Raw genomic sequence first — 55,470 nt, 5'->3', positions numbered from 1 at the left:
CATCGTGCTGGCGGGGCTCTCGGTGGTCCTGATCGGGGTCGGCGGCCGCCTGGCTGCCCGTGAGGTCGGTCCCGCCGCTGCCGAGCCCGAGGCACTGCCCTCCCGGGGACCCGGTCGCAAGGGCAAGCCGGCGCTGGCCGAGGATGACGACATGGCCGAGATCGAGGCGCTGCTGCGCAAGCGAGGGATCAGCTGATGCCACCGTCGGACGTGGAGCGCAACAGGCTGTGGTCGCGCCTGGGTGACGCGGTCGCCAAGCAGGGCGCTCCCCTGCCCACCCCGATCTTCGTCGTCGACCTCGACGCCTTCGACGCGAACGCCGACGACCTCGTGCGTCGCGCCGGCGGGCTGCCGGTCCGGGTGGCGTCCAAGTCGTTGCGGATCCCGGCCCTCATCCAGCGGGCGCTGGCCCACGACCGGTTCGAGGGCGTGCTCGCCTTCACGCTGCGCGAGGCCCTGTGGCTGCACGCGCAGGGCATCTGCGACGACATCGTCGTGGCCTACCCGACCGTCGACCGAGGGGCGTTGGCCGAGCTCGTCGCCTCGCCCAGTGCGGCGGCCGCCATCACGCTGATGGTGGACTGCACCGGTCACCTGGACGTGATCGACAGCGTCCGGGTCTCCCCCGCGGTGCCCGTCCGGATCTCGATCGACGTCGACGCCGGGCTCCAGCTCGCCGGCCAGCACGTCGGCCCCAAGCGGTCCCCGCTGCAGGACACGGCCGCCGTGGTGGCGCTGGCCCGTGAGATCGTCCGGCGCGACGGCTTCCGGCTCGTCGGCGCGATGACCTACGAGGGCCAGGTCGCCGGCCTGCAGGACGCCGTACCCACGGCGCGCGCGAGGTCGGTGATCGTGCGTCGGCTCAAGACGATGTCGATGTCGCAGCTCGCCGTACGGCGCCAGGAGATCGCGGACGCGCTGCGCGAGATCGCCGCGCTGGAGTTCTGGAACGCCGGCGGGTCGGGCTCGGTCGCCGAGACCGCCGCCGACCCGGTCGTCACCGAGATCGCCGCGGGATCCGGCCTGCTGGTGCCGACGCTCTTCGACCACTACCGCTCCTTCGAGCCGCGCCCGGCGTCGTACATCGGGCTTCCGGTCGTACGCCGCCCCGCTCCGGGCATCGTCACCGTGCACGGCGGCGGGATCGTCGCCTCCGGTCCGGCCGGTCCGGACCGGCTGCCGATCCCGTGGGCGCCCGCCGGCCTCGAGCTGATCGCGCTCGAGGGCGCCGGCGAGGTGCAGACGCCGATCACGGGTGCGCCGACCGAGCTGCTCGAGATCGGCGACCTGGTGTGGTTCCGACCCGCCAAGTCCGGTGAGCCCTTCGAGCACGCCCAGACGGTGCACCTGCTCGCGGGCAGCGAGCTGGTGGACTCGGTGCCGAGCTATCGCGGGTGTGGTCAAGCCTTCTGAGGCGTCGGCGCGGACGGTCCTCGACCTGACGCTGTCACGTCCGCCGACCCTCGGGAACGGACGGCTGATCTGCATCGACGGTCCGTCGGGCTCGGGCAAGACGACGCTCGCCGCGCAGGTCGTTCAGCTGGAGCCCGCCGCCCGCGTCGTGCACGTCGACGACCTCCTCGACGGGTGGGACGGGCTGCCCGGGCTGACCGACCAGCTGCGGACGCTGGTGATGACCCTCGCCGAGGGACGCCCAGCGGCCTACCGACGCTTCGACTGGATCGCGGACCGGTACGCCGAGACCGTGAGCGTCCCGCCCGGCCCGATGCTGGTGCTGGAGGGCGTCGGGTCGTGGGCGCCGTCGTACGCCGCGCTGGTCACGACGTCGGTCTGGCTGGAGGCGCCGGCCGAGGTGCGGCTCGCGCGGGTGCTCACCCGTGACGGTGCCGAGATCGAGCCGCAGATCCGGGCCTGGTCGGTGGCCGAGCAGGAGCACCTGGCCGGCACCGGCGCGCGGGGGCACGCCGACGTGCTGTTCGGGACCTAGGAGGCGCCCGTAGCCTGCTGCTCGGCGAGAGCCCGCAGCTCGCGCACGGCCCTCGTCGCGCGCGTGCCGTCGGAGCCCTGGATCCCCATCGCGGCGACCGTGGTGCCGTCGGTGAGGTCGAGGGTGACCCACGGTGCGCCCGGCGGCAGGTGCACCGCGACGAGCTGCGCCCACTCGTACTCGCGGCGCCGGTAGCCGTTGACGACCACGAGCCGTCCGGTCTCGGCGACCACGCGGGAGCGCACCAGGGCGAACCAGAGCGTGAAGGCGAGCAGCCCGACGGCGATCACCGTGGCTCGCTGGAAGCCCGTGAACCGGGCCTGGGTCTCCTCGTCGAAGCCGATCCAGGCCAGCGCGCAGACGACCAGCAGGCCGCCACCCACGACGGTCCCGGCCAGCCGGACCCCGAAGGGGCGCCAGGTGTGCGGGAGCGTCGGCAGGCCGGCTGCCGGCGGCCGGTCAGAGCCGGCAGGCATGGATGTCGGTGAGCAGGATGCCGCGGGCGCCGATGTCGTAGAGCTCGTCCATCAGCCGCTGGGAGCCGTCGCGCGGGACCATGGCGCGGACGGCGACCCAGCCCTCGCGATGGAGCGGCGCGATGGTGGGGCCCTCGATGCCGGGGGTCAGGGCGACGGCGGCGCTGACCCGGGGCTCCTCGATGTCGTAGTCCATCATCACGTAGCTGCGCGCCACCAGGACGCCCTCGATGCGGCGCTTGAAGATCTCGAAGTCGGAGGGCACCGAGCCGCCGCGCGTCACGAGGACCGCCTCGGACTCCAGGATCGTCTCGCCGAAGACCTCCAGACCGGCCTGCCGCAGGGTGCTGCCGGTCTCGACGACGTCGGCGACCACGTCGGCGACGCCGAGCTGGATGCTGGTCTCGACCGCCCCGTCGAGGCGCACCACGGTCGCGTCGATCCCGCGCTCCTCGAGGAACGACCGGACCACGCCGACGTAGGACGTCGCGATCCGGGTGCCCGCGAGCTGGCTCAGGTCGCTGAACGCGCCCTGCGGGCCAGCGAACCGGAACCGGCTGCGGCCGAAGCCGAGACCGGTGACCTCCTCGGCCTTGGCGCCGGAGTCCCGCAACAGGTCGCGACCGGTGATGCCGACGTCGAGGGTGCCCTCGCCGACGTACAACGCGATGTCACGCGGGCGCAGGTAGAAGAACTCGACGCCGTTGTCGGTGTCGATCAGGGTCAGCTGCTTGGAGTCCTCGCGCTGGCGGTAGCCGGCCTCGCGCAGGATCTCGGTGGCCGACTGGGACAGCGACCCCTTGTTGGGGACCGCGACTCTCAGGAGGGACATGGGGCTGCCTTCAGAGGTGGGCGTAGACGTCGTCGAGCTCGATGCCGGTCGCGAGCATGAGCACCTGGGCGTGGTAGAGCAGCTGGCTGATCTCCTCGGCCGCCCGCTCCTTGCCCTCGTGCTCGGCCGCCATCCACGACTCGGCGGCCTCCTCGACCAGCTTCTTGCCGATGAAATGGACCCCGGCATCGAGCTCGCGCACGGTGCCGGATCCCTCGGGGCGGGTCCGCGCCTTGTCCTGCAGCTCGGACCAGAGCTCGTCGAACGTCTTCACGGTCGACCAGCCTACGGCGTGGCTCCGGCGACCTGTGCCAGGGTCCGGGCGGTGAGCAGGGCAGCGGAGGTGGCCTCGTAGCCCTTGTCCTCGCGCGAGTGCGGCAGCCCGGCGCGCTCGAGCGCCTGCTGGTCGTTGTCGCACGTGAGCACGCCGAACCCGACCGCGACCGTGTGGTCGAGACCGACGCGCACCAGCCCGTCGGTGGCGGCGTTGCAGACGTAGTCGAAGTGCGGCGTGCCGCCGCGGACCACGACGCCGAGGGCGATGATCGCGTCGTACCCCTGACCCGCGAGGGCGCTGGCGACGACGGGCAGCTCGAAGGTGCCGGGCACGCGGACGACCCGGTGGTCGCCGACGCCGTACTCCGCCAGCGCGCGCTCGGCGCCGGCGAGCAGGCCGTCCATCACCTGGGTGTGCCAGCTGGCGGCGACGACCGCGACCTTCAGGCCGCTGGCGTCGAACACCTCCTGGTCGGGGGCTCCGTCTCCGGACATGGTCAGGCTCCGTTCTGGGCGAGGTCGGCCGCGTCGGCGGCCAGGTTGGGAAGGTCGTGACCCATGCGGTCGCGCTTGGTCAGCAGGTAGGCGATGTTGTGGTCGTTGGGGTGCGGGGTGAGGGCGACCCGCTCGGCGACGTGCACCCCGAAGTCCTCGAGGTTGTCGACCTTGTCGGGGTTGTTGGTCATCAGCCGGACGTTGGTGACGCCGAGGTCGCGCAGCACCTGGGTCGCCGTGCCGTAGTGCCGCGCGTCCGCGGGCAGGCCGAGGTCGAGGTTGGCGTCCACGGTGTCGCGGCCACCGTCCTGGAGCTGGTAGGCCTGCAGCTTGGCGACCAGACCGATCCCCCGGCCCTCGTGGCCGCGCAGGTAGACGACGACGCCGCGGCCCTCCTCGACGATCCGGTCGAGCGCCTCGTCGAGCTGCGGGCCGCAGTCGCAGCGGCTGCTGCCGAAGACGTCACCGGTGAGGCACTCGGAGTGCACCCGGGTCAGCACCGGCTCCTCGCCCGACACGTCGCCGTACACCAGCGCGATGTGCTCGGAGCCGTCGACGGTGATGCGGTAGCCGTACGCCGTGAAGTCGCCGTGGCGGGTCGGCAGCCGGGTCTCGGCCACGCGCTCGACCAGGTTCTCGTGGCGGCGGCGGTAGCGGACCAGGTCGTCGATGGAGATCATGGCGAGCCCGTGCTCGTCGGCGAACGCACGCAGCTCGGGAGCTCGCTTCATGGTGCCGTCGTCGTTGACGACCTCGACGAGGACCCCGGCCGGCGTGAGCCCGGCGAGCGTGGCCAGGTCGACGGCGGCCTCGGTGTGACCGCGGCGGACGAGCACCCCGCCCTCGCGGTAGCGCAGCGGGAAGACGTGCCCCGGACGGGTGATGTCCCAGGGCTCCGTCGCCGAGTCGGCGAGGACGCGGGCCGTGTGGGCGCGGTCCTTCGCCGAGATGCCGGTGCTGACGCCGTCGCGGGCGTCGACCGAGATCGTGTACGCCGTGCGCAGCCGGTCCTTGTTGTGCGGCGTCATCAGGGGGATCTCGAGCCGGTCGAGCATGGCGGCAGGCATCGGCACGCAGATCACCCCGCTGCTGTGCCGGATCGTGAACGCCATCAGCTCCGGGGTCGCCTTGCTGGCGGCGAAGATGATGTCGCCCTCGTTCTCCCGGGTCTCGTCGTCGACGACGATGACCGCCTTGCCGGCGGCGATGTCGGCGATCGCGCGCTCGACGCTGTCGAGGCGTACGCCGTCGTGCTGGGCGTCGTGCTGGGTCATGCGCTGACCTTCTCTCGGAGTTGCTGGCCGGGTGTGGCCGCGGTGGCGCGCCACCAGGTGATGAAGCCGGCGATGCACAGAGCGCCGTAGAAGACGTAGAGGATCGCGGAGGGGTAGTAGCCGGAGTGCCAGAGCAGCGGCACACCGACCAGGTCGACGGCGATCCAGGCGAGCCAGAAGTCGTTCCAGCCGCGGGCCATGGCGTACGTCGCCAGCATCGAGCCGACGAAGATCCAGGCGTCGCACCAGTAGTACCAGCGGGGGGCCGGCCACCCGGCGCCGACGACCGAGAAGACCCACTGGCAGACCAGCACGCCGGCAGCAGCAGCCAGCAGGTAGGCGACGCGCTCGCGTGCGGTCGCCCAGCGCGGGTCGATCGCGGGGACGTCACCGCCACCGTGCGCCTGCTTGGTCTGCTGCCAGCGGTGCCAGCCGTAGATGCTGGTGATGATGAAGAAGACCTGCCGCCCGGCCTGGCCGAAGAGCGGCTGCTGGGCCTGGGCGTCGAAGGTGGCGGCGATGAAGACCGTGAAGAGCAGGACGTTGCCGACGATCCCCACCGGCCACGCCCAGATGCGGCGACGCAGGCCGCCGACGGCCGAGGCGAAGCCGAACCCGTTGCCGACGATCTCCCGCCAGGTGATGGGGTGGCCGGAGATGGTCAGGTGCGCGTCGTACAGCGCGGAGAGCGTGCTCACTGCTGCCCCCCGGCGTGGGGCAGCAGGCGCTCGACGTACTTGGCGATGATGTCGACCTCCAGGTTGACCCGGTCGCCGGGCTGCCGGGCGCCGAGCGTGGTGCGCGCGAGCGTCTCGGGGATCAGGCTGACCGTGAACCGGTCGGTGCCGGCCTCGACGACGGTCAGGCTGACGCCGTCGACCGTGATCGAGCCCTTGTCGACGAGGTAGCGGCTCAGCTCGGTCGGCAGCGAGATCTCGACGACCTCCCAGTGCTCGCTCGGGGTGCGGCTCAGCACCGTGCCGACGCCGTCGACGTGGCCCTGCACGATGTGCCCGCCGAGGCGCTTGTCGGCGGTGACCGCGCGCTCGAGGTTGACCCGGTCGCCGGGGCGGACGCCGTACAGGCTGGTCTTGTCGAGGGTCTCCTGCATGACGTCGGCGGTCCACGTGTCCGCGTCGTACGTCGTGATCGTCAGGCAGCAGCCGTTGACCGAGATCGAGTCGCCCAGACCCGCGTCCTCGAGGACCGTGCTGGCGCGGATGCTGAGTCGGATCGCGTCGCCCTGGTCCTCGATGGCGGCGACGGTGCCGAGCTCTTCGACGATGCCGGTGAACATGTCAGTCCTCTCCAGGCGCCAGGGTCAGGCGCACGTTGGGCTCCTCGCCGTCGATCCCGGCGAGCACGGTGATGTCCGTGACCCGGGGGCGGAACGCCGCGGCGATGGTGGTGATTCCGAGGTCGGCGACGGCGGAGCGGCCGGCGCCGAGCAGCAAGGGTGCGACGTACACGACGATCTCGTCGACCAGGCCCGCCCGGAGGAAGGCCCCGGCCAAGGTCGGGCCGCCCTCGAGGAAGACGTGCTGGCGGTCGCGGGCGTAGAGCTCGACGAGGGCGGCGTGCGGGTCCCGCGTGCGCAGGTGGAGGCTCTCGGCGTCGCCGTTGAAGATCCGCCGGCCGGGGTCGAGGTCGCGCTCCCCCATCACGACGCGCAGCGGCTGGGTCGGGAGCGGCCGGTCCTGATCGTCGCGGACGGTCAGCAGCGGGTCGTCCACGGCGACGGTGCTGGCGCCGACCAGCATCACGTCGCAGAGCGCGCGCAACCGGTGGGTGTCGCGCCGGGCGGCGAGCGAGCTGACCCACCGGCTCGTCCCGTCGGCCGCGGCGCTGCGGCCGTCGAGGGTGGTCGCGAACTTCCAGGTGACGAAGGGGCGGCCGTGCTCGACGGCGAAGGTCCAGACCTCGTTGAGCTGGCGCGACTCGGCCCTCAGGAGCCCCGACTCGACCTCCAGGCCGGCCGCACGCAGCGTGTCAGCTCCCCCGGCCGCGTTTGGGTTGGGGTCGGACTGGGCGAAGACCACCCGTCGTACGCCGGCCTCGACCAGCGCCCGCGCGCAAGGGCCGGTGCGGCCGGTGTGGTTGCACGGCTCGAGCGTGACCACGGCGGTGGTGCCGCGCGCGCGGTCACCGGCGGCCGCGAGCGCGTCGGCCTCCGCGTGCGGGGTGCCGGCCCCTCGGTGGTGGCCCTCGGCGACGACCGCGCCGGCGTCGTCGAGCAGGACGCAGCCGACGCGGGGGTTGGGACCGAGCGGCACCCCGGGGGTGGCCGCCAGCGCGAGGGCGCGACGCATCGCCGCCTGCTCGGCTGCGGTGGTGCTCATGCTGGCCCCTCATGTCCGATCACGGACTCCGGGGCTGGACGGGGTCGCTCGCGTACGACGTACGTGAGGACACCTGCGTGCGCTTCCCATCCGGACTTTAACCGTCGGTCCAGGGTTCTCACCTGGTCAACCGGTCACTGGCGGTGACCGGGTCGCGGACTTCTGATCTCTCGATCAGTCACCGCCGGCTCGGAATTGCACCGACCCCAGAGCACGCGAGCTGAAAACTCGTCGGGACGAGTGTGCCACAACGGCGTCCGCGACCACTGCGTGTGGCGTGTCACATGGTGGATCCACCGGCTCTGGGGGCTGCGGTTTGGTCACCAACCGCAGATCTCGGGCGCAGATGTCTGCGGTTGGTGACCAAACGGCGTACGTCGCGGCAGGAGTGAGCCGCCGACTCGAGGATCAGGCCCGCGCGGACTCCGCCCGGGCCCGCAGCTCGCCGACCATCCGGTCGGGGTCGTCGGCGGAGTAGACGGCCGAGCCGGCGACGAAGACGTCGGCGCCGGCCTCGGCGCAGCGCTCGATGGTCTCCAGCGAGACTCCCCCGTCGACCTGCAGCCAGGTCTCGACGCCGTGCTTGTCCATGAGCGCACGCGTGCGCCGGATCTTGGGCAGGCACAGGTCGAGGAACCTCTGGCCGCCGAACCCCGGCTCCACGGTCATCAGCAGCACCATGTCGAGCTCGGCGAGCAGGTCCTCGTAGGGCTCGATCGGCGTCGCGGGTCTCAACGCCATGCTGGCGCGGGCACCGTGGGCGCGGATCTCGCGGGCCAGGCGGACGGGGGCCCGCGCCGCCTCGACGTGGAAGGTCACCGACCCGCAACCGGCCTCGACGTACGCCAGGGCCTCGCGGTCGGCGGCCTCGATCATCAGGTGCGCGTCCAGCGGCACGTCGCTCGAGCGGGCCAGCGCCTCGACCATGGTGGGACCGAAGGTGAGGTTGGGGACGAAGTGGTTGTCCATCACGTCCACGTGCACCCAGTCGGCGCTGCCGATCCGGGCCACCTCCTCGCCCAGCCGGGCGAAGTCGGCGTTGAGGATGCTCGGCGTGATCTGGATGTGGCCCACGGGCAGTCAGTCTAGGGGCTCCAGGAGCCCGGACTCGGCCAGGTGCAGGGCCAGCGTTCGGTACCCGACGTCGTCGAAGATCACGGTCAGCCGGTCGGACTCGACGTCGGTGACGACCCCGTCCCCGAACTCCGCGTGGTGGACCCGGCGCTGGACGGCGTACGGCGTCGCGGCGCGGTCGCCCGGGTCCGGTGCGATGTCGGCCCGGCAGTTGTCGCACCTGCCGCAGCGGTCGTCGCGCTGCTCCCCGAAGTAGCCGACGAGCAGCTCGGCGCGGCAGCGCCGGGTCTCGGCGTAGGTGCGCATCATCTCCACGCGCGACCTCTCCAGCCTGCGGTGCGACTCGGCGATCTCGATCGCGGCGTCCACCGCGGCGCCGCCCTCGACCGGGCCCTCCTGGGACTGGCGGGCCAGCTCCAGCAGGTTGACGATGCGGCCCGAGCGACGCGCGCTCAGGCCCGTGTGCGCGGCGACCGCGCGTGGGTCGGTCCCCAGCTCCGCGACGGCCGCGGCCACGCGCTCCACGTCGGGGCGCTTCGGGACCGCCGGGCTGAAGAAGCGCCCCAGCGAGAGGTCCTCGGGCCGGTAGGCCAGCGTCGCGGTCGCCGGCTCGCCGTCGCGCCCCGCCCGGCCGACCTCCTGGTAGTAGGTGTCGAGCGACTCGGGCACCTGGGCGTGCACGATCCAGCGCACGTCCGGCTTGTCGATGCCCATCCCGAACGCCGAGGTGGCGACCACGACCTCCGGGTCGCCCCGCATGAAGGCCTGCTGCGCCTCGTCGCGCCGGCGGCGGGCGAGACCGGCGTGGTAGACCACGGACTGGCGCCCGGCGGCGGCGATCGCGGCAGCGAGATCCTCGGCCGCCCGCCGCGTCCGGCAGTAGACGATCCCAGGCCCGTCCGCCGCCACGACGGTGTCGACCACGGCCCGGCGCTGCTCGGTCTCGGTCGCGTGCCGCACCACCTCGAGCGCGATGTTGTCGCGGGCGAAGCCGGTGACCACGGTCAGCGGGTCGCGCATCCGTAGCCGGGCCACGATGTCGTCGCGCACCGGCGGTGCTGCGGTGGCCGTCAGCGCGACGATCCGTGGCGCGCCGAGGTCCGCGACCAGCTCGCCCAGCCGGAAGTAGTCGGGGCGGAAGTCATGACCCCAGGTCGAGACGCAGTGTGCCTCGTCGACCGCCACCAGGCTCGGTCCGACGTCCGCCAGGCGCTCGCGGACATCGGGTCGGGACAGCTGCTCGGGCGCGAGGAACACGAACTCGAGGTCGCCGGCGGCTGCGGAGTCGAGCACGTCCTGCTGCGCGGACGCCGACTCGGCCGAGCTGATCCGGCCCGCACGCACCCCGGCGGTCGACTGCGCGACGTGGTCGAGCTGGTCCTGCTGAAGGGCCAGGAGCGGCGACACCACCAGGGTGGGACCGTCGATCAGCAGCCCGGCGAGCTGGTAGACCAACGACTTGCCGGCGCCCGTCGGGGCGACGAGCAGGACGTCTCGGTCCTCGAGCAGCGCGGCCGTGGCGTCGGCCTGGCCCGGCAGCAGCTCGTCGTGCCCGAAGGCCGACCTGGCGGCCCGTCGTACCTGGTGCAGGGTGTTGCCGTCACTGGACACGCGCGGAGGTGCCCACGAGCGACAGGCGCCATGCGCCCACCCCGGCCGCCCCGTGCGGCCCCGTGCGGCCCCGTGCGGCTCGGTGCGGGTCAGCCCTCCGGGTCGGCCGGAGGCTCGGCGCCCGCGGACTCGTCACGGTCGGCCCACTCGAGCAGGGGCGCGAGGTCGAACACGTGGTCGTCGATGCCGGCGTGCAGGTCTCCGAGCTCGGCGAACCGGTCGGGGACGGTGGCGATCGTGAAGTCGCGAGGATCCGCGTCGTCGACCTCGTCCCAGCGGATCGGGGTGGAGACCCGGGCATCGGGCAGCCCGCGCACCGAGTACGCCGCCGCGATGGTGTGGTCGCGCGCGTTCTGGTTGTAGTCCACGAAGAGGTGGTGCGGGTCGCGGTCCTTGCGCCACCACTGCGTGGTGACGTCGTCGGGGGCCCGGCGCTCGACCTCGCGGGCGAAGGCCAGCGCCGCGCGGCGTACCTCCTTGAAGCCGTGGTCGGGCCGGATCCGCACGTAGACATGCATCCCCTTGCTGCCGCTGGTCTTGGGGAAGCCCACGGCCCCGAGCTCGTCGAGCACCTCGTGCGCGACGTGGGCGACCCGGCGGACCTGGTCGTAGTCGCTGAGCGGACCGGGGTCCAGGTCGATGCGCCACTCGTCGGGCAGCTCGGTCTCCTCGCGCCGGCTGTTCCACGGGTGGAACTCGACCGTCGACATCTGCACCGCCCAGATCACCGCCCCGAGCTCGGTGACGCAGAGCTCGTCGGCGGTCCGGTCCCAGCGCGGGAAGTGCAGCTGCACGGTCTCGACCCACGGCGGCGCTCCGGAGGGGATCCGCTTCTGGTGCACCTTGTCGCCGGCCAGGCCCTTCGGGAAGCGGTGCAGCATGCACGGCCGCTCGAAGAGGGCGTTCACGATGCCGGGGCCGACGGCGAGGTAGTACTCGACCAGGTCGAGCTTGGTGGCTCCCGACTCCGGGAAGTAGACCCGGTCCGGATTGCTGATCCGCACCACCCGGTCGTCGACCTCGATCTCGACCGCGGGCGGCTTGGTGGGCATGCGCCCAATCTAGGGGGTGGCAGCACCTACGGTTCGGACATGGACTTCGACCAGCCGCCGGTGGTGCGGGTCTCCGTGGATCGGTCGCGCTCCCCGCGGCCCGACGCGTGGCCGATGACGGTCGCGGCCGTGGCCCAGCTGGTCCGCGACGGCCTGGACCTCGACCCGGGCGTGACGTTCCTGGTCGGCGAGAACGGCTCGGGCAAGTCGACGATCGTCGAGGCCGTCGCCGCGGCGTACGGCCTGGGCGTCGAGGGCGGCTCGACCGGGAGCCGGCACGCCACCCGGGCGACGGAGTCAGCCTTGGGGCGGGCCCTCCACCTCCAGCGCGGGATCGGCGCCGCCCGGTGGGGGTTCTTCCTGCGCGCCGAGACGATGCACGGCTTCTACTCCTACCTCGAGGACAACCCGGGCGGCCAGGACCCGGCGTTCCACGAGATGAGCCACGGGGAGTCCTTCCTCGAGGTGCTGCGCACGAGGTTCGACTCCCCCGGCTTCTACTGTCTGGACGAGCCGGAGGCGGCCCTGTCGTCCTCCTCGACCCTCGGGCTGATCTCGGTCCTGCACCGGATCGTCGAGGACGGCGGCCAGGTCCTCTGCGCCACCCACTCGCCCGTGCTCGCGGCGATGCCGGGCGCCACGATCCTCGAGGTGGGCGACTGGGGTCTGCGGCGTACGACGTGGGAGGAGCTCGAGCTCGTCGAGCACTGGCGCGCCTACCTGGACGCCCCGGGCCGCTACCTGCGGCACGTGCTCAGCGACGACTGAGACTCACGCCTTGCGCAGCAGCGCCAGGAACATCGCATCGGTGCCGTGCCGGTGCGGCCACAGCTGGAGCGTCCCGGGCAGCGGACCCGCGGCGTCCGGCACGTCGGGCAGGACCGGACCCAGGTCCTCGAGGGCGACGTCGTCTCGTCGGCCGAGCACGGCGGACACCACCCCGCCCGTCTCGGCCAGCACCGGGGAGCAGGTCGCGTAGAGGACCACGCCGCCGGGGCGGGTCAGGTCGAGCGCGGAGTCGAGCAGCCGCTCCTGGAGCCGCACCAGCTCGACCACGTCCTTCGGCCGTCGCCGCCAGCGCGCCTCCGGGCGCCGGCGCAGCGCACCGAGACCGGTGCAGGGCGCGTCGACGAGGACGCGGTCGAAGGAGCCGGGACGGTACGGCGGTGCCGTGCCGTCCGCGGTGACGATGCCGGTCACGCCGGGCGCTCGACGCAGCGCGCGCCGCACCAGCAGCGAGCGGTGCTGCTGGCGCTCCGAGGCGACCACACCGGCGCCGCGCTGTGCCGCCAGCGCCGCGAGCAGCGCGGCCTTGCCGCCGGGTCCGGCGCACAGGTCGAGCCACCGCGCGTCGGCACCGTCGATCGCCGCCGCCGCGGCCGCGATCGCGACCAGCTGGGAGCCCTCGTCCTGGACGCCCGCGCGACCCTTGACGACGGCCGGCAGCTGGCCGGGATCGCCCCCGGCCAGCACGACGCCGTACGGCGAGAGCACGGTCGGCTCGCCCGGCAGCTCCTCGCGGGTGGCGCGCCCGGGCCGGGCGACGAGGGTGACCTTCGGCGGCTCGTTGTCGGCGGCGAGCAGTGCCTCGAGCTCGTCATCGCGACCGAGCGCGGCGCGCAGCTCCTCGACGACCCAGGCCGGGTGGCTGTACGCCGTGGCGGGGTCGGGAGCGACCTGGGCGATCCATGCGGCCAGGTCCTGGGCCGAGACCTTGCGCAGCACCGCGTTGGCGAAGCCGGCGGCGCCCGAGCTGACGCGGAAGCGCACCAGGTCGACGGTCGTGCTGATCGCGGCGTGCGTCGGCACCCGCATCGCGAGCAGCTGGTGGGTGCCGAGCCGCAGCGCGTCGAGCACCTTGGACTCCACCTTGCTCAGCTGGCGGTCGATGCAGGCGGCGAGGATCGCGTCGTACGTGCCCTGCCAGCGGATCGTGCCGGACGCGAGCTCGGTCGCGAACGCCGCGTCGCGCCCGCTCAGCCCCTCCTCGCGGAGCAGCGCCGGCAGCACGAGGTTGGTGTACGCGCCGTCGACGCGCACCGACTTGAGCACCTCGAAGGCGACCCGGCGCGCCGGGTCGACCGCGCCGCGCTTCTGCTTAGGAGGCATCGAAACCGGCGCCGGCCTCGAGGCGCAGCCCGCGCGCCCAGTCGGCCGCAGCCATCTGCTTCTTGCCGTGGGCCTGCACGTCCCCCAGGCGTACGGCGTGGGTGCCGGTGCCGACGAGCACGTGGGCCTTGCCGACCTCCAGCACGCCCGGGGCGAGCACCTGCTCGGTGAGGGTGACGGGGCCGAGCTTGACCCGCTCGCCGGCGTACGTCGTCCAGGCGCCGGGGGCCGGCGTGCACGCGCGGACCTGGCAGTCGATCGCGATCGCCGGTCGGGTCCAGTCGACGCGCGCGTCGTCGACCTGGATCTTCGGGGCGAAGGACACGCCCTCGGCCTGCTGGGCCCGCTCGTAGAGCGAGCCGTCGGCGATCCCGTCGAGCGTCGCGACGAGCAGGCCGGCGCCACCCTCGGCGAGCCGCTCGAGCAGGTCGCCGGAGGTGTCGTCGGGGCGGATCCGCTCGGTCATCACGCCGAAGGTGGGACCGGCGTCGAGCTCCTTGACGATCCGGAACGTCGTGGCCCCGGTGACCTCGTCGTTGTTCCAGATGGCGTGCTGCACGGGTGCGGCACCGCGCCAGTGCGGCAGCACCGAGAAGTGCAGGTTGACCCAGCCGTGGGGCGGGATGTCGAGGGCCGACTGCGGCAGCAGGGCGCCGTACGCCACCACCGGGCAGCAGTCCGGCCGCAGCGCTCGCAACGCCTCCTGGAACTCCGGCTCACGCGGGTGGACGGGCTTGAGGACGGGCACGCCGAGCTCCTCGGCGCGCAGCGCGACCGGGCTGGGGGTCAGCTTGCGGCCGCGGCCGAAGGGCGCGTCCGGGCGGGTCACGACGCCCACCAGCTCGTGGTCGGACTCGGCGACGGCGTTCAGGGCGGGTACGGCGACCTCGGGGGTGCCGGCGAAGACGAGGCGCATCAGAATCCGAATCCGTGGGTGGCATGCGGGGAGACCTTGATCTGGGGCTGCTCCAGCCCGAACCACTCGGCCTCGCGGATCGCCTTCATCGCCGCCTTGCGGACGTCGCTGTCGAGGCGGTCGACGAAGAGGATCCCGTCGAGGTGGTCGGTCTCGTGCTGGATCGCGCGGGCCAGGAGCTCGGAGCCCTCGACGACCAGCGGCTCGCCGTACATGTCGAAGCCGTGGGCGATCACGGAGAGGGCGCGGGTGCAGTCGAAGCTGAGGTCCGGGATGGACAGGCAGCCCTCGGAGCCGTGCTGGGTCTCGGCGGAGAGCTCGAGCCGGGGGTTGACCAGGTGGCCGAGCTCCCCGTCGACGCGCCAGGTGAAGACCCGCAGGCCGACGCCGATCTGCGGGGCCGCGAGCCCGGCCCCGGGAGCGTCCAGCATCGTGTCGGTGAGGTCCTCGACCAGGCGACGCAGCTCCTTGTCGAAGTCGACCACCTCGGTGGCGGGCTTGCGGAGCACGGGGTCGCCGAAGAGACGGATGGGCTGGATGGGCACGCAGGGAGTCTAGTGAGCGCCCTCGGGTCACAGCGTCGGCGGATCGACCTGGATGCGTACGGCGTCCAGCTTGCGGGCCGAGCGCAGCCGCTGGAGCTCACCGAGGGAGCGCGAGAGGTCGGGCCCCGCGACCCGCGGGACCCGCACCACCACACGGCTCTCCCCCTCGCCCACCTCGACCGGGCCGAGCAGCTCCGCGGACGACGGCGCGTCCAGCAGGGTGATCGCGTCGTCCACGGCACCGGGGGCGCCGGTGATCGTGGCGAGCCGGCTGGCCGGTGGCAGGTGCGCGGCCAGGCGCTCGTCGGTCTCGCGCTCGGCGTTGCCGGCCGGGTCCCAGCGCACCAGCGCCTGCAGGGTCGGGTGCGCGGGGTCACCGACCGCGACGACTCGTCCTCCGGGCCGGACCAGTGCGGCGGCATCGGCCCAGCGGCGCAGCGCCTCCTCGCCGGCACGCAGGTCGATCCGGGAGAGCAGCAACCACGTGTCCAGCAGCACGACGGCGGCGTACCCGCCCTCGGCCACGGGCTCGGCGCCCGGGGTGGCGACCACGACCTGCTGCGCGCCGGAGACCGTCGCCAGCACCGTGTCGCCGGAGCTGGTGCGCACCCGGGTGTTGGGCAGCGCGCGGCCCAGCTCCTCGGCGGTCCGGGCGTCTCCCAGCACGGGCGCCCGCAGTCCCCGGTGGCCGCACTCGGCGCACGCCCACGCCTCGTCGACGGTGCCGCACCAGCGACAGATGGGCGGGCTCGCCGGGCCGGGCAGCGCCAGCGGTCCCTGGCAGACCTGGCACCGGGCCGGCGTACGGCAGCGCTCGCAGGCCAGCACGTTGACGTAGCCCAGCCGCGGCGTCTGCACCAGCACCGGACCGGTCTCCAACGCGTCGCGCACGGCCAGGTGGACCTCGCGCGGGATCCGCGCCCCACCCCGCGCGCGGTCGGTCTCCGCGCCGGCGATCTGGACCGTCACCCGCCGGCGTACCTCCGCCCGGTCCGCGACGATCTCCTGGGCCCACCCGGTGCGGAGCAGGTACGCCGCCTCGACCGTGCGCACGAACCCGCCGATCAGCGCGCCCGCGCCCTCCCTCTCGGCGCGCAGGAGCAGCGTCTCGCGGGTGTGCGGGTACGGCGCGCGCGGCTCGGCGTGCAGGTCGTCGCCGTCGTCCCAGATGACGACCAGCCCGAGGTCGCGCACCGGCGCGAAGCTCGCGGCGCGGGTGCCGACCACGACCCGGCGCGCGCCCCGGCTGATCGCGAGGAAGTCGCGGTAGCGCTGCGCCGGGCCGGCGTCAGCCGTCAGCGTGACGTGGTGCCCGGCGCCCAGCGTCGCCAGCAGGGCCCGGTCGACCCGGGCCACGTCCTTGCCGTCCGGCACGCAGACGACCACCCCTCGACCGGAGGCCAGGGTGGCCGCGGCGGCGTGCGCGACCAGGGTCGGCCAGTCCGTCGCCGGCGCCGCCGACCAGACCGCGCGCGGGCTGCCGCCGGCCGCGAGGTGGCGCAGGAAAGCCGGCCCGGGCTGGTGCTCCGCCCAGGAGGCCTCCCCCGCCGCGGCGTCGTGGTCCCACGGCGCGGCCGACGGCGACAGCTCCTTCTCGACGGTCGCGTGCCGGGGAGGTACGGCGAGCCGCAGCACGTCGGAGCGGGTCCCGGCGTACCTCTCGGCCAGCTCGGCCGCGAGCTCCGCGATGTGGGGGCGCAGCACCGGCTCGGGGCTGACGACCCGGCGCAGCGGCGCGAGCCGGCCCTGGTGGTCGCTCTCGGCGGCCCGCGCCAGCACGAACCCGTCGACGTCCTGGCCGGCGAAGCGCACCTTGACCCGGGCACCGGGCACGGCCGTCTCGGCCATCGCCACCGGGACCGCGTAGTCGAAGGTGCGGTCGAGGTGCGCGAGCGGGACGTCGACCAGGACCCGGGCGACCGGGTCGACGGCCGCCGGCTCGGCCTCCGCGACCTTGCGGGCGCGGGTGGCCCGAGCCTTCGCCTGCGATGCCTTGACCGTCGCCCGCACCATGCCCGGGAGCAGCTCGGGGTCGTCGGGTGCGGGCATGGGCGCAGTTCTACCAGCGCCCACGGACGCGCCCGTCGCTAGCGGCGCTTCCGGGGCTTCGCCTTGACCTTGGCGGTGGCCTTCGAGGTCGCCGAGGCCGACCGGTAGCCCGACCTGGTGCCGGTCACCCGGACCGAGATGCGCTGGCCCCGGTCCGCCTTCTTGAGGGTGTAGGTGCGAGCCCTGGCCCCCGCGATCGTCCTGCCGCTGCGGAGCCAGGCGTAGCTCAGCCGGACCCCCGCGGGCCTCCAGGCGCCGGGCTTAGCCGTGAGCCTCCTGCCCACCGTCGCGACCCCGGTGACCTTCGGCACGGCCGCCCGCACCGACGGCCGGTCGCAGGTGTAGACGGTGATGTCGTCGACGAACCACCCGACGTACGGCGTGACGCTGTTGGTGTTCATCGTGAACTGGGGCTTGACCGACGTCCCGGCGAACGAGGTCAGGTCGAGGCGGCTCGCGAGGTAGCCGCGGCTGTCCCCACCGAAGCCCAGCCGGCCGTTGGCCGGGTTGCCGCCACCGTTGATGGTCTGGGCCGGGCCGTTGACCCAGGGCAGCGCCGCCACGTCGACCGGTCCCGCGCCGTCAGCGGTGTTGTCGACCTCGACGGTGCCGCCTTCGTAGATGCCGGGCCCGTACTCGAGCAGGCGCCAGTGCTGGAAGAAGAGGTACGACGGCTGGCCGGCCGGCAGCCGGATGCCGCTCGCCGTCACCAGCGAGCTGGCCCCGGCCGTGCCCGGGGCGGCAGACGCCCAGGCGTCCGGGCCGCTGTGCGCCACCTGCCCCCACCCGGGGACGCCGTCGCGCGACCAGGTCGGTCCGGCGACGAACTTCGACGCCGGCCTGCCGGTCTCACTGCTGAAGAGCGTGCGCTTCACCCGGCCGGTCGGGCACGTGGAGCGAGCATCCGCCGGCTGCGGATTGTTGGTCGGCGTGAGGCGCAGCTGCGTGGCCAAGGTGCCTCGGTGCACGTCGGCACAGTCCGCGGCCGTGAAGCCGGCGGCCCCACCGGCGAGGAGGGCCTGGCAGCTCTGGTCCAGCACCGCCGCCTCGTCGGCGTAGTCGCTGCCGGACGTCAGGGTCTGGTCGACGAGGATCCAGAGCTTGGCGGACTTGGTCAGGTCGTCGTCGCCGGCGTCGATGCCGGTGATCGTCTGGCCGTTGAACGTCCCACCCTGGGAGATGAGGTAGAAGGTCTTGTTGCCGACTCCGGAGTTCTGGTGGACGCCGTCCTGGTCCGGGTAGCTCCCGGTCTCGGGCGCCTTGTAGAAGCTGCTCGACATGGCGTCCGGATCGCTGAACAGCGTCGGGTCCTCCGCGTTGCGCAGCCCGTTCGGGGCGAGGCCGGGGACGTCCTCGCCGAGCGCCCAGCTGGTGGCGGAGTCGCCCGCGGAGGGGTGTCGGTGGTCGATGATCTCGCCGATGATGTCGGAGATCGACTCGTTCATCGCCCCGGACTGGCCCCAGTAGAAGAGCCCGGAGTTGCGCTCGGTGAAGCCGTGGGTCATCTCGTGCCCGACGACGTCGTCGGCGCCGGCGTACCCCTGGCCGTAGAACATCTGCGAGCCGTTCCAGAACGCGTTCGCGTACGGGCAGGTGGTGCCGCTGTAGCACCAGTTCACCGTCGAGGCCAGCTTCTTGACCCCGCCGACGGTGATGCCGAGCAGCGAGGTCAGGTTGATCCCCGCCACCTGCTGGTAGACGTCCGAGGTGACCCCGCTCAGGTCGTACGCCGTGTTGACGTCGGCGACCCCGCTGGCACCGCCGCCCTCGACGCGGGCGAAGCCCGAGGTGCACGCAATGTCGCCGGCGCGCTGCACGTTGTTGTTGTCGCACACGACCCGGCCGGCGTGCGCGATCTCGTCGGTGTCCATCAGGACCGCACCGGTGCGGTCGTCGACGAGGATCTGACGGCGCTGGTCGGCGCCGCGGGAGACGTGGACCCGCCACACGGTCCGGTCCGGCAGGTCGGCGTCGCCGCCGATGAGGCCGGCATCGAGCAGCCAGCGGCCGTCGCTCACGACCGTGGCTCCGGCAGCGGCGCCGGTGCGCTCCGTGAACGCGGCCCGGGCCCGGCCGACGGCCGCAGCCTCGGTGACCGTCGAGTCCCCGACCGTGGTCGCATCCGTCGTCCGGGCCAGCACCGACGAGAGCTCGCGGTCGGCGTCCAGGCTGACGACGACCTGGCCGCCGAGCACCGGGACGCCGTCGACGGCCTGCTGGTACCTCGCCACGTCACCGGTCTCGGTCGCGTCGACCGCCGTGCGGGTGAGGTCGGCCGGACCGCCGGCGCGAGCGAAGGCGGCGCCGTACCGGGCCAGGGCCCGGTCGGCGGCCGCACCCGGCGACAGGGACGACGTCACCGCCGGGCTGTCCGCGTCGCTGGCTGCCGGCACGGCCGCGAACTCGACGGCACCCGAGGCGTCGCGGCGGAGCGTCACCGCTCCGTCGACATCCGCGTCCAACCGGGCCAGCGCGCGGTCCGCAGCATCGTCGGGGGCATCGCCGGGGGCAGCCGCCCGGGCGGTGGTCACCGGCGTACCGACGAGCAGGAGCGCTCCCGACAGCGCCACGACGGCAAGGCTTCTCGATCTGGTCACGGCACAGTCCTTCGTGAACAAAGGTGACCGAGCGGGTCGACCACCCTTCGAAGGCTAGGCACATGAAAGTGACCCCGACATCCCCCGTCCGGGGCATGTCGGGGTCACGAGGTGAGCGTCGTGGGCAGGCGCCTCAGAGGCCGGCGGCAGCCTTCAGCGCGTCGGCGCGGTCGGTGCGCTCCCAGGTGAACTCGGGCAGCTCGCGGCCGAAGTGGCCGTACGCCGCGGTCTTGGCGTAGATCGGACGCAGCAGGTCGAGGTCGCGGATGATCGCGGCCGGGCGCAGGTCGAAGACCTCGAGCACCGCCTCTTGGATCCGCTCGTCCGAGACGACGCCGGTGCCGAAGGTCTCGATGAAGACGCCGACCGGCTGGGCCTTGCCGATGGCGTAGGCGACCTGCGCCTCGCAGCGCCGGGCGAGGCCCGCGGCGACGACGTTCTTGGCCACCCAGCGCATGGCGTACGCCGCGGAGCGGTCCACCTTCGACGGGTCCTTGCCGGAGAAGGCGCCGCCACCGTGGCGGGCCATGCCGCCGTACGTGTCGACGATGATCTTGCGACCGGTCAGGCCGGCGTCGCCCATGGGGCCGCCGACGACGAAGCGGCCGGTCGGGTTGACCAGCAGGCGGTAGCCCTCGGACGGGATCTTGAACGCGTCGAGCACCGGGTCGATGACGTGCTTCTTGATGTCGGTCTCGAGGGCGTCGAGCTCGGTCTCCTCGGAGTGCTGCGTCGACAGCACGACCGTGTCCACGCGCACCGGGCGGTTGTCGGCGTCGTACTCGATGGTGACCTGGGTCTTGCCGTCGGGTCGCAGGTAGGGCAGCGTGCCGTCCTTGCGGACCGCGGTCAGCTGCTCGGCGAGCCGCTGCGCGATCACGATCGGCAGCGGCATCAGCACGTCGGTGTCGTCGCAGGCGTAGCCGAACATCAGGCCCTGGTCGCCCGCGCCCTGCTTGTCCATCGCGTCCACGGAGCCGGTGCGGCTCTCGTGGCCGGTGTCGACGCCCTGGGCGATGTCGCCGGACTGGCCGCCGATCGCGACCATGACGCCGCACGAGGCGCCGTCGAAGCCCTTGATGGAGGAGTCGTAGCCGATCTCGAGGATCCGCTCGCGCACCTTCTGCTTGATGTCGACGTAGCCGGTCGTGGTGACCTCACCGGCCACGACCACGAGACCGGTGGTCAGCAGCGTCTCGACTGCGACCCGGCTGTGGGGATCCTGCTCGAGCATCGCGTCGAGGACGGCGTCGCTGATCTGGTCCGCGATCTTGTCCGGGTGACCCTCGGTCACCGATTCCGACGTGAAGAGACGTCCGGTCACTGCTGCTCCTTGATGCGCGTGGGTGGTGCGAGACACCCTAACGGGGGTCCCGAATGCTGGTACGGCGGTCTCAGACTGTCAGTCGAGACGGCGGCGTACCTGGTCCCAGATGACGTGGGCGAGGGCGGCCTTGGAGCCGCGCGGCACGTCGAACGAGGCGCCGTCGGCGGCCAGGATGACGGCCTCGTTCTCGGGGCTGCCGAAGACCGCTCCCCCGCTGACGTCGTTGACGACCAGCAGGTCGCACCCCTTGCGTGCGAGCTTGGCGCGGGCCAGCTCGAGGACCGACCCGCTGTCGTCTCCGGTCTCGGCCGCGAAGCCCACCACGATCTGGCCGCTGCGGGCGCGGTCGGTGGAGATCTCGTGCAGGATGTCGGGGTTCTGCTGGAGCTCGATGGCGGCCGCCGATCCGTCGGCCGCCTTCTTGATCTTGGCGGCACTGACCTCCGTGGGGCGGAAGTCCGCCGGAGCCGCCGCCATCACGACGACGTCCGCGGCTGCTGCCGCGCTGACGACCTCCTGCCGCAACTGGGCGGTGGTCTCGACGCGCACGACCTTGACGCCCGCCGGGTCCGGGAGCGACACGTTGGCCGCGACCAGGGTCACCTCGGCACCGCGCGCGGCGGCCGCCCGCGCGAGCGCGTAGCCCTGGAGGCCCGAGGACCGGTTGCCGAGGAACCGGACGGGGTCGAGGTACTCGCGGGTGCCACCCGCCGAGACGACCACGGAGCGACCGTGGAGGTCGGTGAGGTGGGTCGTCGCGGCCGTCGAGGCCCGGGTGAGCACCTCCTGGCAGGTCGCGAAGATCTCCTCCGGCTCGGGCAGCCGACCCTTGCCGGTGTCCTTGCCGGTGAGCCGGCCCTCGGCCGGCTCGATCACCAGCACGCCGCGGGCGCGCAGCGTGGCGACGTTGGCCTGCGTGGCGGGGTGCTCCCACATCTCGGTGTGCATCGCCGGGGCGAAGACCACCGGACAGCGCGCCGTGAGCAGCGTGGTGGTGAGCAGGTCGTCGGCGAGGCCGTGCGCGGCCTTCGCCAGCAGGTCCGCCGTGGCGGGGGCGACCACGACCAGGTCGGCCTGCTGGCCGATCCGCACGTGGGGCACCTCGTGGACGGCCGACCAGACGTCGGTGGCCACCGGCTTGCCGGACAGCGCTGCCCAGGTCGGGGCGCCGACGAACTCGAGCGCGGCGGCGGTGGGTACGACGGTCACGTCGTGCCCGGACTCGGTGAGGCGTCGCAGCAGCTCGCAGGCCTTGTAGGCAGCGATCCCGCCGGACACCCCGAGAACGACACGTGGCCGCCTCCCGGGGGAAACGGCCACGTCGTGGGTCTCGGTCATCGACCGGTCAGGTCACTTGCCCGCGGCGAAGCCGGCCTCGGCGGCGGCCTGAGCGGCTGCCTCCTCGGCGGCGAGCTCGGCGGGGTCGATGTCCTCACAGACCAGCAGGTCGTCGTTGATCTCGCGGAGCGCGATCGAGAGGGGCTTCTCCTGCACGTGCGTGTCGACGAGCGGGCCGACGTACTCGAGGAGACCCTCCCCGAGCTGGGAGTAGTAGGCGTTGATCTGCCGAGCGCGCTTGGCGCTGAAGAGGACCAGCTTGTACTTGCTGTCGGTCTTGGTGAGCAGGTCGTCGATCGAGGGGTTGGTGACACCCTCACCGGCGATTTTCGGGGCAGACACGCAGAAGCCTCACAGAGTTGTTGGGGATTGCAGCATCAAGGCTACCAAGTCCTCGGCTGCAGCGTGAACTTCGTGGTTCACGATGGCCACGTCGAACTCCGCCTCGGCGGCCAGCTCCTCGCGCGCCGTGACCAGCCGGCGCTCGCGTTCCTCCTCCGTCTCGGTCCCCCGACCGACCAGTCGGCGGACCAGCTCGTCCCACGACGGCGGCTTGAGGAAGACGAACAGCGCCTCGGCCATCGTCTCCCGGACCTGCCGGGCGCCCTGGAGGTCGATCTCCAGCAGCGCCGAGCGGCCCTCGGCGAGCACCTGCTCGACCGGCTGGCGCGGCGTGCCGTAGCGCGCGGCCTTGTGCACGACCGCCCACTCCAGGAGGTCGCCCCGCTCGATCATGGCGTCGAACTGGTCGTCGTCCACGAACCAGTAGTGCACGCCGTCCTGCTCGCCGGGCCGCGGCGCCCGCGTGGTGGCGGAGACGGAGATCCAGACCTCGGGGTGGCTCCGGCGTACGTCGGCGGCGACGCTGCCCTTGCCCACGGCCGTCGGTCCGGCCAGGACGACGAGCCGCGATCGCCGCGTCTCGGGAGGTGCGGCAGCCGCGTCAGTCACGCGCGGCGAACTCCTTCTCGAGCGCGGCCACCTGCTTGGTGCCGAGACCCCGGACGCGACGGCTCTCGGCGATGCCGAGACGCTCCATCAGCTGCCGCGCGCGGACCTTGCCCAGACCGGGCATCGACTGCAGGAGGTCGACGACCCGCATCTTGCCGATGACCTCGTTGCGCTGGCCCTCCTCGAGCACGTCGGCGATCGAGGCGCCGGAGTTCTTCAGTCGGTTCTTGACCTCGGCCCGCTCTCTCCGGGAGGCGGCGGCCTTGTCGAGGGCCGCCTGACGCTGTTCAGGGGTGAGCGGGGGCAGAGCCACGAGCGCGGGTCCTTCGGGGTGGGAGGCGTGGAGCGGGGACGCAAGTGGTCAATCTAGTCAGAAGCGCGGACCGGCAGCAATCGACGTCCACGGCCGTGACCTGCGTGCCGGTCGGGGTCACCCGCGCTCCGACGGGCGGTGGGAGGTCCACGGTTCCCGGCCGGCATTTCGGTGGAGGACCCACCGCTGGCGCGGGGGCCGCCGGGTGGCGGTGGGCAATCCACGGAAGTGGGACGTCGAATCGGTGGAGGACCCACCGCCCACGCGCGGGCCGCCGGGTGGCGGTGGGCAATCCACGGAAGTGGGAGGGCGAATCGGTGGAGGACCCACCGCCCACGCGCGGGCCGCCAGATGGCGGTGGGCAATCCACCGAAGTGGGAGGGCGGATCGGTGGAGGAGCCACCGCCCACGCGCGGGTCCGGGAGGCGGCCCGCACCCGGCTAGAGCGACAGCGGGGTGTGGCAGACGTCTCGGGCCTCCTGGTCGAGGTCCTTGATCGCCCGGAGCGTCTCGGCGCCCCCCACCCGTGCGGCTGCGTCGTCGATGGCCTGCTTCTCCGTTGCGGTGAGGTCCGCGGGCGGGTGGTCCCGGTCGTACGACGAGGCGTCGACGTCAGCGTCATCGAGGGCCTTGCGGAGCGCCTCGACGCTGCTGGTCACCTGCTGCCACTCGTCGGCGACATCCTCCGGCGCCTGCTCGGCCAGGTCCTGGAAGATGTCGAGCGCCGTGAGCATCGCGTCCGGCCGGCCGCTGGAGACGATCTCGCTGAGGTCCTGCTGGTGGTCCTTCACCGCGTCGCAGTAGCCGTCCTGGTCCGACCCGCACGCGACCAGCAGCGGGAGCACCAGGGCCAGCACCACGACTCGCCTCACGCGCGCAGCTCGTCGTTCGTCCGGCGTACGGCGTCCCGCATCGCGGCCACGTCCGGCCCGAGCCGCAGCACCTCGCGCGAGGAACTGGCGAGCACCGCACCGGTGCCGCCGAAGATCCGGCGCAGGTCGGCGGTCGTGCCGCCCTGGGCGCCGTACCCCGGCGCGAGGATCGGACCGTTGATCGCGAAGTCCTCCGGGGAGTCCGCGATCGTCGCGCCGATGACGGCGCCGAAGGATCCCAGGGGCGACGCGTCGGCGTTGAGGCGACGCAGTTGGTCGAGCATCAGGCCGGCGACCGTGCCGCCGCCCTCCACGGTCGCGTGCTGGACCTCGGGGCCCTCCTTGTTGGAGGTGAGCGCGAGCACGAAGACCCCCGCCTCGTGGCGACGGGCCGTGTCGAAGATCGGGTCGAGCGACCCGAAGCCGAGGAAGGGGCTGACCGTGATCGCGTCGGAGGCCAGCGGCGAGGTTGGGTCGAGGTAGGCGTCGGCGTACGCCTGGCTGGTCGAGCCGATGTCGCCGCGCTTGACGTCCAGCAGCACGAGGGCACCGGCGGCGCGGGAGTCCGCGATCACCCGCTCGAGCACCGCGATCCCCCGGCTGCCGAAGCGCTCGTAGAACGCCGACTGCGGCTTCACGACCGAGACGTACGGCGCCACCGCCTCCACGGCCGTCAGCGCGAACCGCTCCAGCCCCGCGACGTCGTCGTCGAGGCCCCAGTCGGCGAGCAGGGCGGCGTGCGGGTCGATGCCGACGCAGAACGAGCCGCGGTCGTCGATCGCCGCGTGCAGGCGGGCTCCGAAAGTCATACCTGACAGTTCCTCTCTTCGGCCCCGCGAGGGGCGTTGCTGAACCTACGATGCCGCGGGTGGAACGCCAGTCCTTTCGTGATCGTGTCGACACCCGCATCGCCACCCAGCTCGACCGCAGGCTGGTCGACCGGCTGGTCGACGGCGGCGGCAGGTCGCGACGCATGGCGCGGGCGGGCTCGTTCGTGATGGCCACGGCGGTGCACGTGGCGACCTTCGCCCTGGTGGCGCTCGGGGTGGGACTGGTGCTGCTCGGCGACAACTGGGTGCAGCGCGCGCTGGGCATCGTGGTCCTGCTGCCGCCCGGCGTCCTCCTGCTCCCCCGCCGGTCCGAGGACGCCGTCGAGCTGGTCGTCGACCCGCAGGCGGCCCCACGCCTCACCGCGCTGCTGGCCGAGCTCGCGGCGGCGCTGCGCACGGAGCCGCCGACGTACGTCGCGATCTGCGGCGACATCAACGCGTACGCCGAGCGCCGCGGGCTGCGCCAGCGCCGCCTGGTCGTCGGCGCACCGCTGTGGGCGGCGCTGAGCCACCAGGGACGGATCGCCCTGCTGGGCCACGAGCTCGGGCACTTCTCGAACCGCGACGTCGTGCACGGCCGCTACGTGTGGTGGGCGATCCGGACCCTCGCCCGCTGGATCGAGCTGGTCACCCCCGACGGCCTGGTCAGTACCGAGGGGAGGACCCCCGTCTTCGCGACCATCGTCACGGCGCCGGTCCGGCTGCCGCTCGTCGGCTACCTGGAGCTCGTGTGGAAGGTGAACGCAGCCGCCTCGCGGCACGACGAGCTGCGGGCCGACGCCGCCTCCTCCGCCCTGGCCGGCACGCCGGGGGCGCTGGAGTCCTTGGAGACGATCCTCCTGGCGGACGTCATCGACGTCGCCGCCAACCGGGCCGCGGTCGATCCGCAGCGTCCCGACCTGGCGGTCGAGATCAGGAGCCGGATCGCCGGCGTGAGCGAGACCGCCCGACGCGCCATTCCCCACGGCAACGACACGAGCAGCGTCGACCGGACGCATCCCTCGACCGCCGACCGGCTGCGGCTCCAGGAGTCCCTCCCTGCGGTCTCCCCCCTGGTGCACCTCGACGACGCGGAGTGGTCCGCCATCGATGCCGAGCTGCGCCCGATGATGGACGCGGCGTTGAAGCGGATGGCCGACGACTACCGCTTCACCCGGTGAGCCGGCCCGACTGATCACCCCGAGACGCCTCGGACGATCCGGCGCGGCCACAGCGGGCCCTCGTAGATGAACGCCGTGTAGCCCTGCAGCAGGGTGGCGCCGGCGTCGAGCCGGGCCCGGGCGTCCTCGACGGTGGTGATGCCACCGACGCCGATCAGGGTCAGGTCCGGGCCGACGCGACCGCGCAGGAGTCGCAGCACCTCGAGGGAGCGCTCGGTGAGCGGGCGCCCGGAGAGGCCGCCGGCACCGACCGCCTCGACCTGTGCGTCGGGAGTGCGCAGACCCGCCCGCGAGATGGTCGTGTTGGTCGCGATGATCCCGTCGAGACCGATCGCGAGCGCCATGTCGGCCACGCCGAGCACGTCGTCGTCGGCGAGGTCGGGCGCGATCTTCACCAGCAGCGGCACCCGGCGCCCGGTCGACGCGGCGTCCGCCGTGCGCCGCACGTGCTCGAGCAGCGGCTGCAGCTTCTCAACCGCCTGGAGGTTGCGCAGGCCGGGGGTGTTGGGCGAGCTGACGTTGACGACGAGGTAGTCGGCGTACGGCGTGAGCAGGCGGGCGCTCTTCTCGTAGTCCGCCTCGACCGCGGCCTGGTCGTCGTCGGGGACGACCTTGGTCTTGCCGATGTTGACCCCGAGGACCGGGCCCGGCCGGCGCCCCCGCGCCTCGAGCCGGGCTGCCACGACCTCGGCGCCGTCGTTGTTGAAGCCCATCCGGTTGACGACGGCGCGGTCCCCGGGCAGCCGGAAGAGCCGCGGCGTCGGGTTGCCGGGCTGGCCCTCCCCGGTCACCGTGCCGATCTCCACGTGCCCGAAGCCGAGTGCGCCCAGGGCGTCGATCCCGACGGCGTTCTTGTCGAACCCGGCGGCGAGGCCCAGGACGTTGGGGAAGGTGAGCCCCAGGGCCGACACCGGCGCCCCCGGCGCACGACGCAGGCCGGTCACCGGCCGGGCCGCCCGGATCGCCCGGAAGCCGGCGTGGTGCGCCTTCTCCGGGTCGGACCGGGTCAGGACGTGGTCGAAGAGCGCCCGGTACATCAGCGGCGGGCCCAGTCCTGCAGCGAGCGCACGCCGATCTCCCCGCGCTCCAGCGCCTCGATGCCCTGCACCGCGGCGCCGAGCCCCTGGACGGTCGTGATGCACGGGATGTTGGCCATGATCGCCGCGGTGCGGATCTCGTAGCCGTCGAGCCGCGCGGACGAGCCGCTCGCCGAGCCGTTGGGCGTGTTGATGACGAGCTGGATGTCACCGTCGAGGATCAGCTGGACGGTGGTCTTCTCGCCGTTGGGTCCCTCGCCCTCGTAGTGCTTGCGCACCACCGTCGCCTGCACGCCGTTGCGGCGCAGCACCTCCGCGGTGCCCTGGGTGGCGAGGATCTCGAAGCCGTGGTCGGCGAGCACCTTGATCGGGAAGATCATGTGCCGCTTGTCGCGGTTGGCCATGCTCACGAAGACCTTGCCGCTGGTGGGCAGCGGGCCGAACGCACCGGCCTGGGCCTTGGCGAAGGCCGAGCCGAAGTCGGCGTCGAAGCCCATGACCTCACCGGTCGACTTCATCTCCGGCCCGAGCACGGTGTCGACCTGCTTGCCGTCGGGGCTGCGGAACCGGTTGAAGGGCATCACGGCCTCCTTCACCGCGATCGGCTGGTCGGCGGGCAGCGTGCCGCCGTCACCGGTCATCGGGAGCACGCCCGCGGCCCGCAGCTCGGCGATCGACTCCCCCAGCATCACCCGCGCCGCCGCCTTGGCGAGCGGCGTGGCCGTCGCCTTGGACACGAACGGCACGGTCCGGCTGGCCCGCGGGTTGGCCTCCAGGACGTAGAGCACGTCGGAGCCCAGCGCGAACTGGATGTTGAGCAGCCCGTGCACGCCGACGCCGCGGGCGATCGCCTCGGTCGCGGTCCGGATCCGGTCGATCTCGGCCTTGCCCAGCGTGATCGGGGGCAGCGCGCACGACGAGTCGCCGGAGTGGATGCCGGCCTCCTCGATGTGCTCCATGACGCCGCCGAGGAAGAGCTCCTCGCCGTCGTAGAGCGCGTCCACGTCGATCTCGACCGCGTCGTCGATGAACCGGTCGACGAGCACCGGGTGCGCCGGGCCGATCTCGGTGGAGCGCCCGATGTAGCCCTCCAGGGCGGCGTCGTCGTAGACGATCTCCATGCCGCGCCCACCCAGGACGTACGACGGCCGCACCATCACGGGGTAGCCGATCTCGGCCGCGATCCGGTGGGCGTCGGGGAAGCTGGTCGCCATGCCGTACTTCGGGGCCGGCAGCACGGCGTCGGCGAGCACCCGCCCGAAGGCACCGCGCTCCTCGGCCAGGTGGATCGCCTCGGGCGACGTGCCCAGGATCGTGACGCCGTTGTCCTTGAGCCCCTGCGCGAGACCCAGCGGGGTCTGGCCGCCGAGCTGGCAGATCACGCCCAGGACCGGACCGGCCTGCTCCTCCGCGTGCACGACCTCGAGGACGTCCTCGAGCGTGAGCGGCTCGAAGTAGAGCCGGTCGGAGGTGTCGTAGTCCGTCGAGACCGTCTCCGGGTTGCAGTTGACCATGATGGTCTCGTAGCCGGCCTCGGAGAGCGTCAGCGCGGCGTGGACGCACGAGTAGTCGAACTCGATGCCCTGGCCGATCCGGTTGGGACCCGACCCGAGAATGATCACGGCCGGCCTCTCCCGCGGGGCGACCTCGGACTCCTCGTCGTACGACGAGTAGTGGTACGGCGTCGCCGCGGCGAACTCGGCCGCGCAGGTGTCGACGGTCTTGTAGACCGGGCGGATGCCCAGTGCGTGCCGCACCCCGCGCACGACGTCGGCGCTCATGCCGCGGATCTTGCCGATCTGCACGTCGGAGAAGCCGTGGCGCTTGGCCTTGCGCAGCAGCTCGGGCGTGAGCTCCGGGGCGGCGGTGACCTCCTCCGCGATCTCGTTGATCAGCAGCAGCTGGTCGACGTACCAGGGGTCGATCTTGGTGTGGTCGAAGACCTCGTCGGCCGTGGCACCGGCCCGCAGCGCGTCCATGACCTTCTTGAGGCGCCCGTCGTGCGGCACCTCGATCTCGGCCAGCAGCGCGTCCTTGTCGAGCTCGACCCACTCCTGGTGCCAGTCGAAGGCGGCGTCCTTGGACTCCAGGGAGCGCAGCGCCTTCTGCAGCGCCTCGGTGAAGTTGCGCCCGATCGCCATCGCCTCGCCGACCGACTTCATGTGGGTCGTCAGCCGCGGGTCGGCGCCGGGGAACTTCTCGAAGGCGAACCGCGGGACCTTCACGACGACGTAGTCGAGCGTCGGCTCGAACGCGGCCGGGGTGCTCGACCCGTCGGAGCGCATGGTGATGTCGTTCGGGATCTCGTCGAGCGTGTAGCCGATCGCCACCTTGGCCGCGATCTTCGCGATGGGGAAGCCGGTCGCCTTGGAGGCGAGCGCGGAGGAGCGCGACACCCGGGGGTTCATCTCGATCACGATGACGCGACCGTCGGCGGGGTTGACGGCGTACTGGATGTTGCAGCCGCCGGTGTCGACGCCGACCTCACGGATGATCCCGATGGCCAGGTCGCGCAGGTGCTGGTACTCCCGGTCGGTCAGCGTCATCGCCGGCGCCACCGTGATCGAGTCACCGGTGTGCACGCCCATCGGGTCGAGGTTCTCGATCGAGCAGATGATGACGACGTTGTCGGCCTTGTCGCGCATCACCTCCAGCTCGTACTCCTTCCACCCGATGATCGACTCTTCGATGAGGACCTCGGTCGTGGGGCTGGCCGAGAGCCCGGCGCCGGCGATGCGCGCGAGGTCGTCCTCGCTGTAGGCGATGCCGGAGCCGGTGCCGCCCATGGTGAAGGACGGGCGCACCACGACCGGGTAGCCCAGCTCGGCGACGGCCTTCTCGCAGTCGTCGAGGGTGTGGCACACGAAGCTGCGGGCGACCTCGCCGCCGACCTTGTCGACGATCGCGTTGAAGAGCTGACGGTTCTCACCGCGGTGGATGGCGTCGAAGCTGGCGCCGATCATCTCCACGCCGTACTTCTCCAGCACGCCGTTCTCGTGCAGCGCGATGGCCGCGTTGAGGGCGGTCTGGCCGCCGAGCGTCGGCAGCAGCGCGTCGGGACGCTCCTTGGCGATCACCTTCTCGACGAAGTCGGGCGTGATCGGCTCGATGTACGTCGCGTCGGCGAACTCCGGGTCGGTCATGATCGTGGCCGGGTTGGAGTTGACCAGGATGACCCGGATGCCCTCGGCCTTGAGCACCCGGCAGGCCTGGGTGCCGGAGTAGTCGAACTCGCAGGCCTGGCCGATGATGATCGGCCCGGAGCCGATCACCATGACCGACTTGATGTCCTCGCGCTTCGGCATCAGACGGTGCCCTCCATGAGCTGAACGAACCGGTCGAAGAGGTACGCCGCGTCGTGCGGGCCGGCGGCGGCCTCGGGGTGGTACTGGACGGAGAAGCCCTTCAGCCGGCCCGGCTCGCTGGCCGAGCCGGTCGGGGCCCGCAGCTCGAGGCCCTCCACGACGTCGTCGTTGAGGCAGACGTGGCTGACGCTGGCCTCGCCGTACGGCGTGCTCGTGGTGCCCTCGAGCGGGGCGTCGACCGCGAAGCCGTGGTTGTGCGCGGTCACCTCGACCTTGCCGGTGGTGCGGTCCATGACCGGCTGGTTGATGCCGCGGTGGCCGTACTTCAGCTTGAACGTGCCGAAGCCGAGCGCGCGGCCGAAGAGCTGGTTGCCGAAGCAGATGCCGAAGTACGGCAGCTCGTCGGCGAGCGCGCCCTGGAGCACCTCGATCTGGTGCGTGGTCGCGGCCGGGTCGCCGGGTCCGTTGGAGTAGAACAGCCCGTCGGGGCCGACCGCCCTGATGTCGTCGATCGTCGCGGTCGCCGGGAGCACGTGCACCTCGATCCCCCGCTCGGCCATCCGGTAGGGCGTCATCGTCTTGATGCCGAGGTCGAGGGCCGCGACGGTGAAGCGCTTCTCGCCGTGGGCGGGGACGACGTACGCCGCCGCGGTCGACACCTCGCTGGACAGCTCGGAGCCGGCCATCTCGCCGGACGCGAGCACCCGCTCCAGAAGCGCGGCCGGGTCGGTCTCGGTCGAGGAGATGCCGACGCGCATCGCACCGCGCTCGCGCAGGTGCCGGGTCAGCGCCCGGGTGTCGATGCCGGAGATCCCGACGACCCCCTGGGTGCGCAGCTCGTCGTCGAGGCTGCGCTGCGCGCGCCAGCTGGACACCCGACGGGCGGGGTCGCGCACGACGTACCCGGCCACCCAGATCCGCGAGGACTCCTGGTCCTCGTCGTTGACGCCCGTGTTGCCGATGTGCGGGGCTGTCATGACGACCACCTGGCGGTGGTACGACGGATCGGTCAGCGTCTCCTGGTAGCCGGTCATGCCGGTGTTGAAGACCGCCTCGCCGAAGGTCTCGCCCTCGGCGCCGTACGCCTCGCCGGTGAAGGTGCGCCCGTCCTCCAGGACGAGGATCGCGGCGGCCATCAGGCGAGCTTCCCGTCGAGCACGGTGGGCCTGCCCCGCAGGAACGTCGCGACCACGCGGCCGGGCAGCTCCATCCCGCGGTACGGCGTGTTGCGGCTCAGGCTCGCCGACTCCGTCGGGTCGACGTTCCGGGTCGCCGCCGGGTCGTAGAGCACGATGTTGGCCGCCGCTCCGACCTGGATCGGCTGCCCGTGGTCGGTGGCGCGGCCGATCCGGGCCGGGGCGTAGGACATCCGCTCGGCGACACCGGCCCAGTCGAGCAGACCGGCGTCGACCATGGTGTGCTGCACGATCGACAGCGCGGTCTCGAGGCCGAGCATCCCGAAGGCGGCCGCCGCCCACTCGCAGTCCTTGTCCTCGTGGGGGTGCGGCGCGTGGTCGGTGGCGACGATGTCGATGGTGCCGTCGGCCAGTCCCGCACGGAGCGCCTCGACGTCGCTCTGCGAGCGCAGCGGCGGGTTGACCTTGTAGATCGGGTCGTACGTCGCGGCCAGCTCGTCGGTGAGCAGCAGGTGGTGCGGGCAGGCCTCGGCGGTCACGGCCCAGCCCTTGCTCTTGGCCCAGCGCACGATCTCGACCGAGCCGGCGGTGGAGACGTGGCAGACGTGCAGGCGCGAGCCGACGTGCGCGGCGAGCAGGCAGTCACGGGCGATGATCGCCTCCTCGGCGACCGCGGGCCAGCCGGCCAGCCCGAGACGCCCGGAGAGCTCGCCCTCGTTCATCTGCGCGCCCTCGGTCAGCCGTGGCTCCTGGGCGTGCTGGGCGATCACGCCGTCGAACGCCTTGACGTACTCGAGCGCGCGGCGCATCAGGACCGCGTCGCTCACGCACTTGCCGTCGTCGGAGAAGACCCGGACGCCGGCGGCCGAGTCGGCCATCGCGCCCAGCTCGGCGAGGCGCTCGCCGCCCAGCCCGACGGTGACGGCGCCGACCGGGTAGACGTCGCAGTGCCCGGCCTCGCGACCGAGCCGCCAGACCTGCTCGACGACGCCGGCGGTGTCGGCCACCGGCTCGGTGTTGGCCATCGCGAAGACGGCCGTGAAGCCGCCCAGCGCCGCGGCCCGGGTGCCGGAGTCGACCGTCTCGGCGTCCTCGCGGCCCGGCTCGCGCAGGTGCGTGTGCAGGTCCACCAGGCCGGGCAGGGCGACCAGCCCGGTGCCGTCGACCTCGACGACCTCCTGGTGGGCGCCCTCCTCCGGCCGGACGCCGATGCCCCAGACGGCGCCGTTGGCGATCACCAGGTCGGTCGGGTCGCCGTCGAGGATCCGGACTCCGCGGACCCAGTAGGCGGTGGTGCTGGTCATTCGGTCTCTCCGATCGAGGGCTCGGACCCACCGAGCAGCAGGTACAGGACGGCCATCCGCACGGCGACGCCGTTGGTGACCTGTTCGACGATCACCGAGCGGTCGCTGTCGGCGACGTCCGCGGTGATCTCCATCCCCCGGACCATCGGGCCGGGGTGCATCACGATCGTGTGGTCCTGGAGCATCGCCATCCGCTTGCCGTCGAGGCCGTAGCGGCGTGAGTACTCCCGCGCGGTCGGGAAGAACCCGCCGTGCATCCGCTCGCGCTGGACCCGCAGCATCATCACGGCGTCCGCCTTGGGCAGCACCGAGTCCAGGTCGTACGACGTCTCGACCGGCCAGCCCTCGATGCCGACCGGCAGCAGGGTCGGCGGCGCGACCAGGGTCACCTCGGCGCCGAGGGTGCGCAGCAGCAGCGCGTTGGAGCGCGCCACCCGGCTGTGCAGGACGTCGCCGACGATCGCCACCTTGCGCCCCTCGAGACCGCCCGGCCTCGACTCGCCCAGGTGCTTCCACATCGTGAACGCGTCGAGCAGCGCCTGCGTCGGGTGCTCGTGGGTGCCGTCGCCGGCGTTGACGACGCTGGAGCGGACCCAGCCGGAGTGCGCCAGCAGGTGCGGCGCGCCGCTGGACCCGTGGCGCACGACGACCGCGTCGGCGCCCATGGCCTCCAGGGTGAGGGCGGTGTCCTTGAGGCTCTCGCCCTTGGACAGGCTCGAGCCCTTGGCGGAGAAGTTGATGACGTCCGCGCTGAGCCGCTTGGCGGCCGCCTCGAAGGAGATCCGGGTGCGGGTCGAGTCCTCGAAGAAGAGGTTGACCACGGTGCGGCCGCGCAGCGCGGGCAGCTTCTTGATCGGCCGGTCCGCCAGGGACCGCATCTCGTCGGCGGTCGTGAGGACCAGCTCGGCATCGTCGCGGCTCAGGTCGGCCGCGCTGAGGAGGTGGCGCTTCACGACTGCCCCACCACTCCCTGGATCGTGACGGCGTCGGTGTCGTCGACGCCGGCCAGGGTGACCCTGACCCGCTCGACCAGCGAGGTCGGCAGGTTCTTGCCGACGAAGTCGGCGCGGATCGGCAGCTCACGGTGGCCGCGGTCGACCAGCACCGCGAGTCGCACCGCCTTGGGCCGGCCGATGTCGTTGAGGGCGTCGAGCGCGGCCCGGATGGTGCGCCCGGAGAAGAGCACGTCGTCGACCAGGACGACCACCTTGCCGTCGATGCCACCGGCGGGGATCTGCGTCGGGAGCAGCGCCCGCGCGGGCTTCATCCGCAGGTCGTCGCGGTACATCGTCACGTCGACTGAGCCGACCGGGACGTCGTACCCCTCCACGGCGGCCATCCGCTCGGCGATCCGCTGGGCGAGAGGCACGCCGCGGCTGGGGATGCCGAGGAGGACCAGGTCCCCCGCCCCGCGGTTGCGCTCGAGGATCTCGTGGGAGATCCGAGTCAGGGCCCGGGTGATGTCACGGGCATCGAGGACGACGCGGCCGTCACTCGCAGGTTCGGGGGCAGGCTGAGCACACACCAGTGCTGAGACCTCCTTCTCCGCCTCACGGGACGGCTCGTTAAAGGATGTCGATCGGGAGTCACCCTACCCGCGGCGACGACGGTCGGGCGAGTCGGGCTGCGGCGATTCTCAGCCGGCGGACAGCACCGGGACGGCGAGCGCGGTGGCCGCCGCCTCCTCGCCCATCCGGACCAGCGCCGCGGTGTGGCTGAAGTCGAAGACCGGCCCGCAGTCGTACGCCTCGTCCAGCTTGACGGGCAGCACGCGGACCCCGGGGGCGAAGGCGGTGACGGGGCGGTTGGTGATCGAGCCGGCCAGCGCCGCGACCAGCACGTCGAGCGGGGTCCGGAGGTGCCGCAGCTGTCCGGGACGCTTCGTCACGTCGAGCACCCACACCCGGTCACCCGGCCGGGCGAGGTCCGCGGCGCCGGTCAGCGGCAGGTTCTCCGCCACGCCCGCGTCCACGTGGGCCCGCTCGGCGCCGGGCGGGCCGAGCAGCACCGGCGGCAGCAGCCCCGGCAGCGCCGCGGAGGCGCACAGCACGTCGGCGAGGAGTCCGACGTCGTGGTGCACCGGGCCACCGGTCAGCAGGTCGGTGGTGGCCACGCGGACCGGCACGGACAGGTCCTCGAGGCGGTCGGTCGGGACCAGCCGGTCGACCAGGCGCCGAAGCGCGTCGTTGGAGAAGAGATAGGGCCGGAGCCGGGCGACGTTGCCGACCACGGACCGGCGCCGACCGGTCAGCGTGGCCGCCGTCATCGACGCCCACACGCGGGCCAGCTCGTCGGCCCGCGCGGGGGTGGGATCGACCGCCAGGAAGCAGGCGTTGAGCGAGCCGACCGAGCCGGCGACCATCAGGTCGGGCCGGATCCCCGCGGCCAGCAGCACACGGAGCATCCCGACCTGGCCGGCCCCGCGGGAGCCGCCCCCGGACAGCACGAAGATGTCGCGGTGCTGGGTGCCCATGGCGACCTCCTCGGCTGGCGTGCCCCCAGTCACATCGGCCGCGACGCCCGTCGCTCAAGGTGACGGAGGCAAAACCTCGCGCGCACCGCCCTGCAGCTCTTCCGCCCAGGCGGCGTGCTCGGCGCGCGCCCAGCGGCTCGACACCCGTCCGGTGCGCATCCCGCGACGCGCCTCGGGGTCGCGCACGGCGTACGCGATGTGACCCAGGACCAGCAGTCCGAGCCCGAGCGCGGACCAGTCGTGCACGAAGGTCGCGCCCGAGCGCCAGGAGAGCCGCACCAGCCCGGTCCAGTACATGACGACGCCGGTGCCGAGCAGCACGCCGGTGGAGCCGGCCACCAGCCACGAGTTGACCTTCTGCCCGGCGTTGAACTTGCCGACCCGGATCGCGCCGTCGCGGCGGCTGCGGCTGCGCAGCCAGCGCCAGTCGGCGGGGGTGAACCGGTTGAGCCGGCGCACGTCGGAGCGGTACGCCGCCGACAGTGCCCCGGCGATCATCGGCACCGGCAGCGCCAGACCGCTCCAGACGTGGACGGTCTCGACGAGGTGGCGGTGGCCGACCGCCATCATGATCGAGCCGTTGTAGAGGATCACGGCGGTGACCAGGCAGATCCCCATCAGGATCGCCACCAGCCGGTGCACCAGTCGCTCGGCGGGCGCGAACCGGTCGAGGGACTCACTCACCGATGAACCCGTCGAGCGGATAGCCGCGGTCCTCCCAGTAGCCCGGGTCGTTGGTGGCGGTCACCTCGATCTCGGAGAGCCACTTGGTGCTCTTGTAGCCGTACATCGACCCGGAGTAGATCCGCACGGGGCCGCCGTGGTCGTGGGTCACCGGCTTGCCGTACATCGCCAGCGCGACGACGACGTCGTCGGCGCGGGCCTGGTCGAGCGTCATGTTGACCGAGTAGACGCCGTCGAAGGAGCGCATCCGGACACCCACCGCCGCGTCGGTCGGTGCCGCGCGGTCGAGCAAGTCCGAGAGGCGCACGCCGGTCCACGGCACGTCGGGGACATGCCAGCCGGTCACGCACTGGAAGGTGTCGGTGAAGGACAGCTGCGGCAGCGCCTCCAGGTCGGCCAGCGCGTACGTCGTGGGTCGCTCGACCAGGCCGGAGACCTTCAGCGCGTACGACGTGGCGTCGCGCGGCGCGACCGCGCCGGTGACGGAGTAGTAGCGCCAGGTGTTGCCGAGCGGGACCAGCGAGGTGAAGCCGGTCGGGTCGCGCAGCTGGATCGGGGCGAGCAGCTCGCTCAGCCCCTGCTGCACCTTGCTGCCGGCCACGACACCGAGGGCGCCGAGCCCGAGGAGCCCGAGGACGACCCGGCGCCCGACGGGCGCGCCGTCAGGGTCTGCGCCCACGAATGCCGACCGAGGTGAGGACCGCACCGACCAGCAGCACGATCGGGCCGATGATCGACCAGGTCGTCGTGCCGCTCATCGAGCTGCCCTCGATGACGCCGATCCCCTGCAGGGTCCACAGCAGCCCGAGGAGCACCAGGACGACACCCACGACGACCCACAGCGGCTTGGCCATGCGACCACTCAACCACGCGGCCGGTTGCAGCGCCGCCCGCCGGCGGTCAGTCGGCTGCCACCTCGAGCAGCACCTTGCCGACCGCCCCGCCCTCGACCGCGTCGTGCGCGGCGGCGGTCAGCTCGAGCGGGTAGTGGTGCAGCGGCACCCCGGCGTCGGCTCCGACCCGGAGGGCACCGGCCGCGACCGCGGCGTTGAGGTCCTCGACCGCCGCCTGCACGAGGTGCGGGTGGAGCGTGTAGAGGATGAGGAACTGGAAGCGCAGGTTCTTGCCGAAGGCCGCCCGGAGCGGCATCGTCAGCTCGTCGCCACCGTTGTTGGCGTAGATCGAGACCAGGCCGTGGACCTTGACCACGTCGAGGTCGATCCCGATGTTCTGGGCGGGCGCGACCTCGACGGCGATGTCGACCCCGTCGGGGGCGATCGTCCGGATCTCCTCGGTGGCGTCGCTCTCGCGGTAGTTGACGACGTGGTGGGCGCCCGCGGCCCGCGCCAGCGCCGCCTTGGCGTCGCTGCTGACGGTGGTGATCACGGTGGCGCCGGACCAGCGGGCGAGCTGGATGGCGGCGTTGCCGACCGCACCCGCTCCCCCGGCCACGAGGACGACGCGCCCGGCGAGGGTGCCGGGGCCGAGCCGGTGGGGTCCGTCCTCCGCCGCGGTCAGCGCCCGGTGCGCCGTCACCGCGGGGACGCCGAGGCTGGCTCCGAGGTCGTACGACGCCGCGTCGGCCAGCGACGCGACCCGGTCGACCGGCTGCACGGTGTAGTCGGCCGCCGTGCCGTACGGGCGGCCGTGCTGCGCCAGCACCAGCCAGACCCGGTCGCCCACGGCGTACGCCGTGACGCCCTCGCCGACGGCGTCGACGACCCCCGCTCCGTCCTGCCCGGGCACGACCTCGTCGTGACCGGCCATCATCCCGGCGCGGAACTTCCAGTCGGTCGGGTTCACCCCCGAGCGGACGACGCGCACCCGGACCTCACCTGGCCCCGGCTCGGGCAGGTCGCGCTCGACGACCTGCAGCACGGAGGACGGGCCGGTCTCCTGGTAGACGACTGCACGCACGGTGGCACCTCTCGTTGGGGACTCTGGTCCTGGGGTAACCCCGGGGGCTCCGGATCCATGCCTGCTGGTCAGGACCGCAGCGGCCAGGCCCGCCAGTCCAGCTCGAAGAGCGGACCCCGGACGTCGGGACCGGCGCTCGCCGCACCGCCGCGCTCACCGAGGTAGCCCTGCTCGAGCCAGGGCCCTTCGTGCAGAGCCTCGCCCGGGTGGCGCGGGCGGTGGCGGCGGCGGAACTCCCGGGAGCCGCCGGTCACCACGTCGACGTAGTCCTGCGCCTGCTCGATCAGCCCGACGGACTCCTCGTCGCACGCATCGCAGAAGCAGGAGGGCATCGACGCCACGGCAGCGCGGCCGAAGCCGATCGTCAGTGCCGTCCCGCCGTCGTGGACCGAGCGTGCGACCAGGAGGGTCGCGCAGCCTGGGTCGGCGGGCTCCACGGCGTACCCCGCCTCCCCCGGTCCGCCAGCGACGAGGGTCAGCCGGTCGCGCTCCGCGTCGGTGAGCGGCCGGGACCGGCAGGCGAACTCGGCGGTCAACCGGCCCGGCAGCTCGTCGAGGTACGCCGCAAAGCCCGCCGTCACCTGCGCGAGGTCGCGGGTGACGCGGGAGTACGCCTCCTCGGGCGGGCCGTCCGGCCCCCAACGCGCTGCCACCCGGCGAGCCTAGGCAGCCCGGTGGAGGTGCGGCCACGGGTTTGCTGGGTAAGGATCGAGGGACGCCTACCCGTCCACCCCACCCCAGGAGGATCCATGCCCGAGCTGCCGTTCCCCGACGATGTCCGCACCCTGCTGACCAAGCCCAACCCGGCGGTCGTGACGACCCTGCGCTCCGACGGTCAGCCGATCTCCGTGGCGACCTGGTACCTGCTCGAGGACGATGACCGGGTGCTGCTCAACATGGACGACACCCGGGTCCGGCTCAAGCACCTGCGCCGCGATCCGCGCATCACCCTGACCGTCCTGGACGAGGACAGCTGGTACACCCACGTCTCCCTGATCGGGCACGTCGAGGGACTGGTGCCGGACGAGGGGCTCGTCGACATCGACCGGCTGAGCATCCACTACGGCGGCAGCCCCTACCCCGACCGCACGAGCCCCCGCACCAGCGCGTGGCTGCGGGTCGAGACGTGGCACGGATGGGGCGCCGCGAAGCAGTGACGCCGACCCGTCGCCCCTGGCCGGGTCGAGCGGCCGGAGGCGACAGGTCAGCGGGTCAGAGGGCGGCGGCCATCCCCGCGCAGGCCTTGAGCCACTGCATCCGGGTGTTCTCGGACAGCTGGGCGTAGGGCACGATCGAGCCGGCCACCAGGGCCGGGTCGTACGGCACGCGGTAGACCGCCCGGGTGCGCTGCTGGTAGACGTCGACCAGGTCGCTCGCCAGCTTGGCGTCAACGTTGGCGGACGGGTCGGAGAGCACCGTGACCGTCTTGTGCTTGAGGTCCTGGTAGCCCGCGTCCTGCAGCGCGTCGAGCATCCACAGGCCGCTGTAGCCGGTGTCCTCGCGGACCGTGGAGGTGACGACCAGGAGGTCGGCCGCACCGGCGGCGGCGAGCCAGTTCTCGGCACGCATGTTGTTGCCGGTGTCGATCAGGATGATCCGGTAGAAGCGCTCGAGCAGCTTGTGCACCGAGTCGAAGTCGGAGGCGCGGATCGTCCCGGTCACGTCGGGGCGCTCGTCGGAGGCGAGCACGTCGAAGTGCGCGTCGCCCTGCGAGCGGACGAAGGCGCCCAGGTCGCCGATGCGCGACTGGTAGACGTCGGTGAACCGCTCGAGGTCCTCCAGGAGCTCCCGGGTGGTGTTGCGGTGGGCGCTGCGGGTGCCGCGGATGCCGAGGGTGCCGCGAGTCTCGTTGTTGTCCCACGCGACCACGCCGCCACCGCGCACGGTGCCGAACGTGAAGCCGGCGGCCAGCACGCCGGTCGTCTTGGCGGCGCCACCCTTGGGGTTGATGAAGGCGATGGTGCGCGGACCGTCGAAGTCCTTCTGGATGGTGGCGCGGTCGACCTCGTAGGCCAGCTCGTCGGGCCCCATCCGCGGGGTGATCAGGCCACCGCTCCAGCGGCGCACCTTGCCGCGCCAGCCCCAGGTCGCCGGGCCGTGCTGCTGCTCGGAGTCGCGTCGGTCCAGGAAGTCGGTGGCGCTCATGAAGCGGCGCACGTCGCCGTCCGGCTCGTCGGCCGGCGGCTGCGGGCCCACCGGCGGTGCGGCCGGTGCGGCGGGCGCCGGGGCGGCCACCGGCGGCGCCTGGGCCGGCGGCGGACCTGCGGGCGGCGGGGTCGAGGGCCGGTACGACGGCGGCGGGGTCGTCGGCTGCGCGACCGGCTGCGCAACGGGCTGGGCGACCGGCTGTGCGACCGGCGGGGCGACCTCGGCGGCCGGCTCCGGCTCCGGCGGCCGCGCCGGCGCGACCTCGGGCAGCGGATCGCTGAGCGGGTCGCCGTACGTCATCGGCTCGCGGGCCCCCGCGGAGCCGTCCCGGCCCTCCCTGCGCGCGGCGTAGGCCTGGAAGTCCTCCGGCGTGTAGAGCCGGTCACTGGTGTCGTCAGCGTCGTGTCGCGAGCCCCCAGAGCTCCATGCTTCCTGCGACATCGGTTCCTCCCTCAGAGCCGGGTCCGTCCTGGCTCCCGCAGGTCCTTCCCCGAAATCGGGGTGGTCACACGCACCGGTCAGAGGTCTCCGAGAGCGGCGGCGATCGCGCGGTGGAAGGTCGGGTAGGCGAAGTGCATGTGGCGCAGGGTCCCGACCGGGATCTCGGCGTGCACGGCGGTCGTCAGCAGGCCGAGCACCTCCCCGCCGTACGGCGCCACGACCGTGCCGCCGACGAGCACGCCCCGGTCCGCGTCGGCCACCACCTTGACGATGCCGTCGGCCTCGCTGATCCAGCCACGGGCCGACCTCGCGATGTCGGCGCGTCCGACGGCCACCCGGAGTCCGGCGGCGCGCGCCTGCTCCTCGGTGAGCCCGACCGAGCCGACCTCGGGGTCGGTGAAGGTCACCCGGCCGACCGCCCGGTAGTCGGCCCACGGCCCGTCCTCGCCGAGCAGGTCGCGCACGGCCACCTGCGCCTGGTAGATCGACAGGTGGGTGTAGTCACCCTCGCCGGTGATGTCACCGACCGCCCACAGCCGCTCGGCGGCCCGCATCCGCTCGTCGGTGTCGACCCGGTGGTGGTCGGGGTCGAGCCCGACGGTCTCCAGCCCGATGTCGACGAGGTTCATCGACCGGCCGACCGCGACCAGGACCTGCTCGGCCGCGAGGGTCTCACCGTCGACCTCGACCACGAACCCGTCGTCGACGTGGCGCACCCCGGTCACCTCGGCGTCGGTGCGGATCGTGACGCCCTCGCGGCGCAGCACCCCGGAGATCACCTCCGCCGCCTCCGGCTCCTCGGGGCCCAGGATCCGGTGGCCCGCCTCCAGCAGCGTCACCTCGGTGCCGAACCGGACGAACGCCTGGGCGAGCTCGGCCCCGATCGGCCCCGCGCCGATCACCACCAGCGACCCCGGCGGCTGCTCCTGACGCATCACGTCGCGGTTGGTCCAGTACGGCGTGTCCGCGAGCCCCTCGATGTCCGGCACGGCGGGTGCGGTCCCGGTGTTGAGCAGCACGCCGAGACGCGCGTCGTACGTGCTGCCGCCGACCTCCACCCGCCCGGGCCCGGCGAGACGGCCGTGGCCGCGCACCAGCCGGACCCCGGCCTCCTCGAGCGGGCCGGCGTGCTGCTCGTCGTGCCAGTCGTGGTTGGCCTCGCGGATCCGGGCTGCGGCGCGGGCGAAGTCGTCGCCCCGCTGCGCCGAGTGGATCAGCAGCTTCGACGGCGTGCAGCCCCAGAAGGGGCACTCGCCGCCGATCAGGTCGCGCTCGACGCCGACGACGGCGAGCCCGGTCTCGGCGAGCTTGTGGGCGGCGTGCTCGCCGCCGGCGCCGAGGCCGAGGACCACGACGTCGACCTCGACGCGGCTCACTTCGACAGGTGCCGGGCGCGGGCCAGGGTGAAGACCCCGTAGCAGCCCAGCCCGACCGCGATGAGGCCCAGCATGACCGGACCGAAGGGCTTGTCGAGCACCTCGAAGAGCGCCTGGTCGAGACCCCCGGACTTCTGCGGGTCATGGGTGATCGCGGCGTAGCAGAAGAGCCCGCCCACGATCACGAACGCGACGCCGCGGGCGGCGTACCCGGCCTTGCCGAAGGCGAGGTACGCCGTGCCGGACCTGCCGCTGCGCCCCTCCCCGTCGAGCTTGTCGGCGAAGCTCTCGGTCCAGGCCTGCACGACCTGGTAGATCCCGTAGCCGATGATCGCCAGGCCCACGATCCCGACCAGGACCTGTCCGGCGGGGGCGTTCATCAGCTTGGCGGTCAGCGTCTCCTGGCCCTTGCCCCCGGAGGAGCCGGAGCCCAGGGCGACCTTGACGCCGCTGATGCCGATCACCGCGTAGACGACCGCCTTGCCCGCCGACGAGAGTCGCTTGGCGACGCGCTTGCCGCCGTCCTCGTCGCGATGGCCGAACGCCGCCTCGAGCCCCTGCCAGAGGACCAGCAGGAACATCCCGATCGAGATCAGCCAGATCAGGACGCCGCCGAAGGGCTGCTGGGCGAGCTCCTGCATGGCGCCACTGCTCGACGGGCTGCCCTCGCGGTCCCCGAGCGCCAGCTGGATCGCCAGCCAGCCGATCATCAGGTAGACGACGCCGTACGCCACCAGGCCGGCGCGAGCGACCCAGTCGACCCAGTCGCGGTCAGGAGAGATCGGCGAGCGCGGACTCGATGGCGCGGTGGAAGGTCGGGTAGGCATAGATCATCGTCCTGAGCGAGTCGACCGGGACCTCCGCGTGGACCGCGACGGCCAGGAACCCGAGGATCTCGCCGCCCGCCGGTCCCATCGCGGTCGCTCCGACCAGGACTCCGCGGTCGGCATCCTCGACGACCTTGATGAGTCCCTGCCCGCCCGGTCCGTGGGTGAAACCGCGCGAGGACTCCTCCAGCCTGGTGAGACCGGTGCGGACCGTCAGCCCGGCGTCGCGCGCCTGCTGCTCGGTCAGCCCGACGCCACCGATCTCGGGATCGGTGAAGGTGGCGTGCGGGACGGCGTGGTAGCGCGCCGGGGCGCCCGGCTGGTCGAGGACGTCGCGCAGGGCCACCGCGGACTGGTACATCGAGACGTGGGTGAACGCCCCCTTGCCGGTGACGTCACCGATCGCCCAGATCCCGTCCTGCACGCGCAGCCGGTCATCGACCTCGAGGCTCCGGGCGTGCGGGTCGAGGCCGACGGTCTCCAGGCCGAGGTCGTCCAGGTTGGGGGTGCGCCCGGCGGCCACCAGCACCTTGTCGGCCACCAGCTCCTCGCCGGAGTCGAGGCCGAGGGTGAAGACGCCCTCGGCGTACGACGCCCGCTGCAGCTCGACCCCGGTCAGCACCCGGATGCCCTCCTCGACGAAGACCTTCTCCAGCAGCTCGGAGGCCTCCGGCTCGTCGGCCGGCACCAGCCGCGCACCGTGCTGGACGACCGTCACGCGCACGCCGAACCGGCTGAAGACCTGGGCGAGCTCGCAGCCGATCGGACCGCCGCCGATGACGACCACCGACCCGGGCAGCTCGCCGAGCTGGACGGCGTCGCGGTTGGTCCAGTACGGCGTGTCCGCGAGCCCCTCGACCGGCGGCACGGCCGGTCGGGTGCCGGGGTTGAGCACGACGCCGCGGGCGGTCGCGTAGGTGATGACCTCGCCGTCCGCCGTCGTGACCTCGACGCAGCCGGGCCCGGCCAGCCGGCCGACGCCGTGGTGCACCGTGGCGCCGGCGTCACGGAGCCGGTCCACGGCGGCGGTGTCGTCCCAGTGCGCCGTCGCCTGCTCGTCGATGCGCCGGTGCACGACCGACCAGGCGGGTGCGATCGTCGCCTCGCCGGCGACCTCCGCGGCCCGGCGCACCTCGGCGACCGCGTCGCTGCCCCGGACCATCATCTTGGTCGGGATGCAGCCGTAGTAGGGGCACTCGCCACCGACGAGGTGCTTGTCGACGGCGACGACCTTCAGCCCCACCTTCGCTGCGCCGGTGGCGAGGGCCTCGCCTCCGGGTCCGGTGCCGATGACGACCAGGTCCACCTCGAGAGCATTCATGCCCTCAGACTAGAGACTCCTTGTTGCGCTGGACCGCGCCGAGCACACCGTTGACGAACTGGGGCGACTCGTCGGTCGACAGGTCGGTGACCAGGGCCATCGCCTCGCTGATCGCCACGCTGTCGGGCACGTCCTCGGCGTACAGCAGCTCCCAGACGCCGAGCCGGAGCACGTTGCGGTCGACGGCGGGCATCCGCTGCAGCGTCCAGCCCTCCGCGTACTGCGCGAGCACCTCGTCGATGTGGTCGCGGTGCTCCTCGACGCCACGCACCAGCACGGCGGTGTAGTCGTTGGTCGGACCCTCACCGTCGGCGATCGCGGTCTCGAGCGCCGTGGTCGCGGACTCGCCGCGGACGTCGGAGGCGAAGAGCACGTCGAGCGCCCGCTTGCGGGCCTTGGACCGAGCCGACATCAGGACTTGACGCGACCCATGTAGGAGGAGTCGCGGGTGTCGACCTTGACCTTCTCGCCCTGGTTGATGAAGAGCGGGACCTGGATCTCGTGGTCCGTCTCCAGCGTCGCCGGCTTGGTGCGACCGGTCGCCGAGTCACCGGCGAGGCCGGGCTCGGTGAAGGTGACGACGAGCTCGACCGAGGCCGGGAGCTCGATGAAGAGGACGCGGCCCTCGTTGGTGGCCACGACGGCCTCCTGGTTCTCCAGGAGGAAGTTGGCGGCGTTGCCGACGATCTCGGGGGCGATCTCGATCTGCTCGTAGTCGGCGACGTCCATGAAGACGTACGACGAGCCGTCGTTGTAGAGGTACTGCATCGTGCGGCGGTCGACCGTGGCGGTCTCGACCTTGGTGCCGGCGTTGAACGTCTTGTCGACGGTCTTGTTCGACTCCACGTTCTTGAGCTTGGTGCGCACGAACGCGGGGCCCTTGCCCGGCTTCACGTGCTGGAACTCGATGACGGCCCAGAGCTGGCCTTCGATGTTGAGAACCATGCCGTTCTTCAGGTCGTTCGTCGTTGCCATGCGCGCGTGCCAGCCTTCGTCCGTCGGATGTCGTCGGGGGTCGCCCAGTAAGTGGGCACCAGCGGAGGAGTCTATCGGCTGGCGCCGCCGAGGTTGAATCGAGACTCAACCCTGGCGGGCGATGACCTCGAGCGCCATCCGGTAGCCGTCGATGCCGTGCCCGGCGACCACCTCGACGGCGTACGGCGTGACCACGGAGGTGTGTCGGAACTCCTCGGGTCGCTGGTGCGGGTCGGAGATGTGGACCTCCACCAGCGGCGCGACCAGCTGCGCGCAGGCATCGAAGATCGCGTACGAGTAGTGCGTCCAGGCGGCAGCGTTGAGCACGACGGGGCTGGCGTCGTCGGCCGCGCCGTTGAGCCAGTCGAGCATCTCGCCCTCGTGGTTGGTCTGTCGCACCTCGACGTCGAGCCCCAGGTCGCGCCCCCAGCCGACGCACAGCTCGGCGAGCTCGGCGTACGTCGTGCTGCCGTAGATCTCGGGCTGACGACGGCCGAGGCGCCCCAGGTTGGGTCCGTTGAGCACGAGCACCGTCACGACGCGCCGCCGATCGCGGCGTAGGCGGCGCGCAGGTCGTCCTCGGCCGGTCCGGCCAGCACCGCCGGTCGGGCCAGGTCGTGGAGCACCACGAGGCGCAGCAGGTTGCCCCGCGACTTCTTGTCCACCTTCATGGCGGCGTGCAGGGTCTCGAAAGACGCGCCGTCGTACGTCGTGGGCAGCCCGACCCGGGCGAAGGCCGAGTGGTGCCGCGCGACGATCTCGGGAGCCAGCAGGCCGGCCCGGCCGGCGACCTCGGCGACGAAGACGCAGCCGATCGCGACGGCCTCACCGTGGCGTACGCGGTAGTCCTCGGTGCGCTCGATGGCGTGCGCGAGCGTGTGCCCGTAGTTGAGGGCCTCGCGGCCCGGGTGGCCGTCGTCGCCGCCGGTCTCCCTGAGATCGGCCGCGACCACCTCGGCCTTGACCCGGATGGCGCGCTCGACCAGCTCGCGCAGCACCGGTGAGCCCGCCGCCAGCTCCGTCGGCTCGGTCGACTCGACCAGGTCGAGGATGACGGAGTCGGCGATGAAGCCGCACTTGACGACCTCGCCCAGGCCTGCGACCAGCTCGGCGCGCGGGAGCGTGGCCAGGGTGGCCAGGTCGCACAGCACGCCGGTGGGCTCGTGGAAGGAGCCGACGAGGTTCTTGCCCGCCCCGGTGTTGATCCCGGTCTTGCCGCCGACCGCCGCGTCGACCATGGCCAGCAGCGTGGTGGGCACGTGCACGACCCTGACACCGCGCAGCCAGGTGGCGGCCACGAACCCGCCGAGGTCCGTCGTCGCGCCGCCCCCGAAGGTGACGACCGCGTCGGACCGGGTGAAGCCGGCCTCGCCCAGCACCTCCCAGCACGCGGCGGCGACGGTGGCCGTCTTGGCCCGCTCGCCGTCCGGGACCGCGATGCCGATGACCTCGTAGTGACCCTCCAGCGTCTCGATCAGCTCGTCGGCGGGCACGCCCTCCGGGTGCACGACGGCGACGCGGGTGACCCCGTCACCGAGCAGACCGGGCAGGCGGTCGACGACGCCGTGGCCGACCACGACGTCGTACGGCGCGGGTCCGGCGACCCGGATGACGGTCTCGGTCGTCGGTGCGCTCATGCGCGGGCGCCCAGCGTGGCGACGATCTCGTCGGCGATCTCCTGCGGCTCGCGGCCGTCGGTCTCGACCGACAGCGTGGCCACCGACTCGTAGATCGGGGTGCGCTCGTCGAGCAGCGCCTTGATGCGGGCGCGGACGTTGCCGAGGAGCAACGGCCGGGTGGTGCCCAGGCCCACGCGCTTCACCGCGTCGGACAGCCCGACCCGGAGGAAGACGACGTCGTGACCGGCCAGCAGCCGTCGGGTGTCGGGGTCCAGGACCGCTCCCCCGCCCAGGGCGAGCACGCCGTCGTGGGTGGCCAGCGCCTCGGCGACCGCGGCCCGCTCGAGCGCCCGGAAGGCGGCCTCGCCGTCGTCGACGAAGATCTCGGAGATCTGACGCCCGGTCGTCGCCTCGACGTCGTGGTCGGTGTCGCGCACCGACGTGCCGAGCAGGTCGGCGACGAGACCGCCGACCGTCGTCTTGCCCGAGCCCATCGGGCCGATCAGCACGATCATCGACGGATCACCGGTAGCGGAGCGTGTCGAGGTAGGACTGGGCGTTGCGCCGGGTCTCCTGGACCGAGTCGCCGCCGAACTTCTCCAGCACCGCCTCGGCCAGCACCAGCGCGACCATCGCCTCCGCGACGATGCCGGCGGCCGGGACCGCGCAGACGTCCGAGCGCTGGTGGTGGGCGACGGTGGCCTCGCCGGTGGCGAGGTCGACGGTCCGCAGCGCGCGGGGCACGGTGGCGATCGGCTTCATCGCCGCGCGGACGCGCAGGATCTCGCCGGTCGTCATGCCGCCCTCGGTGCCACCGGAGCGACCGCTGACCCGGCGGATGCCCTCGGGCGTCGGCACGATCTCGTCGTGGGCGAGCGACCCGGGGGTCGCGGCGAGCTCGAAGCCGTCGCCGACCTCGACGCCCTTGATCGCCTGGATGCCCATCAGCGCGCCCGCGAGCCGCGAGTCGAGGCGGCGGTCCCAGTGGACGTGCGACCCGAGGCCGGGCGGCAGGCCGTGCACCACCACCTCGACGACGCCGCCGAGGGTGTCGCCCTCCTTGTGCGCCTGGTCGATGCGCTCGACCATCAGCTTGCTGGTGTCGGCGTCGAGGCAGCGGACCTCGTCGGCGTCCAGCCGCGCCACGTCGTCGGGCTCCGGCCAGGAGCCGGCCGGGGCGCGGACGCCGCCGAGCTCGATCACGTGGGAGACGATCCGGGCGCCGACGGCCTGCTCGACGAAGTTGCTGGCGACGCGGCCCAGGGCGACCCGGGCCGCGGTCTCACGGGCCGAGGCCCGCTCCAGGATCGGGCGGGCGTCGTCGAAGTCGTACTTCTGCATGCCGGCCAGGTCGGCGTGGCCCGGGCGCGGACGGGTCAGCGGGGCGTTGCGGGCCATCGCCTCGAGCTCGACCGGGTCGACCGGGTCGGCCGACATCACCTTGTCCCACTTGGGCCACTCCGTGTTGCCGACCTGGATCGCGACGGGACCGCCCTGGGTCGTGCCGTGCCGGACTCCGCCGACGAGTGTGACCTCGTCCTGCTCGAACTTCATCCGGGCTCCCCGGCCGTAGCCGAGGCGTCGCCGGGCCAGCGCGTCCGCGATGTCGGCGGAGGTCACCTGGACATGGGCGGGCAGCCCCTCGAGGATCGCGACCAGGGAGGGGCCGTGGGACTCGCCCGCGGTGAGCCAACGCAGCATGGGGGCAGTCTTTCACGGCCCGCAGGTGTGTCGGTCGGGGTCATGTCCCGACGAGATAGCCCCAGGTGGCGGAGCCGAGGACGATCCCCAGGAGCCCCCCGCCCAGCAGGAACGGCCCGAAGGGCAGCGGCGTGCGGAGCGCGGACCGGTCACGGCGCACGAGGGCGCGGGCCACCCCGAGCAGCGAGAAGACCAGGAAGGCGCCGTACACGCCGATCAGGAGCGCCGCCCAGCCCAGGTAGCCCAGGACGAACCCGACGACCGCCGAGAGCCGGACGTCGCCGTACCCCATGCCGGCGGGGTGGACCCACCACAGCGCGTGGAAGACCGCGAAGACGACGACCCCGCCGACGACAGCGCTGAGGAAGGCGCCGGGGTCACCGTCGGCGAGCGCCGCGACGGCGGCCAGCACGACGGTGCCCCCGAGCGTCGGCCAGATGACCTTGGTCGGCAGCAGGTGGGTGTGCAGGTCGACGACGGCGAGCGCGACGGAGACCGGGACCACCGTCAGCAGGAGCAGCAGCGCCCAGTCCAGCCCCACGGCTCCACCGATCAGGGCGCCGGCGACGGCGGCGACCAGCGCCGCGCGCCACCACAGTCCCGGGAGCGCAGCCACCGGGGCGTAGCGCTCGACGGGCTCCTCGCCGTCCGGCGGCACCGGTTCGGGGATCCGGGCGATCAGCCGGGGCACCCCCGCGCCCGCCGGTCCGCACAGCGCGGCGCCGAGCACGGCGCCGGCGAGGTCGACGCTCATCCGGCGGACCGGACGGCCAGCTCTGCCTGGCCCGCGGCCCGCATCGCGGCGAGCGGCGCCGGTGCGCCGGTGAAGAGCTCGAACTGCAGCACGGCCTGGTGCACCAGCAGGTCGAGCCCGGACACCAGGACCCGGTCGCGCGCCGCCGCGGCGATCGGGGTCGGCCACGGGTCGTAGACGACCTCGAAGACGACCGGTGCGTCCGCACACCGTTGCACCAGGTCGGCGTCCTGCGCGGTCGCGGGGATCGTGGAGACGAGGACGTCACCGTCGACCGGGCCGGTCGCGAGCGTCGCGACCTCGACCTCGGGGCGGCTCGGGTGGGACGCGATCACGGCCGCCGCCTCGGCGGCACGCTCCGGGGTCCGCGCGAGCAGCCGCACCCGGCGGGCACCGAGCTCGCACATCGCCAACCCGGTGGACGCCGCGGTGGCGCCGCCACCGAGCACGGTCGCCGCGCCGACCGGACCGTCGTACCGCTCCCGGACCGCGGCGACCGCGCCGGGCAGGTCGGTGTTGTCGGCGAGCACGACGGTCCCCCGCTCCAGCACCAGGGTGTTGGCCGCCCCCGTCAGCCGCGCGCGCTCGGTCACGGTGCCGCCCAGTTCGAGCGCCCGCCGCTTGTGGGGCATCGTGAGCGACAGGCCGCGCCAGGTCTGGTCGAGGCCGGCCACGAACCCCGCCAGCCCGTCCTCCGCGACCCGGACGGCGTCGTACGTCAGGTCGGCCAGGCCCAGCACGGCGTACCCGGCCCGGTGCAGCACCGGGGAGAGCGAGTGGGCGACGGGGTCGCCCACGACGGCACAGCGCATCCGGCGCTCAGCAGCGGTCGGACTGGGTGGCGCAGTAGTCCTTGAACTCCTGCTTGAAGGTGAGGAACTCGTCGTAGCTGTCGGTGAACTTGGTCTCGGCCGTCTTGAGGTTGACCGTCACGTAGAACAGCCAGTCGCCCTCGGCGGGGTGCGCGGCCGCGGCGATGGCCTCGTCCCCGGGCGACTCGATCGGGCCCGGCGGCAGGCCGGGCTGCGTGTAGGTGTTGTACGGCGAGTCCGCGACCGAGTCGATCTCCGCCTGGGTGAGCGCGGCGACCCCGACCCGGTCCAGTGCGTAGTTGACCGACGCGTCGATCTGCAGCAGCCCGTTGGTGATGCCGTTGTCGGGGTTCTCGACGCGGTTGTAGATGACGCGCGCGATCTTCGGCATGTCGTCGCCGCGGCCCTCGGCCTGCACCAGGCTCGCGACCGTCATCAGCTCCTGCGGCGTGTAGCCGAGCGCCGCCGCCGAGTCCTCGAGCTTGGCGTCGTCGGCCGCCTGGCGCCAGCGCTTGACCATCGCGGTCAGCATCGACGCCGGCGTCGCGTCGGGACCGAAGTCGTAGGTCGCCGGGAAGAGGTAGCCCTCCGGGTTGCCCTCGGCGTAGTCGGGCAGACCGAGCTTGCCGGGCTTCTCGAGCACCTTGGTGAAGTCGGCCCTCGAGTACTTCGTCTTCTTCGCCAGGATCGTGATCGTGTCCTTGACCCGCAGTCCCTCGGGGACGGTGACGGTCGACTTCACGATGTTCTTCGGGTCCACCAGGACCTCGACGACGTCCTTGGCGGCCATCTTCTTCACCAGGGGGAAGTAGCCCGCCTGGATGCTGTTGGAATCCTGGTTGGCGCTGGCGGCGTTGATGAACGCCTCGACCGAGGCCACCACGCCGGCGTCCTTGAGGTTGCGGCCCATCGCGGCGACGGTGTCGCCCTTCTTCACCTGGAAGGTGACCTTGCCGCTGCCGGGGCCCGGGTAGTCCTCGGCCGACGAGAACTGGTCGCCGATCTTGTCGATGCTCCAAGTGACGACGAAGTAGAAGCCGCCCGCGACGACCGCGAGCGCGACCAGCACGGCGATGCAGCCCGGCACGTTGCGGCGACGGGCACCACGGCGCCGACCGCCGTCGTACGACGTGCCGTCGTCCCCCTCGTCCACCGGCTCACCAGCCAGGAGCGGGGTCTCGTGGTCCGCGTCGTACTCGTCCGTCATGAAGTCTCCTCGAGGATCTCCCCGGGCGCAGTCCCCGTCGCGCGCTCGGTGTCCAGTGCGTGTTGCAGGATCAGGACGGCGGCGGCCTGGTCGACCACGGCCCGTCGTTTGCCACCCTTGCGACCAAGGTCCCGCAGCATAGCCTCCGCGGAAACCGTCGTCATGCGCTCGTCGACGAGCCTGACCGGGATGGGTGACACCCGCCTGGCCAGGCCGGCGGCGAACTCGCGCACCTTGGCCGCTGCCGGTCCCTCACCGCCCGACAGCGAGCGGGGCAGTCCCATGACGACCTCGATGACCGTGGACTGCTCCTGCTCCGCGGCGAGGATCTTCGCGATCCGGGCCAGGTCGCCCTTGCCGCGCCGTACCGTCTCGACGGGGCTCGCGAGGAAGCCGGAGGGGTCGCTGCGGGCGACCCCGATCCGGGCGTCGCCGGGGTCGATGCCGAGCCGGATGCCATGCCTCATCTGGCGCGGCCCCGCTCAGCCGGCCGCGACGCGGCCGACCTCAGCCGACACGACTGCCAGCGCCTCGTCGATGCGCGAGGCGTCGGTGCCGCCGCCCTGGGCGACGTCGTCCTTCCCGCCGCCCTTGCCGCCGACCAGGGGGCCGACCGCGCGGACCAGGTCGTTGGCGCTCAGGCCGCGGGCGCGCGCCTCGTCGTTCGTCGCGGCGACCACCGAGACCTTGCCGCCAGCGGACCCGATGACGACCACGACGCCGGGCTCGCCCTGCGGGAGCCGGCCGCGCACGTCGAGGGCGAGGGTGCGTACGTCGCCGCCGCTCGCGCCGTTGGCACGGTGCGCGACCACGTTGACCGGTCCCACCTTCGTGGCGCCGGCCGCGAGGTCGCCGCCCGCCGAGAGGAGCTGCCCGACGCGGACCTTCTCGATCTCCTTCTCCGCGGCGCGCAGCCGCTCGACCAGGTCGCCGACGCGGCCGACCAGGTCGTCGGGCTGCGTCTTGAGCAGACCGGTGAGCTCCGCGACCACATCCCGCTCGCGGGCGAGGTAGGCGAAGCCCTCGACGCCCGTGAACGCCTCGATGCGACGGTTGCCCGAGCCGACCGACGCCTCGCCGGTGACGACGACGGTGCCGATCTGGGAGGAGTGGTCCACGTGCGTGCCACCGCACAGCTCGCGCGACCAGGGCCCACCGATCTCGACGACGCGCACCTTGGTGTTGTCGTAGGTTTCGCCGAAGAGCGCGATCGCGCCCCAGTCCTTGGCCTCGGAGAGCGTCATGTACTGCCAGCCGACCGGCAGGTCGGCGCGGAGCGCCTCGTTGGACACGCGCTCGATGTCGCGCACCTGCTCCGTCGACAGACCGGTGGTCCAGCCGAAGTCGAGACGCAGGTAGCCGGGCCGGTTGTAGGACCCGGACTGCAGCGCGGAGGGTCCGAGCACCTCACGCAGGGCGGCGTGCACCACGTGCGTGCCCGAGTGCGCCTGGCGCGCGCCGGTGCGCCACTCGGGGTCGACCCGCGCGTGCAGCAGGTGGCCGGGGGTGAACTCGCCGTCGACGACGCGGACCTGGTGCACGACCAGGCCCTTGATCGGACGCTGGACGTCGATGACCTCGAGCCGCCCACCGTCGAACTCGATGGTGCCGGCGTCCGCCGCCTGGCCACCGGACTCCGCGTAGAAGGGCGTCCGGTCGAGCACGAGCTCGCCGACGTCTCCCGCGGTCAGCGAGCTGGCGGGGGCACCTCCCACCAGGAGCGCGAGCGCGTTCGACTCCGTCTCGAGCGTCTCGTAGGCCAGCCACTCGGTCGGGCCGTTGGCGTCCAGGACCGTGCGGTAGACGCCGGTGTCGGCGTGCTGGCCGCGCTTGGCGCGCGCGTCGGCCTTGGCCCGCTCGCGCTGCTCGGCCATCAGGGAGCGGAAGCCCGGCTCGTCGACCGCGAGGCCCGCCTCGGACGCCATCTCGAGCGTGAGGTCGATCGGGAAGCCGTAGGTGTCGTGGAGGGCGAACGCCTGGTCGCCCGACAGCGTGGTGCTGCCCGACTTCTTCACGTCGAGCGCGGCGAGGTCGAAGATCTGGGTGCCGGCCTGGAGCGTCTTGCGGAAGGCCTCCTCCTCGGCGTACGCGACCCGGGAGATGCGGTCCCAGTCGGTGTGCAGGTCGCCGTACGTCTCCCCCATCTTGTCGCGGCTGATCGGGAAGAGCTCGGGCAGCGCGGGGTCCTCGTAGCCGAGCAGGCGCATCGACCGCACCGCCCGGCGGAGCAGGCGGCGCAGCACGTAGCCGCGCGCCTCGTTGCCGGGCGTGACGCCGTCGCCGATCAGCATCATGGAGCTGCGCACGTGGTCGGCGACGACGCGGAACCGCACGTCGTCCTCGTGGTCGGCGCCGTACCGACGCCCGGTGAGCTGCTCGGCCATCTGGATGACGGGGAACATGACGTCGATCTCGTACATGTTCTCGACGCCCTGCGTCATGAACGCGACCCGCTCGAGACCCATGCCGGTGTCGATGTTCTTCTTCGGCAGCGACCCCGCGATGTCGAAGTCCTCCTTGCTGCGGACGGCGCTGAGCTCGTCCTGCATGAAGACCAGGTTCCAGAACTCCAGGTAGCGGTCCTCGGCGGAGAAGTCGCCGTCGGCGCCGTACGCCGGGCCGCGGTCGATGAGGATCTCCGAGCAGGGGCCACCGGGCCCGGGGACGCCCATCGACCAGTAGTTCTCGGACTTGCCGAGGCGGGCGATCCGGTCGTCGGGCAGGCCGGTGATCTTGCGCCAGAGCGCGACCGCCTCCGGGTCGTCGACGTACACGCTGGGGTAGAGCTTGCTCTCGTCGAAGCCCCAGCCACCCTCGGACTGCGGCTTGGTGACCAGGTCCCACGCCAGCTCGATCGCGTGCTCCTTGAAGTAGTCACCGAAGGAGAAGTTGCCGCACATCTCGAAGAACGTGCCGTGCCGGGTCGTCTTGCCGACGTCCTCGATGTCCGGGGTGCGCACGCACTTCTGGACGCTGGTGGCGCGGTCGTACGGCGGCGTCTCCTGGCCGAGGAAGTACGGCTTGAACGGCACCATGCCGGCGTTGACGAACAGCAGGTTCGGGTCGTCGAGCAGCAGCGAGGCCGAGGGCACCGGGGTGTGGCCGTCGCGCTCGAAGTGCGCCACGAACCGCCGGCGGATCTCCGCGGTGTCCATCAGTTGCTGCCTTCCTGGTCCGACTCGGGGATCGGGCTTGTCGTGACCGCCTTGTGGCGGCCTCCGGTGAGTTCTGGGGTTCCATGAGGCACCAGGCCGAGTCGCTCACGCAACTCGGATTCCTTGTCGGCCCGGCCCTGCGCGACCTCGTCGCGGAAGATCCGGGCGCCCACCTCGATCGCTCCGACACGGTCCTTGAGCCCGTCGACGGTGAGGACCTCGGCGGCTCGCCGGCCCCGCACCATCACGTAGACGGCGGTGCCGGCTCCGGCGACGAACCAGAGCCCGCGCTTCATGCTGCGCTGCCCTCGTCCGGCAGGTCGGCCCGTTGCCGGTCCTGCCACTCGCGCAGCGCCTCGCGGGTGTCGACCTTGCGCTGCTTGCGCGCGCGCTTGACCTCACGCTTCATCTCGAACCGGATCCGGTTGCGCGTCTCCGCGTCGAGCGCACGCCGTACGCCGTGGGCGAGCGACGCGGCCTTGACGACGGTCTCGCGCAGCAGGAGGTCGGCGAAGAGGGCCGACCCGACCGGCGGACCTGGCTCGAGCTCCTGCTCGGTCTCCTCCCGACCCAGGTCGGTGATCACGAACGACGCCTCCGGGGCCGCCTTGGGTCGGTCGACGCGGCGCTCCAGGGCCGCGAGCTGGTCGCGCAGCTGAGCCATCTCCGCCTGCGCGTCCGCGCGGGCCCGCTCCGTCCCCGACCGGGCTCGCACCAGCGCGACCACGAGGCCCAGCGCCACCAGCGCGAGCACCCCGGCCACGGCGGGCACGATCCAGTCCTGCATGGTGACCGACCCTATCGCGGCGCGCGAGCACGTCGTCGCGCCGGTGGCACGAGCGATCCCCCGCGCTCGGTCCATCCCGCTGGTCGAGCAGCGAGCGCCAGCGAGCG

58 protein-coding genes and 1 riboswitch (1 of these 59 cut by a window edge) are annotated in these 55,470 nt (G+C 72.6%); of the genes, 6 read left to right on the top strand and 52 right to left on the bottom strand.

The genetic code is table 11. The annotated features are described in order from the left end of the window. The 3 genes in view from N542_RS25665 to N542_RS0119250 are tightly spaced (each overlapping or abutting the next) and all read left to right on the top strand, a layout consistent with a single transcriptional unit that may run on beyond the window. Positions 1 to 196, top strand: the 3' end of a protein-coding gene (locus N542_RS25665) for a hypothetical protein (protein ID WP_051552065.1). It extends 233 nt beyond the left edge of the window; the window shows 196 of its 429 coding nt (coding positions 234–429); its start codon lies beyond the left edge, outside the window; it ends in the stop codon at positions 194 to 196. Then, positions 196 to 1,413, top strand: a complete 1,218-nt coding sequence (locus tag N542_RS0119255) for an amino acid deaminase/aldolase (protein WP_036508759.1) — start codon at positions 196 to 198, stop codon at positions 1,411 to 1,413. The genes N542_RS25665 and N542_RS0119255 overlap by 1 nt, the downstream gene beginning before the upstream one ends. Further along, positions 1,397 to 1,948: a uridine kinase family protein gene (locus tag N542_RS0119250; RefSeq protein WP_028645328.1), complete on the top strand. Its 552-nt coding sequence runs from the start codon at positions 1,397 to 1,399 to the stop codon at positions 1,946 to 1,948. The genes N542_RS0119255 and N542_RS0119250 overlap by 17 nt, the downstream gene beginning before the upstream one ends. On the opposite strand, the gene N542_RS0119245 is transcribed toward N542_RS0119250, so the two are convergent. The 11 genes from N542_RS0119245 to ligD all read right to left on the bottom strand — a co-directional run bounded on the left by N542_RS0119245 (position 1,945) and on the right by ligD (position 11,377). Further along, a complete protein-coding gene (locus tag N542_RS0119245; RefSeq protein WP_028645327.1) occupies positions 1,945 to 2,424 on the bottom strand; it encodes a PH domain-containing protein in 480 nt (159 codons plus the stop codon). The genes N542_RS0119250 and N542_RS0119245 overlap by 4 nt on opposite strands. Continuing rightward, positions 2,408 to 3,256, bottom strand: a complete 849-nt coding sequence (gene hisG / locus N542_RS0119240; RefSeq protein ID WP_028645326.1) for an ATP phosphoribosyltransferase — start codon at positions 3,254 to 3,256, stop codon at positions 2,408 to 2,410. The genes N542_RS0119245 and hisG overlap by 17 nt, the downstream gene beginning before the upstream one ends. 10 nt (positions 3,257 to 3,266) lie before the next feature. After that, on the bottom strand, positions 3,267 to 3,530 hold the full coding sequence (locus N542_RS0119235) for a phosphoribosyl-ATP diphosphatase (protein WP_028645325.1): 264 nt from the start codon (positions 3,528 to 3,530) through the stop codon (positions 3,267 to 3,269). Positions 3,531 to 3,541: 11 nt separating this feature from the next. Continuing rightward, positions 3,542 to 4,027, bottom strand: coding sequence for a 6,7-dimethyl-8-ribityllumazine synthase (gene ribH / locus N542_RS0119230; RefSeq protein ID WP_028645324.1), 486 nt, complete (start codon positions 4,025 to 4,027; stop codon positions 3,542 to 3,544). Positions 4,028 to 4,029: 2 nt separating this feature from the next. Further along, complete coding sequence (locus tag N542_RS0119225) at positions 4,030 to 5,301, bottom strand: bifunctional 3,4-dihydroxy-2-butanone-4-phosphate synthase/GTP cyclohydrolase II (RefSeq protein WP_028645323.1); 1,272 nt, start codon at positions 5,299 to 5,301, stop codon at positions 4,030 to 4,032. Continuing rightward, a complete protein-coding gene (locus N542_RS0119220; protein ID WP_028645322.1) occupies positions 5,298 to 5,999 on the bottom strand; it encodes a nicotinamide mononucleotide transporter family protein in 702 nt (233 codons plus the stop codon). Before N542_RS0119220 ends, N542_RS0119225 begins: the two co-directional genes overlap by 4 nt. Then, on the bottom strand, positions 5,996 to 6,613 hold the full coding sequence (locus N542_RS0119215) for a riboflavin synthase (RefSeq protein WP_442937497.1): 618 nt from the start codon (positions 6,611 to 6,613) through the stop codon (positions 5,996 to 5,998). The genes N542_RS0119220 and N542_RS0119215 overlap by 4 nt, the downstream gene beginning before the upstream one ends. Then, positions 6,600 to 7,640, bottom strand: coding sequence for a bifunctional diaminohydroxyphosphoribosylaminopyrimidine deaminase/5-amino-6-(5-phosphoribosylamino)uracil reductase RibD (gene ribD / locus N542_RS0119210; RefSeq protein ID WP_028645320.1), 1,041 nt, complete (start codon positions 7,638 to 7,640; stop codon positions 6,600 to 6,602). The genes N542_RS0119215 and ribD overlap by 14 nt, the downstream gene beginning before the upstream one ends. 73 nt (positions 7,641 to 7,713) lie before the next feature. After that, positions 7,714 to 7,859, bottom strand: a riboswitch (FMN riboswitch). 189 nt (positions 7,860 to 8,048) lie between these two features. Further along, positions 8,049 to 8,714 carry a ribulose-phosphate 3-epimerase gene (rpe, locus tag N542_RS0119205; protein ID WP_028645319.1) on the bottom strand — a complete coding sequence of 222 codons (666 nt, stop codon included), beginning with the start codon at positions 8,712 to 8,714 and terminating at the stop codon, positions 8,049 to 8,051. 6 nt (positions 8,715 to 8,720) lie between these two features. Beyond that, positions 8,721 to 10,325, bottom strand: a complete 1,605-nt coding sequence (locus N542_RS0119200) for a RecQ family ATP-dependent DNA helicase (protein WP_028645318.1) — start codon at positions 10,323 to 10,325, stop codon at positions 8,721 to 8,723. 89 nt (positions 10,326 to 10,414) lie between these two features. Next, positions 10,415 to 11,377, bottom strand: coding sequence for a non-homologous end-joining DNA ligase (ligD, locus tag N542_RS0119195; protein ID WP_028645317.1), 963 nt, complete (start codon positions 11,375 to 11,377; stop codon positions 10,415 to 10,417). Between the two features lie 39 nt (positions 11,378 to 11,416). On the opposite strand from ligD, the gene N542_RS0119190 reads away from it, so the two are divergent. Further along, on the top strand, positions 11,417 to 12,145 hold the full coding sequence (locus tag N542_RS0119190; RefSeq protein ID WP_028645316.1) for an AAA family ATPase: 729 nt from the start codon (positions 11,417 to 11,419) through the stop codon (positions 12,143 to 12,145). 3 nt (positions 12,146 to 12,148) lie between these two features. Here N542_RS0119190 and N542_RS0119185 read toward each other — a convergent pair whose 3' ends face one another. From N542_RS0119185 to pyrF, 12 genes are all read right to left on the bottom strand, one after another. After that, positions 12,149 to 13,486 (bottom strand): RsmB/NOP family class I SAM-dependent RNA methyltransferase, encoded by a 1,338-nt coding sequence (locus tag N542_RS0119185; RefSeq protein WP_028645315.1) that lies wholly within the window; start codon positions 13,484 to 13,486, stop codon positions 12,149 to 12,151. Next, positions 13,476 to 14,402, bottom strand: coding sequence for a methionyl-tRNA formyltransferase (gene fmt / locus N542_RS0119180; RefSeq protein ID WP_028645314.1), 927 nt, complete (start codon positions 14,400 to 14,402; stop codon positions 13,476 to 13,478). Before fmt ends, N542_RS0119185 begins: the two co-directional genes overlap by 11 nt. Beyond that, positions 14,402 to 14,947: a peptide deformylase gene (gene def / locus N542_RS0119175; protein WP_028645313.1), complete on the bottom strand. Its 546-nt coding sequence runs from the start codon at positions 14,945 to 14,947 to the stop codon at positions 14,402 to 14,404. Before def ends, fmt begins: the two co-directional genes overlap by 1 nt. A 27-nt stretch (positions 14,948 to 14,974) precedes the next feature. Next, a complete protein-coding gene (locus tag N542_RS0119170) occupies positions 14,975 to 16,996 on the bottom strand; it encodes a primosomal protein N' (RefSeq protein WP_197026028.1) in 2,022 nt (673 codons plus the stop codon). Between the two features lie 38 nt (positions 16,997 to 17,034). Beyond that, positions 17,035 to 19,593 (bottom strand): M4 family metallopeptidase, encoded by a 2,559-nt coding sequence (locus N542_RS26820; RefSeq protein WP_197026027.1) that lies wholly within the window; start codon positions 19,591 to 19,593, stop codon positions 17,035 to 17,037. Positions 19,594 to 19,726: 133 nt separating this feature from the next. After that, complete coding sequence (gene metK, locus N542_RS0119160; RefSeq protein WP_028645311.1) at positions 19,727 to 20,917, bottom strand: methionine adenosyltransferase; 1,191 nt, start codon at positions 20,915 to 20,917, stop codon at positions 19,727 to 19,729. A 78-nt stretch (positions 20,918 to 20,995) separates the two neighbouring features. Next, positions 20,996 to 22,258 (bottom strand): bifunctional phosphopantothenoylcysteine decarboxylase/phosphopantothenate--cysteine ligase CoaBC, encoded by a 1,263-nt coding sequence (gene coaBC / locus N542_RS0119155; RefSeq protein ID WP_051552062.1) that lies wholly within the window; start codon positions 22,256 to 22,258, stop codon positions 20,996 to 20,998. Positions 22,259 to 22,270: 12 nt separating this feature from the next. After that, entirely contained in the window at positions 22,271 to 22,600 is a 330-nt protein-coding gene (rpoZ, locus tag N542_RS0119150; protein ID WP_028645309.1) for a DNA-directed RNA polymerase subunit omega, read from the bottom strand. A 9-nt stretch (positions 22,601 to 22,609) separates the two neighbouring features. Continuing rightward, entirely contained in the window at positions 22,610 to 23,209 is a 600-nt protein-coding gene (gene gmk / locus N542_RS0119145; RefSeq protein ID WP_028645308.1) for a guanylate kinase, read from the bottom strand. Next, positions 23,202 to 23,522, bottom strand: a complete 321-nt coding sequence (gene mihF, locus N542_RS0119140; RefSeq protein WP_028645307.1) for an integration host factor, actinobacterial type — start codon at positions 23,520 to 23,522, stop codon at positions 23,202 to 23,204. The genes gmk and mihF overlap by 8 nt, the downstream gene beginning before the upstream one ends. 440 nt (positions 23,523 to 23,962) lie before the next feature. Then, positions 23,963 to 24,394 (bottom strand): hypothetical protein, encoded by a 432-nt coding sequence (locus tag N542_RS0119135; RefSeq protein ID WP_155993221.1) that lies wholly within the window; start codon positions 24,392 to 24,394, stop codon positions 23,963 to 23,965. Further along, positions 24,391 to 25,203: an orotidine-5'-phosphate decarboxylase gene (gene pyrF, locus N542_RS0119130; protein WP_028645305.1), complete on the bottom strand. Its 813-nt coding sequence runs from the start codon at positions 25,201 to 25,203 to the stop codon at positions 24,391 to 24,393. The genes N542_RS0119135 and pyrF overlap by 4 nt, the downstream gene beginning before the upstream one ends. Before the next feature lie 59 nt (positions 25,204 to 25,262). On the opposite strand from pyrF, the gene N542_RS26815 reads away from it, so the two are divergent. Further along, positions 25,263 to 26,384, top strand: a complete 1,122-nt coding sequence (locus N542_RS26815) for a M48 family metallopeptidase (protein ID WP_028645304.1) — start codon at positions 25,263 to 25,265, stop codon at positions 26,382 to 26,384. Between the two features lie 14 nt (positions 26,385 to 26,398). Here N542_RS26815 and N542_RS0119120 read toward each other — a convergent pair whose 3' ends face one another. From N542_RS0119120 to N542_RS0119065, 12 genes are all read right to left on the bottom strand, one after another. Continuing rightward, complete coding sequence (locus N542_RS0119120; RefSeq protein WP_028645303.1) at positions 26,399 to 27,421, bottom strand: quinone-dependent dihydroorotate dehydrogenase; 1,023 nt, start codon at positions 27,419 to 27,421, stop codon at positions 26,399 to 26,401. Beyond that, positions 27,421 to 30,726, bottom strand: coding sequence for a carbamoyl-phosphate synthase large subunit (gene carB / locus N542_RS0119115; RefSeq protein WP_028645302.1), 3,306 nt, complete (start codon positions 30,724 to 30,726; stop codon positions 27,421 to 27,423). The genes N542_RS0119120 and carB overlap by 1 nt, the downstream gene beginning before the upstream one ends. Next, positions 30,726 to 31,862, bottom strand: coding sequence for a glutamine-hydrolyzing carbamoyl-phosphate synthase small subunit (carA, locus tag N542_RS0119110; RefSeq protein ID WP_028645301.1), 1,137 nt, complete (start codon positions 31,860 to 31,862; stop codon positions 30,726 to 30,728). Before carA ends, carB begins: the two co-directional genes overlap by 1 nt. Next, positions 31,862 to 33,166: a dihydroorotase gene (locus N542_RS0119105; protein WP_028645300.1), complete on the bottom strand. Its 1,305-nt coding sequence runs from the start codon at positions 33,164 to 33,166 to the stop codon at positions 31,862 to 31,864. The genes carA and N542_RS0119105 overlap by 1 nt, the downstream gene beginning before the upstream one ends. Next, a complete protein-coding gene (locus N542_RS0119100) occupies positions 33,163 to 34,119 on the bottom strand; it encodes an aspartate carbamoyltransferase catalytic subunit (RefSeq protein WP_028645299.1) in 957 nt (318 codons plus the stop codon). Before N542_RS0119100 ends, N542_RS0119105 begins: the two co-directional genes overlap by 4 nt. Beyond that, a complete protein-coding gene (gene pyrR, locus N542_RS25650) occupies positions 34,116 to 34,691 on the bottom strand; it encodes a bifunctional pyr operon transcriptional regulator/uracil phosphoribosyltransferase PyrR (protein WP_036508750.1) in 576 nt (191 codons plus the stop codon). Before pyrR ends, N542_RS0119100 begins: the two co-directional genes overlap by 4 nt. A gap of 111 nt (positions 34,692 to 34,802) precedes the next feature. After that, the gene (locus N542_RS25645) at positions 34,803 to 35,639 is read right to left on the bottom strand and encodes a patatin-like phospholipase family protein (RefSeq protein WP_051552059.1); all 837 of its coding nucleotides are present in this window, start codon (positions 35,637 to 35,639) and stop codon (positions 34,803 to 34,805) included. Between the two features lie 54 nt (positions 35,640 to 35,693). Continuing rightward, on the bottom strand, positions 35,694 to 36,323 hold the full coding sequence (locus tag N542_RS25640; RefSeq protein ID WP_197026026.1) for a cytochrome b/b6 domain-containing protein: 630 nt from the start codon (positions 36,321 to 36,323) through the stop codon (positions 35,694 to 35,696). Next, positions 36,316 to 37,002: a molybdopterin-dependent oxidoreductase gene (locus tag N542_RS0119080; RefSeq protein WP_028645298.1), complete on the bottom strand. Its 687-nt coding sequence runs from the start codon at positions 37,000 to 37,002 to the stop codon at positions 36,316 to 36,318. Before N542_RS0119080 ends, N542_RS25640 begins: the two co-directional genes overlap by 8 nt. Continuing rightward, on the bottom strand, positions 36,986 to 37,177 hold the full coding sequence (locus N542_RS0119075; protein WP_028645297.1) for a hypothetical protein: 192 nt from the start codon (positions 37,175 to 37,177) through the stop codon (positions 36,986 to 36,988). The genes N542_RS0119080 and N542_RS0119075 overlap by 17 nt, the downstream gene beginning before the upstream one ends. Before the next feature lie 46 nt (positions 37,178 to 37,223). Continuing rightward, complete coding sequence (locus N542_RS0119070; RefSeq protein ID WP_028645296.1) at positions 37,224 to 38,240, bottom strand: NADPH:quinone reductase; 1,017 nt, start codon at positions 38,238 to 38,240, stop codon at positions 37,224 to 37,226. 68 nt (positions 38,241 to 38,308) lie between these two features. Then, positions 38,309 to 38,893 carry a DUF6226 family protein gene (locus tag N542_RS0119065; protein WP_028645295.1) on the bottom strand — a complete coding sequence of 195 codons (585 nt, stop codon included), beginning with the start codon at positions 38,891 to 38,893 and terminating at the stop codon, positions 38,309 to 38,311. Between the two features lie 96 nt (positions 38,894 to 38,989). Between N542_RS0119065 and N542_RS0119060 the strand changes: the two genes are divergently transcribed. After that, entirely contained in the window at positions 38,990 to 39,397 is a 408-nt protein-coding gene (locus tag N542_RS0119060; protein ID WP_028645294.1) for a PPOX class F420-dependent oxidoreductase, read from the top strand. A gap of 55 nt (positions 39,398 to 39,452) precedes the next feature. Here the strand turns inward: N542_RS0119060 and N542_RS0119055 are convergent, their stop codons facing one another. From N542_RS0119055 to N542_RS25635, 17 genes are all read right to left on the bottom strand, one after another. Next, complete coding sequence (locus N542_RS0119055; protein WP_028645293.1) at positions 39,453 to 40,829, bottom strand: MinD/ParA family ATP-binding protein; 1,377 nt, start codon at positions 40,827 to 40,829, stop codon at positions 39,453 to 39,455. A gap of 77 nt (positions 40,830 to 40,906) precedes the next feature. Beyond that, complete coding sequence (locus N542_RS0119050) at positions 40,907 to 42,205, bottom strand: dihydrolipoyl dehydrogenase family protein (protein ID WP_028645292.1); 1,299 nt, start codon at positions 42,203 to 42,205, stop codon at positions 40,907 to 40,909. Then, the gene (locus tag N542_RS0119045) at positions 42,202 to 43,032 is read right to left on the bottom strand and encodes a DUF1206 domain-containing protein (protein WP_028645291.1); all 831 of its coding nucleotides are present in this window, start codon (positions 43,030 to 43,032) and stop codon (positions 42,202 to 42,204) included. Before N542_RS0119045 ends, N542_RS0119050 begins: the two co-directional genes overlap by 4 nt. After that, the gene (locus tag N542_RS0119040; RefSeq protein WP_028645290.1) at positions 42,977 to 44,353 is read right to left on the bottom strand and encodes a dihydrolipoyl dehydrogenase family protein; all 1,377 of its coding nucleotides are present in this window, start codon (positions 44,351 to 44,353) and stop codon (positions 42,977 to 42,979) included. The genes N542_RS0119045 and N542_RS0119040 overlap by 56 nt, the downstream gene beginning before the upstream one ends. Before the next feature lie 4 nt (positions 44,354 to 44,357). Further along, the gene (nusB, locus tag N542_RS0119035; protein WP_028645289.1) at positions 44,358 to 44,765 is read right to left on the bottom strand and encodes a transcription antitermination factor NusB; all 408 of its coding nucleotides are present in this window, start codon (positions 44,763 to 44,765) and stop codon (positions 44,358 to 44,360) included. Beyond that, a complete protein-coding gene (efp, locus tag N542_RS0119030) occupies positions 44,765 to 45,328 on the bottom strand; it encodes an elongation factor P (protein ID WP_028645288.1) in 564 nt (187 codons plus the stop codon). The genes nusB and efp overlap by 1 nt, the downstream gene beginning before the upstream one ends. Before the next feature lie 105 nt (positions 45,329 to 45,433). Beyond that, positions 45,434 to 45,865 (bottom strand): type II 3-dehydroquinate dehydratase, encoded by a 432-nt coding sequence (locus N542_RS0119025; RefSeq protein ID WP_028645287.1) that lies wholly within the window; start codon positions 45,863 to 45,865, stop codon positions 45,434 to 45,436. Continuing rightward, complete coding sequence (gene aroB / locus N542_RS0119020; RefSeq protein WP_028645286.1) at positions 45,862 to 46,965, bottom strand: 3-dehydroquinate synthase; 1,104 nt, start codon at positions 46,963 to 46,965, stop codon at positions 45,862 to 45,864. The genes N542_RS0119025 and aroB overlap by 4 nt, the downstream gene beginning before the upstream one ends. Beyond that, positions 46,962 to 47,462: a shikimate kinase gene (locus N542_RS0119015; protein WP_036508746.1), complete on the bottom strand. Its 501-nt coding sequence runs from the start codon at positions 47,460 to 47,462 to the stop codon at positions 46,962 to 46,964. Before N542_RS0119015 ends, aroB begins: the two co-directional genes overlap by 4 nt. A gap of 7 nt (positions 47,463 to 47,469) precedes the next feature. Continuing rightward, a complete protein-coding gene (gene aroC / locus N542_RS0119010; protein ID WP_028645284.1) occupies positions 47,470 to 48,648 on the bottom strand; it encodes a chorismate synthase in 1,179 nt (392 codons plus the stop codon). A gap of 40 nt (positions 48,649 to 48,688) precedes the next feature. Further along, on the bottom strand, positions 48,689 to 49,402 hold the full coding sequence (locus N542_RS0119005; RefSeq protein WP_051552054.1) for a prepilin peptidase: 714 nt from the start codon (positions 49,400 to 49,402) through the stop codon (positions 48,689 to 48,691). After that, a complete protein-coding gene (locus N542_RS0119000; RefSeq protein ID WP_028645282.1) occupies positions 49,399 to 50,214 on the bottom strand; it encodes a shikimate dehydrogenase in 816 nt (271 codons plus the stop codon). Before N542_RS0119000 ends, N542_RS0119005 begins: the two co-directional genes overlap by 4 nt. Before the next feature lie 7 nt (positions 50,215 to 50,221). After that, on the bottom strand, positions 50,222 to 51,421 hold the full coding sequence (mltG, locus tag N542_RS0118995) for an endolytic transglycosylase MltG (RefSeq protein ID WP_028645281.1): 1,200 nt from the start codon (positions 51,419 to 51,421) through the stop codon (positions 50,222 to 50,224). Then, entirely contained in the window at positions 51,418 to 51,888 is a 471-nt protein-coding gene (gene ruvX / locus N542_RS0118990; RefSeq protein WP_028645280.1) for a Holliday junction resolvase RuvX, read from the bottom strand. Before ruvX ends, mltG begins: the two co-directional genes overlap by 4 nt. 15 nt (positions 51,889 to 51,903) lie before the next feature. Next, positions 51,904 to 54,576 carry an alanine--tRNA ligase gene (gene alaS, locus N542_RS0118985; RefSeq protein WP_028645279.1) on the bottom strand — a complete coding sequence of 891 codons (2,673 nt, stop codon included), beginning with the start codon at positions 54,574 to 54,576 and terminating at the stop codon, positions 51,904 to 51,906. Then, positions 54,576 to 54,872: a DUF6167 family protein gene (locus N542_RS0118980; RefSeq protein WP_028645278.1), complete on the bottom strand. Its 297-nt coding sequence runs from the start codon at positions 54,870 to 54,872 to the stop codon at positions 54,576 to 54,578. The genes alaS and N542_RS0118980 overlap by 1 nt, the downstream gene beginning before the upstream one ends. Further along, a complete protein-coding gene (locus N542_RS25635) occupies positions 54,869 to 55,363 on the bottom strand; it encodes a hypothetical protein (protein ID WP_036508744.1) in 495 nt (164 codons plus the stop codon). Before N542_RS25635 ends, N542_RS0118980 begins: the two co-directional genes overlap by 4 nt. Positions 55,364 to 55,470: the final 107 nt, after the last annotated feature.

This window comes from Nocardioides sp. URHA0020 (assembly GCF_000620705.1).
Lineage (GTDB): Bacteria > Actinomycetota > Actinomycetes > Propionibacteriales > Nocardioidaceae > Nocardioides.
This window is presented reverse-complemented; position numbering and strand designations above follow the sequence as displayed.

What these genes read in the sequence shown, in the direction of transcription:
- N542_RS0119000 (WP_028645282.1), bottom strand. Translation starts at nt 50,214, where the DNA reads ATGCGCTGTGCCGTCGTGGGCGACCCCGTCGCCCACTCGCTCTCCCCG.
- N542_RS0119255 (WP_036508759.1), top strand. Translation starts at nt 196, where the DNA reads ATGCCACCGTCGGACGTGGAGCGCAACAGGCTGTGGTCGCGCCTGGGT.
- N542_RS25645 (WP_051552059.1), bottom strand. Translation starts at nt 35,639, where the DNA reads ATGGGCACCCAGCACCGCGACATCTTCGTGCTGTCCGGGGGCGGCTCC.
- N542_RS0119015 (WP_036508746.1), bottom strand. Translation starts at nt 47,462, where the DNA reads ATGATCGTGCTGATCGGCCCGATGGGCTCGGGCAAGACGACGGTCGGC.
- N542_RS0119040 (WP_028645290.1), bottom strand. Translation starts at nt 44,353, where the DNA reads ATGAATGCTCTCGAGGTGGACCTGGTCGTCATCGGCACCGGACCCGGA.
- carB (WP_028645302.1), bottom strand. Translation starts at nt 30,726, where the DNA reads ATGCCGAAGCGCGAGGACATCAAGTCGGTCATGGTGATCGGCTCCGGG.
- N542_RS0119190 (WP_028645316.1), top strand. Translation starts at nt 11,417, where the DNA reads ATGGACTTCGACCAGCCGCCGGTGGTGCGGGTCTCCGTGGATCGGTCG.
- fmt (WP_028645314.1), bottom strand. Translation starts at nt 14,402, where the DNA reads ATGCGCCTCGTCTTCGCCGGCACCCCCGAGGTCGCCGTACCCGCCCTG.
- ligD (WP_028645317.1), bottom strand. Translation starts at nt 11,377, where the DNA reads ATGCCCACCAAGCCGCCCGCGGTCGAGATCGAGGTCGACGACCGGGTG.
- N542_RS0119120 (WP_028645303.1), bottom strand. Translation starts at nt 27,421, where the DNA reads ATGTACCGGGCGCTCTTCGACCACGTCCTGACCCGGTCCGACCCGGAG.
- nusB (WP_028645289.1), bottom strand. Translation starts at nt 44,765, where the DNA reads ATGTCGGCTCGGTCCAAGGCCCGCAAGCGGGCGCTCGACGTGCTCTTC.
- N542_RS0119185 (WP_028645315.1), bottom strand. Translation starts at nt 13,486, where the DNA reads ATGCCTCCTAAGCAGAAGCGCGGCGCGGTCGACCCGGCGCGCCGGGTC.
- ruvX (WP_028645280.1), bottom strand. Translation starts at nt 51,888, where the DNA reads ATGAGGCATGGCATCCGGCTCGGCATCGACCCCGGCGACGCCCGGATC.
- N542_RS0119005 (WP_051552054.1), bottom strand. Translation starts at nt 49,402, where the DNA reads ATGAGCGTCGACCTCGCCGGCGCCGTGCTCGGCGCCGCGCTGTGCGGA.
- coaBC (WP_051552062.1), bottom strand. Translation starts at nt 22,258, where the DNA reads ATGACCGAGACCCACGACGTGGCCGTTTCCCCCGGGAGGCGGCCACGT.
- ribD (WP_028645320.1), bottom strand. Translation starts at nt 7,640, where the DNA reads ATGAGCACCACCGCAGCCGAGCAGGCGGCGATGCGTCGCGCCCTCGCG.
- N542_RS0119060 (WP_028645294.1), top strand. Translation starts at nt 38,990, where the DNA reads ATGCCCGAGCTGCCGTTCCCCGACGATGTCCGCACCCTGCTGACCAAG.
- N542_RS0119045 (WP_028645291.1), bottom strand. Translation starts at nt 43,032, where the DNA reads ATGCCTACCCGACCTTCCACCGCGCCATCGAGTCCGCGCTCGCCGATC.
- carA (WP_028645301.1), bottom strand. Translation starts at nt 31,862, where the DNA reads ATGGCCGCCGCGATCCTCGTCCTGGAGGACGGGCGCACCTTCACCGGC.
- N542_RS0119225 (WP_028645323.1), bottom strand. Translation starts at nt 5,301, where the DNA reads ATGACCCAGCACGACGCCCAGCACGACGGCGTACGCCTCGACAGCGTC.
- N542_RS0119075 (WP_028645297.1), bottom strand. Translation starts at nt 37,177, where the DNA reads ATGGCCAAGCCGCTGTGGGTCGTCGTGGGTGTCGTCCTGGTGCTCCTC.
- aroB (WP_028645286.1), bottom strand. Translation starts at nt 46,965, where the DNA reads ATGAGCGCACCGACGACCGAGACCGTCATCCGGGTCGCCGGACCCGCG.
- N542_RS0119170 (WP_197026028.1), bottom strand. Translation starts at nt 16,996, where the DNA reads ATGCCCGCACCCGACGACCCCGAGCTGCTCCCGGGCATGGTGCGGGCG.
- ribH (WP_028645324.1), bottom strand. Translation starts at nt 4,027, where the DNA reads ATGTCCGGAGACGGAGCCCCCGACCAGGAGGTGTTCGACGCCAGCGGC.
- N542_RS0119105 (WP_028645300.1), bottom strand. Translation starts at nt 33,166, where the DNA reads ATGACCAGCACCACCGCCTACTGGGTCCGCGGAGTCCGGATCCTCGAC.
- N542_RS0119055 (WP_028645293.1), bottom strand. Translation starts at nt 40,829, where the DNA reads ATGTCGCAGGAAGCATGGAGCTCTGGGGGCTCGCGACACGACGCTGAC.
- aroC (WP_028645284.1), bottom strand. Translation starts at nt 48,648, where the DNA reads ATGCTGCGTTGGCTCACCGCGGGCGAGTCCCACGGCCCCTCCCTGGTC.
- alaS (WP_028645279.1), bottom strand. Translation starts at nt 54,576, where the DNA reads ATGGACACCGCGGAGATCCGCCGGCGGTTCGTGGCGCACTTCGAGCGC.
- efp (WP_028645288.1), bottom strand. Translation starts at nt 45,328, where the DNA reads ATGGCAACGACGAACGACCTGAAGAACGGCATGGTTCTCAACATCGAA.
- hisG (WP_028645326.1), bottom strand. Translation starts at nt 3,256, where the DNA reads ATGTCCCTCCTGAGAGTCGCGGTCCCCAACAAGGGGTCGCTGTCCCAG.
- pyrF (WP_028645305.1), bottom strand. Translation starts at nt 25,203, where the DNA reads ATGACTTTCGGAGCCCGCCTGCACGCGGCGATCGACGACCGCGGCTCG.
- N542_RS0119245 (WP_028645327.1), bottom strand. Translation starts at nt 2,424, where the DNA reads ATGCCTGCCGGCTCTGACCGGCCGCCGGCAGCCGGCCTGCCGACGCTC.
- N542_RS0118980 (WP_028645278.1), bottom strand. Translation starts at nt 54,872, where the DNA reads ATGAAGCGCGGGCTCTGGTTCGTCGCCGGAGCCGGCACCGCCGTCTAC.
- N542_RS25635 (WP_036508744.1), bottom strand. Translation starts at nt 55,363, where the DNA reads ATGCAGGACTGGATCGTGCCCGCCGTGGCCGGGGTGCTCGCGCTGGTG.
- mltG (WP_028645281.1), bottom strand. Translation starts at nt 51,421, where the DNA reads ATGACGGACGAGTACGACGCGGACCACGAGACCCCGCTCCTGGCTGGT.